The following is a 53,929-nucleotide window of genomic DNA, read 5'->3' on the forward strand; positions in this document are numbered from 1 at the left end:
GCGTGAAGGTGTCGCACAGACCGATAATCGACGACGACGGCAACGAGATGGTGCGCGCACCAGTGTCGACCGACGTGGTCGTGACGCCGTGAAAAAAACTCATAAGGATCAGTCTCCAGAAACGAAAAAGCCCCGCATGAGCGAGGCTGTGTGGGTGTTCGTGTTACGCGTAACGGAAAAGAAAACGCCCCGTCAGTGCGGGGCGTTTATTGAAGCTGGCCGGTCACCCACGGCGGCGCGATCGGACGGTGATCGATCAGTGGGAATTGCTCGCCTTGTGGCCAGTCGCGCAACAGCCGGCGGTAGCCTTGCAGCTCCGCATATTGCTCAGGCGTAATCGAAGTCGACCCGCCTTCCTCGACCTCGTCGCGATGGCGTGAAACCAGAGGGTCAGTAGCTGCCAATTGCCGATCTCGCCAAACACGCTCAGCGGCGGCCAGCACCTCAGAGCTAGGCGCCGGCCGCTCGACAAGGATAGGCCCGCCGAACTCATCAGCAGCGACGACCATGCCGGCAGTTTGCCCCTCCAAAATGGCGCGGCGATGCAGATCGGACACCTCAACGGCATCACCCGGAATCACCTCATTAATGCCACTTTCATAAAAGCCCAGCTCAGCTGCACTAAAGAAAATCACGATCAGTACCCCCATACATGCCAAAAAATGACCGGGTTAACCGACGTGGTAGGCCCCGAGTTCGCATTGACCAAAATACTATTGAGGTTACTGCCGTTCTTCCTCACCCCAGCAATAGAAAACTCAGCCGCCCCCGCTTGCGCTGATAACGGCACTGAGACCACCGCCCCAAAAATCGCGTTAGGAAACGCGATTGGGAGAACAACGGCCACCTCCGCATTATCCGTAACAGCTACCGACCCCCATTGTTCGATCAGACCCGACGGTTGCCTCTGATAGCCATTACTTGATAACGATGCGATGCCCGTTCCACCAACAGAAAGCCAACCAATCCCCGACGCAATAAACTCCGCCGCAACACCCATAACCAGCACCACGGTGGGCGCGCCAGTTACGACGCCATTCGGCCCGGAAATGTTGCCGTTGATGGATCTCACAGTGCAGACGGTATTTGCTCCCGCCTGAATGTAAATGCGACTTCCGCCAGGCAACAGGGTGGCATCAGGCAGCGTGAGAGTGATAGTCGGCGCGCTTGTATATACGTACTTTCCGACATCCGCCGCCGTCAAAACCGTATTTGCGGCATAGGCGACGTACCCGGCAAAACTACCCGCCGCGCGCTGCACGAATTCAGTGGTTGCTAGCGCCTTGGTGCTGTCGAACTGAGGCCGAGTTGTGAAGTTCTCCCCCGCCATGATGCCGGCAAAACGCAGCGCAACAGTGCCACCGATCAGCCGCCACTGATCTTGCAGTCGAATGAATTCGGCGGTGTCGCCCAAGTTCAAGACCAGAGGGCCAGCAATACCGGTTGAGGTGTAAACCAGATCGGCCCCATCCCCGATAATTCTCAGGCCGCCAGAGCCCGCACAGACAAGCGCTACAGTAGCGCCTTGCGCGATTCCAGCCGTAGGCGGCAAGGTCGCGGTGAGCTGTGCCACACCCGAAAAGCTGTGTAGGCCGCCGACGTGCGCAGCAGTAAGCGCCAAGTTCGCGCTGTTTGTGGTGAAGCCCGAAAACTCGACCCCGCTACGCTTCACGAACTCAGCCGTAGCCAGCAACTTGCTGCTGTCAAATTGCGCCGGCGTCGGCGCCTTGGGGCTTCCGACAAAGATCGGAGAAAGCAAACGGGCGAGACCGTCGGTAATGTCCTTGAACGTCAAGGCCGTGACACCCACAGCAATCGCGCCATCTGTCACCAACTGCCAAATCGTGTCGGCCTGAGTAGCCCCCACCTCAACCGCCAGCGTCATATTCGGCGTGACCTTGGCATTGCTGTCGGCATCACTTGCCCGCGTCCAGGCACCGGCCGCCACCACATACGGCCCGTTATCCTTCGCCATCGTCTGGTTCTTTACCAACACCCGGTCGCCGGCGTTCAGCGAAACACCATCCACCACCTGCAAACCGAGCAGAGCAATGTTGGCCGTCGTTGCGGCGCGCACAGATTGCTTCATGTCGAGCCGGCTCAACTCGTCCAGAAGACGCGAATCAACATATTCGCGGGTAGCCAGCACCACCGCCGGATCAATTTTGAGCGTGATATTCCCGGTGTTGCTGACCACAAAGTTCATGCGCACGACTTGCGTGCGGCCAGAGCCTTGCGACAACAACGGTTTGAAGCTTGGCGCGCAGTTGGCCACCGCCACCAGATCGCCGTCCGCATCGTAGAGGCCGATTTCGCGGATCCACTTACCGCCCTCATCGGCTGGAATGATCTGCTCAGCGATGATCACCGCCGGATTGACCGGGTCAATCTTCAGTTGGTTGAGCGGCTTTCGGCGCCACTCATTGAGCAGCTTGGTTTGAATGGCAGACGGAACCGGATTAGGCGGATCTGCCAGCCCGTTCGGGTTAGCGTCCCCCACGCCCATTTCGGTAAGTTTCCAGGGAATGCCAAGCGCGTCGGCATTCGCCTGCTTGGCCATCCCCACGTTCGTGAGGATCGCGAAAAACTGCGAGTTCGCATCAATCATAATAAACATCCAGGGTGTCTATGGTGTGTTCGCGGCCGACCACGCCAAAGCTGCCGGTGACCTCGATGTCACGCATGACGGGTGGGTAAACGTCGATCTCGTCGCCGTCGTAGAGGGATACGGCTATATCTAAGTTGCCTTGGGTTTCCAGGCTGATCGCCAGCCCGGTCAGTTGCCGGGTAACAGGCTTGGCGTCGTCAATCAGGCGCTCAAGCTCCTGATACATTTCCTCGGTGATACCGGTATCGAGAACGCCCACCTTCAGAGCGAAGGTGCCCGGCACACCCTCGGGCACCGTCTGGAACCACTCGACAATCTCGATCAGGTAGCCCAGCGGCTCGACCACGCGGCGCAGAGCGCCGATGGTGCCCTTGTGTTTGTGAATGTAGAAAGACGCCTTGATGGCCGCGCGCTTGGTCGCCTCAGACCATCGGTAGTCCCAGCGATCGACCGACCACGCCCACGCCAGATGCGGCAGCAGATGCACCGGACAGGTGTCGGGGTTGTAGAGATCGCGCAGTGGGACAATCGTCTTTTCGAAAAACGCGGCTTCCATGGCCCGTTCCAGTTGCGTGCTGTTGAGCGGGAGTAGACTTTTCATATCAGCCCGCCAGCCTCACGCTGTAGCGCGTACAGAAAGCCGCTTGCGCCTTGGTCGGGGCCAGATCCTGCCACCCGACCAACTCAACCCGGGCAACGCCGGCAACGTGCAACTGGGCGTCAACAGCCGAGCGGGCGACCTCTACGCCCAGCCGCTTGCGTGGATTGATCCAGGATGCCAAGCGGCTTTTCGCCTCGGCCAAACTGGCATCCGCTTCCGGACCGGCGCCGGCCATGTGCAAAATGGCGTCGATCTCGTAACGGATCACCTGCGCGCTCTGCACAGTCACCCGATCTCCAACCGGGCGGACGTCATCGTCATTCAGAGCGGCGGCCACTGTTGCCAGCAGCTCCGGCGGCGCTTCGCCCTCCCCGTCCAGCCCGAGCACCGTGACCGTGACGTAACAAGGCTTCGGACTTTCAGCCGTGGCGTCTGCCACCAGTCCCGATGCGTTACGCGCGTGCAGGATGTAGCTGTTGCGCGGGCCGGCCGTAGTCAGTCCTTCATAGGCCAACTGGATACGCTCGCGAAACGGGTCGTCGTCTTCCATGACCTTGGGCACCGGCGGCACCGCCAGCAAATCCTCGGCCTGAATGACCAGGCGCTGCAGATTGACGTTGGCCCCCAAGTGATCGAGGTCGCCGCGAATGGCGTGCGCCAGCAATAGCGCCTTGCCGGCGTCATTGACCCGGGCGCGGTTGCCGACCTTGTTGTAGGCCCCGACCTCAAGCACTTTGACCACTGGATCGCTTTCCAGCGCGGCCGTCCAGTTGCCACCCATGTACCCGCGAAAGACGCCTAAACCATCCTGATAAACCTCTTCGAAGTCCAGAGGCTCCAGCACGGTAGGCGCCGGCAGCGATGACAAATCAACGGTACTCATGCAGCCACCTCCAACGTGACGCCGTCGCCCAGGTACTTCCCGACGATTTGCAGATTGATTTGCCCACCAATGACGGAGAGGACACGCACCTGGTCGAGCTTCAAACGTGGCTCCCAGCGCCCCAAAGCCCTGGCGACCTCAGCCTGTACGGCGCTTTTCCAGCCCTCGTTAACGGGCAAATCGACAAACCGCCGCAGCTTGCTGCCGTACTCCATGCGGTGCCGGCGACTGCCCAGCGGCGTGCTCAAGATGTCGGCAATGGATTGCCGCAGGTGCTCGATGCCGGATATGGGGAGGCCGGTCTGGCGATCCATTCCGATCATCGATGTCACTCCTTGAACGGCTCGTATTCTTCGCTGGCTTTCAGGAACTTGACCGCCTCGATGTCGGAGGCTGGCACCACGACCGTCGCCTTCTCCACCGGATAGGAACGGTCGGTACCGGGCACGATCACCAGTCGCGACGTGTAGAGCTTGTCGCGGAATTTCAAGGACTCAGGCGATGAGTAAGTTGAGGATGACAATGCCGGTTCCGAGGACGTTTGCGCATCGGTTGAGGTCGTATCGATCTTGGCCATGTGGTTCTCCAGGCATGAAAAAGCCCGCACTTGGCGGGCTGGATGAATGTTTGGGTTAATGCTTGTGGTGGTTGTCGCTGTTGCCGACGGCCATGATGTTGCCAGCGCCGTCGATGTTGCCCGTTACGGATAACGCGCCGTCGATATTGACAGGCCCTTTGATATTCACGGTCGCTTCAAGATCAATCGTTCCCGACTTCACCGTTACCGCGTTATCCGTAACGACGACGTCCGTGCCGCCGACCTTGATCGCCACCGTGCCACTCGGCAGGGTGATGGTGTAAGACTTGGCCTGCCAGTCGTAGACCAGCGAGCCGCCATCATCAAAACGCCAGACCTCGACATGGTCGCGATTATCTGGCGGCGGCCCGGCATTGCCATACAAGCCCGGGACAAACGTGCCTTGTGACACGTCACCGCTGGGACTGATCAAACTGCCCTGCTCGCCCATGGACGGCGCCCGCCAGTGTCTGGCCTTGCCCGCCGCGATGCTGTGCCACCGCACCCAGGCGCTGACCCATTCACTGCCATCCGAGACGCGACACACCGGCGGCGAAGCGGACAGATCCAGCGCGACCACATAGCAAGCCTTGACCACGCCGGCGAGCATCCGGTCGTGCTGGGCGCTCGCGTAGCCACTCACACATCCTCCGCAGGGACAAAGTCCTCTTTGGCCTCGTTATTGAATCCAATGAGCAACGTGCCCGGCGGCTCGTCAGGCCAGAGCCATTCCTCTGGGCCGAGATAGACTTGCTGAGTCCACTCCACCAGCCACACGGTGTATCCATCCAGGTGCGGCTGGGTCCAGTCCTGCAGCGATTGCACAAACTCGGCGGGTTCAACTGGCAACCCCCACGTCTGCGAACGCAGCAACACCGCCAACTGCGTCGCCAGTTGCACGGCCTGTTGATGATGGTGCGCCTTGATCGGGTCAACAATGATCCGAGCCTCGAACTTGCACACCAGCGAGGTTTCGCCGGTGCCGATATCTTTACCCGGCTCGATCTCGGCCACCTCCAGAAACACCGCTGGCAGCAACACGCGATCCTTAATGTCTGGCCAGGCTGTGACGGTTTGCACGCCAGGCAAGTGGGTACGAAGATGCTGTTCTACCGCCCTATAAAACTGGTCCAGGCTGAACGGTTCTTCAGACATTGCCGATCCTCTTAAGGTATTTCTGCAGCTCAAAGTTGAGTTCCTGCTTGAGAATCTCCAGCAGACGCTCATCTGCCTTTTTGACCCAACTGTCGAAATGCGGCCTGGCTTGCTCGAGCGACACCTTGGCCTTGGCCAGCGGGAAACGACTACCATTTTCGGCGACCCAACCCGAACTCGGCCCGCGACCGGGGGACACCGTGCTATCCGGGTAGTCGTCCCCGTTGAAATGCTTGGAAGCTGTGCGGATCCAGATGTCGGGTTTGTTGCCGTAGACCTTCTTGAGAAAGGCACCTTCATAACGCCGCCCCGCCACCGACACACCGCTCCCGGTCTGCCGCGCCCGGCCGATCCGGCTGGATTCGATGGCGTTCAAACCGAACCACAGTTTGCCGCTCGCGGCACCGCCCGAAACCGGATAGCTGCGCAACCGCTGACGCACCGCTGCAACAGCAATGCGCTCTGACCGGCTGACGGCTCGGGCAATGTGCGTGCGCAACCAGCCCAACGTCTTGTTGATTGCGCGTCGATGCGCCGCAGCGGCCGCTTTCGGCACCACCTTGGCAAAGTCCTGGAACGCCTGAAAATCTGCGGCCGAGGACTGGATAGAGATCATCCCGCCCCCGGCCGAGGGTTTGAAATAGCTGCCGACGCTCATGGCCGCAACCTCAGAATCAGGGCGACCAGCCCGTCACCGCTCGGTTCGAGCTGGATCAGGTCGTAGTCACCGCCGCCATCCAAGGCAGGCAGGTCAACGCTAACCAGCATGCCCTGTTCCAGACCTTGCGAATCGCTGACGCGGATCTCAAAGCGAGGCTCACGCAACCCGGTGTTGAGCTTGCCGAACTTGGGTTGCAGCCAGGGCGCGGCAAACATGCCGAGCACTGGCTCTTCGCGACCCTCGATCCGTGCGGTGTCGCCCAGCGTTTCGAACACCACCGCGTCAACCTCGGCGATCAGATCGCGAAAGCCCATGGTCAGAGTTCCAGCAGGATCTGGGCGCGCGGTCGAGTGCACAGGTGCAGCGGGTTGGACTGAGCTTCACCGGCCATACCTTTGTTGAAGGGCAGCGGCTCGATCATGCTGTAGTACGGGATGCCTTGGGTGTTGACCGTTTCCATGTAGTCGGCCGGTGCAAACACCGAGATGTATAGATCTGGAACGCCTTCAGGAACCAGCAGCGCCTTGTCGTCATGGACAAAAGACACTCCGGCGACCTTGCCACGGTAACGCTCCCAGATGATGCCGCCGAACTCGAAACTTTCCCGGGCGTCACCACGCAGCGCTGCCGCTTGCTGACTGTTGAGATAGGTCTCTTTGACCGACTTGTGAACAATCAGCTTGTTCCAGAAGTTCTTGCCGCAGAAAGCGCGCGAACCGGTACTGGTCACGCTACCCAGCGCATCCTCCTGCATGTCCAGCGCCTCACCGCACATGACCCGCAGCTCGGTATCGGCCTTAGTCAGCCCCATGGACATCTTCTGACGCTGCACACCGAAGCGCTCATACAAGTCCAGCAGCACCGTCTGACCGTCAGCGTCGAGGATCTGGCCGTTGAGTGCGCCCATGCGCTGGAACTCATGCGTGGCGTCCAACTGACGACGCGCCTTTGCCAGACGTGCATTGACCACGTCCTGCACCGCCTGCAGCTCAGTGCGAGTGCCGAAGGCGCGGATGCCTTGAATCTCATCCGCCTTGATGGTGAAACGCTCCGGCAGGTGCACGGTGTTGAACGGGATCAGGTTGCGCTTGCTCGCAGCAACCACCAGGCCAGAACCACCGCGCTCACCGGCCGGCACCAGTGCCAGGGTATCACCGTCCTTTTCAATCTGTACGGTCAGGGTGGTAATGCCTTCCTCGCGGAACAGACCCAGGGCGCTGATGCGGCCCGGCAGGTAGGGTTGATCATTGAGTGCAGCGGTCAGCGAGGTAACGGTAAACGCTTCGTCTTCAAAAATGGCGATATCGGCCATGGGTACTCTCCAGAAACGAAAAATCCCGCACGCGGCGGGATGCATACAAAAAAAGGATCGACTTAGCGGACGATCACGAAATGGGTGGCGAGTGCTTTCTCGGCGGCCAGATCCAGACCGGTCAGGTGCGCTTCGCTGACCTCGGCCAACCGCACCACGGCGCGACCGCGCCGCACCACATCGGATTCGCCAAGCGGGCCGTAGAGAATGGCGACAGCATTTTCGGTGCCGTCCTCAGCCGTTGGGTTGTACGGTGCGAATTCGCCGGAGGCGGTCACCAGTCCGAGGATTTGTCCGGGCCACAACTCTGGACCGGCCGCGACGTTGATCGCTTCACGCGAAATATTGCCGGCGCCTTCGGACAGCAGGAATTCACCCGCGTGCATCGGTTCCTGTTTGATGGTCATGCTCTTGCTCCTTTCGCGCTTTGCGCGGTTCCAGTTTGGGCCGCTTGGCGAGCAGCCCAAATCGAGTTGGGGTCAGGTTGTTTGGCCAGCACCTTCGGCGCCAGGTCGTCCGCCAGCGGCAGACTGTTGTCGATTTCAAAGCCCTTACCGCTGGTGACAATCTTGTCGAACAGACGCGCCCGCACCGCCGCCTCGTCCAGACCTGCAGCGACATACTCGGCGCTGAATTCCGGCAGCCGCGCAGCCACGCAGAGGTCGTTTACCGCCTTGGCGCGCGCCAGACCGGCTAAAACGATCTCTTCGCTTTCAAGCTGGGTTGACTTGAGCAGCGGCTCGACCAGGTTGCTGATGCCCGCCGCCGTGCAGCGCTGAGTGACCATCAATGCCAACTTGGCCGAGTCGACTACTGGCGGCACCAGCGGCGGTTCGACAGGATCAAGATCAGGATCCGCTTCAGGTGGCTCGTCGAGCTGGGCCAGCAAATCAGCCGGTGCGTTCTGGAATCGTTGCAGCACCGCGCCTTGACCGAGACAGGCTTTGACCTTGACGCCGTCGCCCACTTCATCGGCCAGCCCCAACGCCACCGCTTCGTTGGCGGTCAGCCAGGTTTCAGCATCAACCATTCGCCGCAGTTCGGCGTCATCAATGTCGGGCGCCTTGGCCTTATAGGCCGCGATGATCGCCTCCAAGGTCTGATCCAATACATCAGCAACCCGGCGGAAGTCCTCAGCGCTACCGCCTGTATAGGTGTATGGGTTGTGAATCATCAACATGGCGTTGGCCGCGATTACTACGCGGTGTGCGCCGCACACGGCCACACTGGCCGCACTCGCGGCCAGTGCATCGATCCGGCCGGTGCAGCGCTCGCCCAGCCGCGACAGCGCGTTGTGCATGGCCAGACCGTCGAACAGGTCACCGCCGATACTGTTGAACGCGGCGACCACCGGCGACACACCATCATCCATGGCGCGCAGATCCTGCACGAATTGATTGGCAGTGATACCCCAAGCACCGATCTCGCCATAGACGAAGACTTCGATCACTCGCTCGGTGGCCTCGCCGCTGGCATGAACGGCGTACCAGGTCTTGTCCTTGACCTCGACGCGTTTGCCGGCGCGGTTGTAAATACGCGGTTTCGCAGTTTTGCTCATGGTTGCTCCTTGTCGTCGGTGTCTTCGACGGCATCAAGGGTGTTGTAGTTGAGGCGCAGCGCTGTGGCCCGCGCCAGATCGGCGGCGTTTTCCAGATCGACCGTTTCGGCGTCGTAGCCGGTACGCAGGACCATCTCGCTGCGCGACGAAAAACCGGCTCTCACCTCCATCGCTCGTGCTTGCACGTCCTGAACCGGCTGGATATAGGCCCAGCCTTGCGGTACCCAGCGAGTGCGAAGGTACTGGCGGCGTTTCTGTGCGTAATCGTCCAGCACCAGAACACCCGACAGCACCGCCATGTCCATCCACGCCGCCCGCACAGGACGGCAGAGCTGATGCACGTACACGCTGAATTGCAGTTGTTCCAGACGGCGCCGAAACTCGTTGAGCACCACCCGCAGCGCTCGGTCGTTGATCCCGCGCATGTCGCCGGTGAGGATTTCGTAAGGTGTGCCCGATCCCGCTGCTGCAGCCATCAACTGCTGACGCATGAAGTCCGGGTAGTTGTTGCCGGCGTCTGGCGGTTTGGAAAACTCAACCTCCTCTCCCGGCCCGAGTTCCTGCATGGTGCCGGGTTCGAGCGCGACCATAGGGGTAAACCCGTCGCGATCAAGATCCAGCGGAGCGCCGGTGACCGGATCGCGTGGAACCGGTCCCGATTCCGGCGACGGGCGCTTGATGAAACCGGCAAACAGGTTGGCCACCTCTTGGCGGAACAACACCGCGTCGTCGTAGTTGTCCAGACTGCGCAGCCGTTTAAGCACCGGCGACAATCGCGGCACACCACGCAGTTGTCCTGGCTCCACCGGTTCGAAGATGTGCAGCACCTGCGCGGCCGGGACGCGCACTAGCTGGTTGTAACCGGCGTTCAACGAGGCCGAGTCACGCGGATGCGAGAGGTACATCCAATACGCTACCCGCTTGCCGCCGGGCGTGAACTCGATGCCGGCGCGAATGATGTTGCCGTTCTTGGTGCTCTCGAATTTGTCGTGCGGAACGAACTCCGGCGCCAGGATCTGCAACTGCAGCGGAACCGCCAAGCCTTCATCCCGACTGCGAGGACGCAAGCGAACAAAGCATTCACCCGATGTTTCCACCGTGCGCGCCACTAGCGCCTGCTGGCCGTAAAAGTCGGTGCGGTCATCCGCATCAGACTCATCGACCCAATCTCCCCACAGCTCCTGCATCAGTTTGCGCAAGGCATCATCGTCGGTTGTCGGCCGAGGGGTGATGCCGGTGCCGATCAGGTTGCTGACGCGCTTGTCGATGACGTTGAAGGCATACGGGTCATTGCGAACCGCTGCCCGGGAGCGCGAGCGCAAATTGCGCAGTGCCGGGGTATTGATGCTGTTGATCCCGTTGTCGGGAGCGTCCCAGTTAGCGGATCGGCGGCCTTCACCAGCGCCTTCGTAACTGGCCTTGATGTTGGACGGCAGCACAAAGCCGTTACGGGTCAACGTCGGAAAATGGCGGGCCATCAGACCCCCTTCCCTGCGTGGAACAGCCGGACCACGCGCGAACGCGGCCCGGCGGCGCTGGCCAGCGACGAGCGTATTTCTTCGCGAGCCCTGAGGAGTTCATCGACCGTGCGGTATTCCACGGTGCGGTCGGTGTAGCGCACAGTTTTCTCACCGCGTGCGATGGCCGCCTCAACCGCGTCGAGGTGCTTTTTCGTAAAGGACATATCAGCGTCTCTTCAGATAGCCGCTGGCAGAGCTGCGGCGTTGAGGGGGGGCTGCCGGTCGTGATTGTGTAACCGGTGCAGCGGGTGGTGGTGCGGGCTGGGCTTGGCGTACAGCAGCAGGCGCCGGTGTTTGCTCAACATCAAGTCGCTCGCCCTGAACAGGCTTGGTGCTCAAGGCGTCATCGAACAAGCCGGACTGGGCCAGGGCTTGTCGCACCCTGCCCCAATCGTGTTCCTGGTAGCGGTTGATGCCGAGGTAATGCGCCATGGCCAGGCAGTACACCATCAGGTCGAGCGCTTCGTTGCGCTCGGCCTTGCCCTTCACCCATTCGATGCGCTTGTGCCCGCGCACGTAACGCACGACTTTGCGCTCGGCGACGCACTGGGCGAAGAACTCGTCCGGCAGGTCGTTGGCAAAGTGCAGCGAACCGGGGCCGTCCGGGAACGGGTAGCGGTTGTAGATCCAGTCTTTGGCGGTGTCGGTACCGACAAACCACAGCTCGGCGCCGTTGCGTTCGGTCTGGCCCTTCCATGTCACGTCGACCATGGACGGGCGCTGTGCAATCACCGGTCGGCCCGGCTTGCTCGCGCCCTTGATGGCGAAGATGTTGCGCCAGCGGCGAACGCGGCAGAACTGGTAGACCTCATCGGTGTGGTGACCGCCGGAGTCGACGCCGACAGCGAGAATCGCCAGACCGACACCACAGGGATGCCGGTAACGGGCCTTGAGTTTCTCGTCTAGTACAGCCCAGGTGCGCTCGTCTGCCGGATCGCCCCATATGATCTGGTGATCGACCACCCAGCGCTCCATGCCCACGCCGAAGCCCATCACCATCAGTTCTAGGCGGTTGGCCTGGACGTCGACGGCGCCGGTCAGCATCAGCACACCGGCCGGCATCGCGCCGAGGGTGTAGGTCTCCAGCCGCGCCCGAGCGATCAGCACTTCCGCCTTGGTCTGTTCGAGCGCGCTGTCCCAAACCTTCGCCAGACGAGTGTTGTAGAACACCTGCATCAGGCTTGTATCGCCTTGGGCCTGGGCTTTTTTTGCGTCTTCAAACTCGACGGCAAGTGAGGCCCAGTCCATCCAGCCGGTCGGCGAGTACAGTGCGTTGAGATGAAAACCAACGGTCTTGCCGTCGCCGCCCGCATGAGCGCGCCACTCGCCTCGGGCGAGCATGTCGCTCTTGTGGTGTTCCTCAATCAGCACGTCGCACTCCGGAGCTGCGCACTCGTAATGTACCGTCGTGCAGTCCTTGCTGTAATGCAGTCGCTCCCATTCCAGCACCTGCATATGGCCGCAGGTAGGGCACGGCACGTAGTAGTGTCGCTGGTCGCTGGACTCAAAAAGATCCGCAATTCGCGAGGCGCCCTTGATTGTTGGCGAGCTGGAAAAGTAGATCTTGGCGTTACGGCCGAAGTTGGTCGCCCGCGTCTCTGCCAGCCGAATGGGATCACCCTCCTGGCCGACGTCGTTCTCCCAGCGGTCAACCTCATCGCCGTAGATATAGCGGGCCGACAGCTCCGACAGGTTGGCCGCAGAACCGGCGGTGGTAACGTACAACGAGCCACCCTCGAACTCCTTGGTATCCATCGTGTTGCGTGCATCCCGCGAGCGGGTGGCCGCGACCCGCTCGCGCAGAACGGGGGTAGCCTTGATGGTCTTGCTGATCCGTCCCGACACCCGCTTGGACAGGCTCAGGCTGGGCAGAAGCGCCAGGATGTTCGATGGAGCCATGTGGATAAGACCGCCCATCCAGTTCAGGGCGATCTGGGTTTTCATCAATTGCGAAGCCACCATGGTGACCACGCGCCTGCAAGGGTGAGCCGGCGACAGGCAGCGCATAGGCTCTCGTGCATAAGGTGTGCGAGAGGTGCGGTACTGGCCGGGCTCAGGGGCACCGGTGTCACGCGGGATTCGCATGTACTCATCGGCCCATTCATCGATCCAGAGATCTGGGTCTGGGCGCAGTCCACGGAAATAAGCCTCACGGTACACCTCTGCACCGTCAGGAAATTCCGTGTGCATAGGTTCAGTCCGTTGTCATGGCGTGGTCAAGGTCCGCTGCAGAGAGGCGCTCGGCTTCTTCCAGCGTTCGGCGGAAGGTGGCGGTCAGGTGTTTTTCGATCAGCCAAGGATCGGTCATGGCCGCAAGGTCATGGGACAGCTGCGGTAGCGGACCGAAAAGCTGATCGCGCAGCAAGCGGCCGGCGTTGTAGGCGCCGATTTCGACCGCTTCCTTGGCAACCAGTGAGCCCTGAGCTTTGCCCAGCTCAATCTCCGCCAGCTTGGCCATGTTGTGCTCACGCAGGGCGCGGGCCTTTTGGAAATCGGGCTGCTTGCCATCGCCAGTGAGAACCTGCGGCGGCGCAGCCGTGGAAGTCGGCTCGGTCTGAGTGGACAGTTGGCTGTAAACGTCACGCTGAATCCGGTCCTGCTGGTGTCGTTCGGCGACGGCGACCTTGCTCGGGTCTGCGGTGTCGCGAATCAGCGCTTCGGTGGCATGCACATCAACCTGTTTGCCGTTGGGCGAAAGCACCAAACGGTTGTTATCTTTCAGCCAGGTGATGTAACTCGGCGACCTGCCGAGCCGGGCCGCGAAGGCACTCTTCGACAGGTAGGTTGGTTCTGTCATGAGCCCTCCTTTTTCAACGTATTTCAATGAATCCTTTCAAGATTTCAATGATTGAAATTTCAGTAAGCTGAGGAACCTGCGGCTAACAGTTTCCCGCGGGTTTCCGACCCCGTACCCTCCGGATAACCCCAGGGTCCCCGGCGGTTTCAGGCTGCCCCGCCACCATTCGGCGGGACATCGCACACGCCAAGCCGCTTGGCAGCCCAGCGTTCGTACAAGCCGATGGCAACATCTGCACCGGCCATTGCCGTGAGACAACCCAAGGCGCCAGCCGTCCATAGCGACATGCCCGCCGCGATCATCAGCATCATTGCCGAGACTCCGCAGACAATGCAGGCACCGGATCGAAGCGCAAGCCGACGCATCAACGCCCAGCCCCGGGCACCATCCTTGTCTGCTCGCCACATCTCACCGGATACGCCGCCGACCAGAGCCAGGACGATCACCAACCAGATCGGCATTTCTGCCAGCGCTTGCTGCTCATTTGTCATGTTGTGCCTCAAGTGAAGGAGCATGCCGAACACAAAAAAGAAAACCCCGCCGGAGGGCAGGGTTTTCAATGTCGCGGCATACGCCAGGACGAAGTGCACAGCACGTGCTCGGGGAAGCGCCAAGGCGCAGAATCCATATCGTGGGGACTTTTTACCCCCTGAGTACGGAACCGAAAAGGGGGCATTTTCGGTTATCCAACTTGACGCAACTTTGAAGCAACTTTGAGGAGACTTTGAGGCAAAGCACCCCGACCAACGGTAAGCCACATTCGTGCGTCCTTGCGCTCGGCCAGCACCTCAAAGAGTCGCACATGAAGGCGGTGTACAAGATCGTAGTAGGTTTGCTTCGCCTTTGAGACGTAGCCCAGTTCGTGCATCTGCGCTGCCCATGTTGGTGCAGGGTCAAAGCCATAACGCATAACCGCCAACTGTTGCAGCCTTTCACCCCGACCATCTTGCCGGGCTATCTCGGAAAGGGCGGCACCAACTTCCTGTGCAATTGCATCTGGTCCCGCACCACCGCCGAGAAGAATCCGAGAACCGGGTGTGCCTCGCGGCGCGCAACCGCCCCACTCCATGATCGTCGCCATCGGGCTACCCATGCCTCCGGCTTCACCGCCGTGTCGGCATTGCTCGCCCCAATGTTTCAGCAATAACTCCATCGACTCAATCATTGCCCTGCCCCCGTAAAACCCAACCCGACACAGAAATACCCCAACCCGACACAAACCCAACACACATAAATCCCTTTAAATTCAATGCTTCAATCAAACTTGTGTTGAGTGTGTCGGGTTTGTTGGGTTTATCAGTCTTCGCATAAGAAAAAATTCCTTCCGTTGAATTCGTTGCAAAGAACGTCATGCATGCGCGTGCGCGACACAAAACCCAACACACCCCACACAACACCCGCGAAGGCATGTAATTCGGGCACTCAAATTGTGTGGGGTGTTCAAAATCAACCCGACACACACTCAACACACCCAACACACTTTTGAAAATAGTCATGCTGCAAGCGCCTTGATGTGATCCCAGCTGTCCACGTGCCAGCCCGCCAGCTTGGCCTTCGCCCGCCAGTTCTCTACCTGCTTGCCCAGCTCTGCCGCCTTGAGTGATGGGGGCGGGGAAGCATCCAGATCCACAGGAAAGAAAAACACGCCGAAGCGACGGTTATTGCCATCAGTCCAGGGTATCGCCCGCGTTTTATCCACCTCAGAACTGATGAATAGAGAGAACTTGGTCTGACTCATCACGTGCTCTTTGTTGCGCTGACACCATTCGAGAAATAACGAATAGAGATCGGTCGATAGACACGGTCCCCAAAGCCCATGCCCCAGCTCGCTGTACTTCCACAGATGCAAGAATGTTTGCCAGCCGGCCCGGCTCAAGGCCACCAAACGCTCACGCGCCTCGGTCGATGGCGGCCGCGTGCGCTGGTTGAAGTCCCCTAGATCGACCGACAGTAACCAACCGTAGAGCGCCGCCACCCCACCCTGCTCCAGTTCACGACCAATCGCCTTTTGCCTTGCGACTGGCAGGGTCTCCATAGGCCACATCACCAGCATTCGTCGATCACTGTCGCTAATTGGCCACGGAAGAATCTCGTTGCTGAGAAATACCGCATTCATATGGTTGGCTTCTTCCCAGCCATTAATGAACTTCGACTCCATCCGCACCGTTTTACCAGTGATCAAGTGCTTGATCTTGCCCACCTGGTTGTAACGCTGATCGCGACTGACCACCTCTTCGAAGACGGACCACAATTTGCGGCTTTGCCACGCGTTGAAACTGCTTTCCAATTGCGTCTGACCAACAGTCGCCGCGTATTGGCCGTAAAGCATGCCGAGTGCGTCAGCGAACAAAAGGCTCTTGCCCGAACCTTCCATGATCGAATGCATCAACACAGCGGTATCCATCTTGGCACCCAGGTGCTGCAGCGGATACGCCAGCCAGCGAGTTAGCCAATCGGTTGCAGCTTCATCGTGGTTACAAAGAAATGAAATCAGCCAACGCAGGTTGGCACACGCTGCATCATCCCTGACTGGCTCAAGCGGCAACCCGTCAAAGGTATTGATGTACACCGCAGGATCCTTCGTCATGGTCGGATCAAACACGATGTGTTCAACATCGACGGTGCGCCGCTCACTGCTGTTCAACCACAGCGGGTAAGTGTCACCCAGCGCCATCTTCACCGCGCCTTCGGCTATACGCCGCTTCTTTTCCCGATCCCAAACGTCTTTGGTGCCATCGATGTAAACGTAGCGATCGGTTGGAGACATCCCGAATGCACCGCCTTTCTTCCCAGCCATACGGCGCGCCTGCTCGATCTCGCGAACATGATCGTCAGAAATCAGCCTCTTTCCGGTGTCGTCCAACCAGGCTTTGGCCAGTGGCTTGCCCACACGAGCTTCGAAGGCGGACTTCTTCATTACCTTCGATTGGTCGCAGTCCCACACGTGCGTGGTGCCCTCGACCAACGCAAAACGACGCAGAATGTGATCCAACGTTATGACCTCCCCCGCCCCCACGTCAGGAGCAGGAGCGGCCTCGCTGGACGGGCATGTTTCGTCGGAGATCGGCCCGCTCATTTCATCGGATGGGGTGGGGGGAAGATCATTCGGATCTGGACGGGCGGCGTATTGCATGCCCAACATTCGTGCAGCATCCTTCACAGCCTTCGACTGGTCGCCACCGTGCTCGAGTAAGCAGAACACTTCAAAGGCGTCGTTCTGATGCCCGTTCGCGAGAGGGTCAGCACCGTGGTGCGAATAAACCTTGTCCTCACTGATCGTCACCCCTGGCAGACCGGTGCTGCTTTGAGGGTACAGCCACTTATTGCCTCGCTTGATGTATCCATGGGCACGAAGAAGCTCCGCAACATCGTGACAGCGGTTGAATTCATCAATTACCGAGGGCTGTTTGCCGCCACCGAGTGAAGGACGCTTTTGGGCTTTGACCGGTGGCTTTGGTGGCGCAACCGCCCATGGACACGCAGCTTCAGCATCTCGCTTAAAAAACTCCCAATTCTGCCAAATGGTAAGCAGCTCGTTGGTCAGCGTCGGCAGCCCGTCAGTAGCACTTGGAGCAGTTTTCCAGATGTAAGGTTTGCCGGTACCGGGATGAATTGATGGTGGAAATACGTCTTGCACCAATCCCGCACGTAGTTCAAAGACCGTGAAGCGTTTGAACGGCTCGGCTTCGGTTCGTGCAGCAGCTTCTGCGGAAAGATTACCCTGCTCTTTCGCAATCTTAGCCTTGTCCATCAACCCTTTGAAAATCGAACCGTCCGGGTCTTTTTCATTCGGCCATGAAAGTGAATGACGCGTGAGTTCGATGCCTTCCGGCACCTTGAACACCACCCGGAATCGCAGCGGATTCCCGACGATAGTCGGGAACACTACTGCCATCGCATCAAGGTCAAGGCCCAACAGTTCATACAGAACATGTCGCGTCCATTGAACGTCATCAACATCCAGTGAACAAACGCGGCTCGGCCCCAGCACGACGCCAAGGTTGTGATTTGGGTTTCGTTGCCAGAACGCCTCGGCCGTGTCGGCGTCGGTGATATAGCCTCCGGGCTTATTCCACCCTAGGCCTTTCGGAGCCTTTTCACCTGGATCAATCGATACGAGTGCCAAGTCAAAAGTACTGATGTAACGCTTTGCCCACTTAGCGATGGCTGTTCCTTTGCCCGATTCACTCATCGCCGGGCCTCCCGCAACTCCTGACAAGAGATGCAGGTCTCGCAACCTTCAACCTTCTGCTGTCGAAGCAACGGGATTGGTTCGTCGCAGTCGTCACAGAACTGCGCGCTAACGCGGCTCGATGGCACGCGGCGACTGCGATGAATAGCAACATCAAGCAGGTATTGCGCCTGCTCATTTGCGCGGTCGATATCATCAGCCATTGATGCGATCCTCCATCGCCTGACGAGCGCCCGCCATGATTCCAAGGACTTCGCGGATCACATCCATTCCGTGCTTTTCGAGATCCACGACTTCATGAAGCTCCCAGACGTTATCCGCCGCGCCGTCGTGCATCTTGGCCACGAATTCACCGGTTTCCCCGAGCAGCTTACCAACCGCTTTCAAGGCATCACGGGTTGCCGGTACGGCCACGGGCCGGTACCAAACCGCACCTGCTGGACGCATCAATGCATCCAGCAAGCGTGGATCAGCGGTCAGCCTGATCACTTCCTCAAGCTCATCTGGATTCAGCCAGCGGCGTTCTTCATCGAGCTTGAGTTTCTTCTGAAGGGTGTCGTTGTCCAACACCATTTCAAAGGCAAGGGCGGTGATTCCGCCCTTGTAGTCACGACCAGCGCGATAAATCGCTTGGCGTAGTGGCAGGACCGGACCAGCGTCCGGCAAAAGATCTGTGCGACTCATAACCGTAAATCCCCTGTTTACGGTGTAGCCATAGCCCAGGGCAAACCCTATCCTATGACCACGACCGATGTGCATGTGCTGTGTATCGTCGTAGTCGGGCTGGGGGATTCTTTGGTGAGAGGCCCCAGCTCGACACCTTTTAAGCGGCCCTAACCTTGCGGCGCGATCCGATTGGACGAATCTCTACCGCTGTACAGGCCCCCTTCTCATCAACCCGAACTCGAATATCTCGAGCTGAGTTGAGCATTTGAGAGACAGCGCTTTGCGATACCCCAATCAGTAAAGCGAGCTCTGGTTGTGTCTTACCCTCGGCGAAATCTCCCAAGGGAATTCCTATTTCGTTTGCCATCCACGTTTCCTCGAATGGGCGTTGCGGAATGGATATTAGTGTTACTTCTTTTAAACAGCAAGAAAAAAGACGTGCCGCTGTTTTGATAAAATAAGTCTTCCTTATAAATTGGGATGCATGATTACCTCGATATCCTTTTCTGCCGACGACGAGACCCGAAAAGCCGAAGCTATGCGCTTGAAGGCTATTTATCAGGACCGCAAACGGCATGATCCCTCCCTTACCCAGGACAAAATCGCCGATCTGTGCGAATGGGCTGGGCAAAGCGTTGTCAGCCAATACTTAAATGGCCGAATCCCTCTCAACATCGGAGCGCTGATCAAATTTTCGAATGTCTTGGGCTTTTCGCTTGAAGAGGTAAGTCCACGTCTCGCTGCTCTCGCCGAAATGCCCCGCCTGCGGCATTCGCAGAGCAGCAATGAAAGCTCGAGAACCCCCGACTGGGAAATGCATCAGATTGAAGTGTGGGATGACGAGACCCCGCTCGGGCCTGATGAGGTAGAGCTGCCGTTCTTTAAGGAAGTGGAATTGTCTGCGGGTAATGGATCTCAGGTTCGGCTTGAAACAAACGGACGCAAGCTTCGCTTCGGGAAACGCACTCTCAAAAGAAAAAGCATCGATCCTGCTTCTGCAGGTTGCGCTCCAGTAACTGGGAACAGCATGGAGCCAGTGCTTCCGGATGGCAGTACCGTGGGTGTAGACACCGCGAATACAGTCGTTCAGGACGGCAAGATGTACGCCATCGATCACGACGGACAGTTGCGTGTGAAGCTTCTCTATCGATTGCCAGGCTCAGGTTTGCGCCTACGGAGCTACAACACTGAGGAACACCCGGACGAACGCTACGATGGCGACTACGTCCAACAGCACATTCGTATCATCGGGAAGGTTTTCTGGTACTCGGTAATGCTTTAAAAGACCTCTCACCAAAGGCCCGTAAGGGTCTTTTTTTTCGTCTACTAATTTTATTTATCAATTTTTATAAGTGATACTGTTGACATATTAAATCAGTAACACTAATTTTGCATCGGAATCTACCTCTCACCAAAGAGATCAACCCATGCAAATCACACAGCAAAGCGACACCCGCCGCTCTCTGTTTACCTGCACCCCTCCGCATGCAGCAGTCGCGCCGCAGTTGAAGACCTACAGCTTCGCACGGGACTTCTCGTCGTCAGCAACCCCAAGGCCCGTACCGCCGCTATCAGGCCAGTCATTTTCGCTAACGCATCCGAAGCCACTGCCGGGCCGCTCGGAGACGATGCGGCATGAATAACTACCTCATCCCCCTCACTAAACAAGACCTGTTGCATCACATGCTCCAGGTTGGTGGAGGTGCCGTGTGCCCTCTTCAACGACCAGAGCAAACCATCTATGCAAGCTTTGATGTGGAGCTCACTCAAAACAGCGCAGTCGTCAGCGTTGAATTGGGAGGTCACACCGGCGAACTGACCCTCAAGCGGTCGGACCGAGCCAATCACCTGCACCTGCGGGATTTCATCCAGGACATTGCGAACGGCCGAATTGAATCAGCTCAACCCGCGCCACCCGAGCAGTCCGGCAGACTGGCGCAAATTGATCAAGCACTTGCGGACTCGGAAGCACTGCTTGCCCGCGTTCGCAAACTGATCGCTGCCTGAGGACTGCGCCATGAATCGCACCCTGGACGAAACAGCCGCATTGCTCGGAATCAAGCCCCGCGCCTTCCGCACCAGGTTGCGCGAGCTGAGCATTCTCAACAGCAGTGGCGACCTAGCCAGCCAGCACCGTGATCGCGGCTATCTGTATTCGGATCCGCGCAGCACAGTGATTCCGTCCCTCAACAAGTGCCGTCATTACTCCGTGGTGATGGTGAAGGAAGAAGGGATCGAATGGCTGGCCAAGAAGCTGGGAATCATCATTACCAAAAAGGACGCCGCTGCATGAAAACCAACAACCTCAATGCCTACACGCAAGCCCTCGGCGCCCTGAAGCTGATCCCGATCTACTTGAACTGCCCGGGGGTAGTCAGCCGCGCAACGCTCGTTGGCGCCTCGACGGAAGCCATCCAACTACTGGAAAGCATGCCCGTACTAAGCACCGAGCTGGCCGAGGTATTTCGCTGCGTCAACAACGTGATCCTTGACGGGCAAGTCGCATACGTTACGCCGACCAACTCGCCTGAGTTCCCATTCGGCGCCGTGGTGGCTGATGCCAAGGGCAACATCTGCGCGGCTGCCATGGGCAAAAGTAAAGAAGGCCTCGCCGAGCTGATTCGCCTCAAGTTGCTGCCCCCATCGGAGGGGTACGGGGAGAACGCAGCGTGAGCAACACACTAGAGCAATTGCGACGTCAGTTCGCTACTCCATGCCCGACCTTGGCAGCAGTTCGGGAACAGTACTTCGCACACATCCGCACCGACCGCTACCTACTGGCCGAGATCAAGGCAGGTCGTATCGCGCTGGTCGTGAAGCGTTTGCACGGGTCGGCTCGCGCACAACGAGTGGTGTACCTGCACGACCTGGCCGAGTTCCTCGACGCCCAAGCGGCAAAGCAAGCGGCTTGATTTCAACGGTCGCCTCTGCCGTCCAGAGGCACACAAATCGCACATCAATAGGCACAGCACATGAAACCTACGGATACGGCCGAATTCATCGGCGAACTCAACGCAGGCGTCTTCGCCAATCAGATCGGTCACGCCCTTTCTGAAGTGGCATCGGGAGTTGTTGATAACGGCAAGGTCGGCTCAGTCACTCTGACCTTTACCTTGAAACAGATCGCCAACAGTCATCAAGTCACCGTCAATCACAAGCTCGCCTACAAGGTGCCTACCAAACGCGGCAGCCGTACGGAGGACACCACCCTCGATACCCCGATGCACGTCAATGAGGGAGGTCGCCTGACTTTGTTCGCCGAAGCCCCCCGCGCCGGTCAGCTATTCAACCGCGACGACGCACCGATTCACGCGAAGTCCTAAACCGTTCGATTCCCAACCTCTCACCAAAGGAAGTCGATTCAATGGAAGCCAAAGCAATTCAATTGATTCAGGACACCGCCGTTCTGGCCTATGCCAAGCCGCTGGATACTTTCACCCCAGCGTTGGTATTGCCGTCTGACCAGAAGATCCACAGCATCGAGAAATTTCAAGCCGCTCGTAGCCGGTTCCGCGGCGCTCTCACCACTCACTCGCTGCTGGACTTCGGCAATTACGTAATGACGCAAAGTGCCGAGGTTGTCGCGTCTGGTTTTGTGGACGCAGAAGCAATGTTGTGCACAGTCATTTTCAACCTGGGCGACACCAAGTCGCCAGGGCATGGCGACTTCACCGCCACCCTGAACTTGAGAAAAACCGCTGCCTTCCGGGCGCTGGAACGTGCAGCCTCCATTCAGTTCGCGCAGAAAGAACTCAGCGACTGGATCGAGGATTGGGCATCGAATCTCCAAGCCCTCGCGGCCGATGACAGCCCCATCGATTTGCGTAAAGCCGCGAGCGCCATCCGCTCCATCAGCATCGAGCAAGCACGCAAGAGCGAACATATCGTCGGTGACCTAAGCGCCTCTCGGTCAGCAATGGACCAGATTGAGGCCAAGTCCTCAGAAGGGTTGCCTGCTGAATTCCTGTTCACCGTCGAGCCATATGAAGGGCTGAAAGTCCAGATCATCCGCCTGCGTGTAGCCGTTCTCACCGGCGGGGACAAACCTTTGCTGCGCCTGCGCTGGATTGGAGAAGAACAGCTTCGCGAAGACTTGGCACAAGAATTCAAGGAAGTCGTGCAGCACGAAGTTGGTGGCGGCGCGAAGTTAACTATCGGCAGTTTCAACTTGGGCTAACCAACACGCACTCCCCCTCCGCCGGCCTCTCACCAAGCATCCCGGCGGAGGGATCTACTGAGGTTCACAGCACATGACTGCAATTCAAATCTGCGCACTTATCACCCTAATCGTCTTGGCCGGACTACTTGTCTGGGCCGGTTATTTAATGGGGCATAACGACGGTATGTCCGCAGGCATGAAAGAAAGCGATGCGACCCAACGCGCCGAAAGCGCAAAGACCATTCGCGAATTGAAGGCTTCCCTCGACTTCATTAAGGCTGACCACGCCCGACTGGCGCGATTCAGCAAGCGTCTTCAAGAAGGACTGTCACTCGGCGAAACCGAACGCCAGACGCTCCTCAACATCGCCGAGAAGCTTCGGATTGCCGCCGAGACGTTCGCCGCCTTCCGCACTGGTAAAAAACTCGAAAGAGACACGATTGCGCTGCGTGATAAGGCGCTTGCCATGGCAGCCATTCTTGCTCCGGTGAACACATGACAGCGCTACGCCGAACGGTTCGAATTCGCCGAGGGCAAATGCCACCTCTCGACTTACAAACCATCTGCGACAAGTGCGACACATCGCGAGCACATGGCAACCATCAACAATGCAGCAAGCAGCGCCAAGCCGAAGGTATCGCCCGGCGAGCAGCGGAGAAATCACAATGAGTGCAGCAGAGAAAATTGACTTTCACATCACACCGGGCGCCTGGTTCCGCCAAGACTTGCTGTACCCGGTTTTCGGCTTGAGCACCGAAGCAGTCCGCAAGTACCGCACCCGAGGCCTGTGGCTTGAAGGCAAGCACTGGCGGTATGACCCTGCCAATGTAATCGTCTACAACCGCGCAGCCATTGAGCGCTGGATGGAAGGGAAACCATGATCGATAAGATGCCGACCGGCGTTGAGATGAACGGCAAGCAGCTGCGCATCTGGTTCATCTTCAATGGCCAACGGTGCCGGGAACCGCTGGAAGGGATCTCGAAAGTAAACAAGGCCGCTATTGCGTATGCGGATAACAAGCGTCGGACCATCCTCACCGAAATCAAAGAGGGTCGTTTCGACTACGCGGCGCACTTTCCGAAATCACCCAGGGCTGCAATGTTCACAGGCACTGGCGGCCCTTCGCTGAAGCGTACGGTGAAGGAAGGCATTGATCGCTGGCTAGAGGTTCAGCGCGCGCTCAAAGCTTCAAGTACCGTCGTTAACTACGTGAGCAAAGCAGTACACGTCGAGAAGAAATTCGGTAAGCGTCGAATCGTCGACATCAGCAAGAGCGACATCGAGCTGTTTCAAGCTCAGTTGCTGAAGCAAGGTCTGGCCCCGAAGACAGTGAACGACATTTTCACTGTCGTTCGCGGAGTCTGGGCCGACGCATTCGGGGACGGAATACTGAAAGCCAACCCCCTCGACCGGATCAGCAACGTCGGGTCAGACGTCGACCTCGAGCATGCTGACCCCTTCAGTCGCACCGAGATCGCGTTGATCGGTAAAGCGGACCCTAGCCGGCGAGCTGATGCCCGAATGATTGAGTTCAACTGCTGGGCCGGGCTGTCTCTGTCCGAGCTTATCGGACTGGCTGCTGAAGACGTAGACCTCCAAGCCGGCCTGGTACACGTCCGGCGGGCATTGGTAGTAGGAGAATTCAAAGTTCCCAAGGAACGCTCAAGGGTACGAGTCATTGAGTTGATAGACCCTGCCCTTGAACTTATGAGGGAGATCGTGGCCGCCGCTAAGGACGCACAAGCCGAAGAGATCACGGTTATCCAACGCGACAACATCACTTCCAAGAAAATGAAAGTGAGGTTCCTTTTCCGCAGCTCCACCAGCGGCTTACTCTGGAGCGGCAAAACATTGAGCAACTGGTTCACAGCTCATCTTAAAAAAGCTGAAGTGCGTCATCGAGGTGCGAATCAGTGCCGCCACACTTTTGCCAGTCAAATGCTTTCCAGCTACGTACCAGTTGAATGGGTAGCACGGCAACTTGGACATGCTGATACGACCATGGTCAGAAAACATTACGGAAGGTGGATACCTAAAGATACCAAAAGCATGGCGGGGATGGTTTCAAAAATGCTGGGGTTTAGACCATAATTTTTGTTTATTTTACTATCTCCATATTTTTGCTAGAGTCAAATCTGACCAAAATTCTTCTGCTGCGATCAGAACTCTATAGGAGAGCTATAAATTGGGTACTTATATCGAAGGCGAGCCTTGGGCTTTGGATCAGATGAACAGAAAAGGGGTTGCAAAATTCCTTACTCAGTACCTCGATGCGACTCCAAAGATAAATGTTCTAAATGTGAACTCAGCCTGGGGATCAGGGAAAACCTTTTTTCTTAAAAACTGGGTAGCGGAGCAATCATCTGATAGAGCATGTGTATATTTTAATGCTTGGGAAACAGATTTTTCAGGAGATGCATTTGTTTCCTTAGTTGCAACTATAAAAGATCAACTGCACGATGTTATCGGACCGCTACAAGAAGCTGACAATCTGATAAAAAAATTCACAAGCAAAGCGTCTAAAACTTTGATTGCTGCGACACCAGCACTAGCTAAAGGAGTAGTGAAAAAATTTACGGGCGTAGACATTGGACTGTTCTCAGAAGTGGCAGATAGCGACGCCCTAGCAGATGCCGCTGAGAAAGCAGTTGAAAAATTGATTGAAACAAACAAAGAGACACTTGCAATAGTTGAAGATTTCAAAAAAGTATTTCACGAACTGGTAGTTCTTTCATCTCGTCAACTTGCCGCAGGAGGCACTGAGAAACCGGTTTATATTTTTATCGACGAGCTGGATCGCTGCCGCCCCACCTTCGCAATCGAACTTTTAGAGAGAATAAAGCATCTATTCGAAGTATCAGGATGCAAATTCATAATTGCAACCGACACTCTTCAGCTCAGTCACTCGATAAGAGCTGTTTACGGCACAGGGTTTGCCTCGGAAAAATACTTAAAACGCTTTTTCGACGCCGAATTTACTTTGGACAATACCGATATAGGCGCATGGGTGAAGGCCAACTTTACCTACACAACAGAAGACGCCATTGTAGGACTTAACAACATTGTCGAGGTCGGACGAACTTTTTCTCACTTTGATGCAGAGCCGGTAAAGCCTGACCCACAAGCTATTCTTTCAGGACCGCACCAACTCAACCAACATCAAGCAGTAATACTAGCCCTAGCTTTAACATTCAAGTCAAAGCTAAGAGAGCTAGAGAAAATATCGATGCAAATAAATGCGGTTCGAACAAACTGTAAATCTAATGGCTTCCACTTGTTTTGGGCCGCTTATTTGGTATTTTTAAAAGATGAATCACCTGATCTTTACGAAATGGCCATTCGAGGCGATTACACAAACGCACTCAGACAAATAGAAAAAATCTACAACGGGAAGATTCTTTACTTCTTAATATCAAATATATCCATCCATGAAATATTTTCAATCTATCTAACCAGATATAGAGAAGGAAAAGAATCTGCCCGACAGAGTATGCACAGAGCTTCAGGTAGCGAATTGGGATATATAGATCGAGCAAACTCGGCTTTTTATAGTGAGTTCGAACAGATGAGGAATTATACAACCCTTGTTGAACTCGCCCACAGTATTGAATAGCGACAGGATAACCGACGCACAAGGAGAGGCACCTCTCGCGCCGCCTGAAGCCTCTCCGCCATCAAACCTACTTTTCCAACGCCACCCCACTCGACCGACCACTCTAAGTCTCAGGTGGAGCTACAGGGTCTCTGTGGCAGCACTGAGGGGTCATAACGCGCAGTGTTAATACATTTCATCCCAAGGTTTTGCTCAGGGCAGACATCAAGCCGAGACGACCTGCTGGAGCAGCTGTATGCCCTAATAATGCCCTAATCAGAACGACACAAACGAAAAAGCCCCCGTAATCATCAATGATTACGGGGGCTTCGTCTTGTTCAATAATGGCGGAGAGATAGGGATTCGAACCCTAGGTACCGGTGAAGGTACAACGGATTTCGAATCCGTCCCATTCGGCCACTCTGGCATCTCTCCAACGGCGCGCATCATAACAACACTTTCGTTGGTTGCGAACCCCCCAAACGAAATTTTTTCCGTGCTATCAGATGCTTGCGTCGATTAAAGCGGTACGCCCAGACGAGCGGCGACTTCTTCGTAGGCTTCGATGACGTCACCGAGGCCCTGGCGGAAGCGGTCCTTGTCCATCTTCTTCTTGGTGTCCTTGTCCCACAGACGGCAGCCGTCCGGGCTGAACTCGTCGCCGAGGACGATGGAGCCGTCGCTGAACACGCCGAATTCAAGCTTGAAATCGACCAGAAGCAGGCCGGCGTCGTCGAACAGTTTGCTCAGGACTTCGTTGACCTTGAGCGACAGTTCCTTCATGCGCGCCAGTTGCTCGGCGGTACCCCAGCCGAATGCCACGACGTGGGATTCGTTGATGAACGGGTCGCCCTTGGCGTCGTCCTTCAAGAACAGTTCGAAGGTGTACGGGTTGAGCTTCATGCCCTCCTCGACGCCCAGACGCTTGACCAGGCTGCCGGCGGCATAGTTACGCACGACGCATTCGACCGGGATCATGTCGAGCTTCTTCACCAGGCATTCGTTGTCGCCCAGCAGTTTGTCGAACTGGGTCGGCACGCCGGCCGCTTCGAGTTTCTGCATGATGAAGGCGTTGAACTTGTTGTTCACCATACCCTTGCGATCAAGCTGTTCGATGCGCTTGCCGTCGAACGCCGAAGTGTCGTTGCGAAACAGCAGGATCAAGCGGTCAGCGTCGTCGGTCTTGTAAACCGATTTGGCTTTGCCGCGGTAGAGTTCTTCACGTTTTTCCATGATGGGCTCCGCTTGCTAAGTAGGTGGGCTAGGCGATGTGGCGCCAGTCGAGCCCTGAATCTTGATCGGCCAGTTGCAGCCAGTCCGGGTCGCACCCGAGGGTGTCGACAAAACATTGCCGGGCCAGCTGCGGCAGGTTGTTCTTGCTGCTCAGATGGGCCAGCACCAGGTGTTGCAAACCCTGCCAGCCCAACTCGGCCACCAGGAATGCCGCCTGATGGTTGTTCAGATGTCCGCGTTCGCCGCCCACCCGTTGCTTGAGAAAGTACGGGTAGTGACCACGGGCCAGCATGTCGCGGCAATGGTTCGACTCGATCATCAATGCATCGAGTTCCCGATAGCCATCCAGCACCCGCTCGCAGAACGATCCCAGGTCGGTCAACAGGCCGAAGCGCCGCTGTTCCTGATCGCTGAAAACGTACTGGGTCGGCTCCTGCGCGTCATGGGCCACGGCAATGACCCCGACGTTCAGTGCGCCGATCTGCAGTTGCTCGCCGCCGGCCAGAAAGCCTGCCGGTTCAAGCGGTTTGCGCATCCCGCGCAACGTGCCACGACTGAGGTAGACCGGCAGATTGTAGCGCCGAGACAGCAAACCCACGCCATGCACGTGGTCGGCATGTTCGTGGGTCACAAGTATCGCGCTCAGTTGCGCCGGGTGAACACCCAGGCGCAACAGACGTCTTTCGGTTTCCCGCAGGGAAAAACCACAATCCACCAGCACGTACGTATCAGCACTGGCGATCAGCGTGCCGTTCCCTTGGCTACCGCTGCCGAGAACGGCAAAACGCATATCGGATCAGCCCAGGTTGTCCTGAATCACGCTCAACACTTTACGCGCGACATCGGCCGGCGCGACGGTGTTGATGTTCTTTTCGACGGTAACCTGGATGTTCTCGCCCACCTTGCTCAGGCGAACCTGATAACGCTCGGCGCGGGCTTCGACTTCTTCCTTGCTCGGCGCACTGCCGAACAGGCTGCTGAAGAAGCCAGGCTTGTCGTCTTTCTTCTCGGCTTTTTCGGCCAGGTTGATGTAGTACAGGCCCAGGCTGCGGTTGATGTCTTCAACGCGCCATTCGCCCTGTTCCAGCGCACGGCCGACGCTCGACCAGGCGCGGTCCAGATCGGTACCGACGTTCAATACCGGGTTGCCGCTGCCGTCTTCGTTCAGGCTGACACGGCTCGGCGCGTCGAAATCACGCGAGGCCAGCATCGACACCGAACCGCCCTTCTCGGACGTGCGGCTCATGCTCGCGAGCATGTCGTCGACCAGCGCAGCGTCCAGGCCAGTGTTGACCGAACGGTTGGTGAAAGCCACGTCGGCCGTGCTGCCGGCAGGACGCTCGGCGCTGACCACGTAGATCTCACTGGTGTTGCGCTGCACGCCCGGCTCGATGCGCACACGCACGCGGGTTTCGCTGTCGCTGGCAATACCGGCCGCACTCAGGCGTTTGGCCATCGATGCGGACAACTCGTCGGAGTGCTGCCAGGTGGTGGTGAACTCACCGGTCTGCGGACGCTGTTCATCCAGACGGAAACCGTTGTCCTGGAAGAACTGCAGCGCCACTGGCCAGACTTCGGCCGGCGGGTGCTGAGCCACGACCCAACGCGAATCACCGCTCTTCTGCAGCGAGTAATCAGTTGCGTCGGCAACCGCCGAAAGCGGCTGAGGACGCGGCACGACGTATTCGCCCGTCGCGGTGTCATCGGCCACGTTGCGCGGGATCGGCAACAGCGGATCGAGACGCTTGGCAGTGCTTACATCCGGTGGCAATTGCATCGGTGCAGTCTGTTGCGCTTGCAGGTAATCGCTTCCACGGTCGCGGAAATAACCTTCCGGCCCCCAGACCCATCCGCAGCCACTGGTGCTGGAGATAATCAAGGCAAGTGCGGAAAGTCCGGCCATTCGCTTCATGCGTTGTACTTCCTCAATTAAACCAGGACGTTGCACTGGCGCAGGGCCGAGCGCAGCGTTTCATGACAAGGGGTGCTCAGCCAGGTCAGTGGCAGGCGGATGCCTTCGTGCATCAGGCCCATTTCGACCAAAGCCCACTTCACCGGAATCGGGTTGGCTTCGATGAACAGGTCCTTGTGCAGCGGCATCAGTTTTTCGTTGATTGCGCGTGCGGTATCGGCGTCGCCCTTCAGCGCGGCCTCGCACAGGTCAGCCATTTCGCGCGGGGCGACGTTGGCGGTGACCGAAATGTTGCCTTTGCCGCCCAGCAGGATCAGCTCGACAGCGGTCGGATCATCGCCGGACAGCACGATGAAATCCTTGCTCACGCCATCGATGATCGCTTTGGCGCGCTTGAGGTCGCCGGTGGCTTCCTTGATGCCGATGATGTTCGGCACGGTGGACAGGCGAATCACGGTCTCGGCCTGCATGTCGCAGGAGGTGCGGCCGGGAACGTTGTAGAGAATCTGCGGAATGTCGACCGCTTCAGCGATGTGCTTGAAGTGCTGGTACAGGCCTTCCTGGGTCGGCTTGTTGTAATAAGGAACCACCAGCAGGCAGGCATCGGCGCCGGCGGCCTTGGCGTTGCGGGTCAGCTCGACGGCTTCGCGGGTCGAATTGGCGCCGGTGCCGGCGATGACCGGAATGCGCCCGGCAACCTGTTTGACCACGGCTTTGATGACGGCGATGTGCTCTTCTACATCAAGGGTGGCCGACTCGCCGGTAGTACCGACGGCGACGATGGCATGGGTGCCGTTCTTGAGGTGGAAGTCCACGAGTTTGCTGAGGCTGTCCCAGTCAAGACGCCCTTGTGCATCCATGGGAGTGACCAGTGCCACCATACTGCCCGCAATCATGAAACCGCTCCTGCCGGAAAAAGAGAGCGGTAATGGTACTGGCGCCAAGATGCTTGCACAAGCGAAGTACTGCGCCGCCGCCATTCCCCTTGGCGCCGCTTTTCGCTACCCTTCAGACTTTGATCGGTACAGATCAGCTTGTACGCCGGGTTTCAGCCTCCCCTTTCGGCCTCCCAGGCCCCGTTCCTGCGTCGCATCGACGCGCTCCCGCACAGCGGAGCGAGCCGCGAACGCTGGCCGGGGCTCTTTATACGGACCGCCAGAACAGGCACTCCCGGCCGCCAACGCCCGTCAACCTACCGACCGCTCATCGCTTTAGGAATGCTGCATGTCCACCCCCACAGTTCGCGAACAATTCCTTGTCATCAGTGCCCTCGGCGCCAACCCCATGGAGCTGACCAACGTCCTGTGCCGCGCCAGCCATGAAAACCGCTGCGCCGTCGTCACCTCTCGCCTGACCCGCCACGGCGAGTGCAGCGCCTTGGTGCTGGAAATTTCCGGCAGCTGGGACGCCCTCGCGCGCCTCGAAGGCAGCCTGCCATTGCTGGCCAAGCGTCACGCATTCACCGTCAACGTGGTGCGCAGCGCCGCTCTGGAAAATCGTCCGCAAGCGCTGCCTTACGTGGCTTACGTCAGCTCGGCGTATCGCCCGGACATCATCAATGAGCTGTGCCAGTTCTTCATGGACCACAACGTCGAGCTGGAAAACCTCACCTGCGACACTTACCAGGCTCCCCAGACCGGCGGCACCATGCTCAACGCCACGTTCACCGTGACCCTGCCGGCCAACACCCAGATCAGTTGGCTGCGCGATCAGTTCCTTGATTTCGCCGACGCGATGAATCTGGATGCCCTGATCGAGCCTTGGCGCCCACAAAACCCAATGTAAGGAAGCTTTCATGGCCGTTGTCATCGACCAACCGGTTGCGGATTTCACCGCGCCTGCGACCAGCGGGCAGACCGTCAGCCTGTCCGAACTCAAGGGCAAGCAAGTGGTGATCTACTTCTACCCGAAGGACAGCACCCCGGGCTGCACTACTCAGGGCCAGGGTTTTCGCGATCAATATGCGGCTTTCAAGGCTGCCAACACCGAAGTCTTCGGCATTTCCCGCGACAGTTTGAAGTCGCACGAAAACTTCAAAGGCAAACAGGAATTCCCCTTCGAACTGATCAGTGACAAGGACGAGGCGGTTTGCCAGTTGTTCGACGTGATCAAGCTGAAAAAGCTGTATGGCAAGGAATACCTGGGCGTTGATCGCAGCACTTTCCTGATTGATAAGGACGGTGTGCTGCGTCAGGAATGGCGTGGCGTGAAAGTGCCGGGGCATGTTGATGCCGTGCTGGCGGCGGCTGAGGTTCTGAATAAAGCCTGATGGTTTTGCTGCGTCGTCACCGACGCCATCGCTGGCAAGCCAGCTCCCACAGGGTTCAGCACATACAAAACCTGTGGGAGCTGGCTTGCCAGCGATGAGGCCAAAAGCCTCACCCCGATTTAAAGCAACGGCGCCACCACCGGCTCCTTGCGCGGCCACGCATCGAGCACAGCCTTGAACAGCGTCGCCAGCGGGATCGCAAAAAACACCCCCCAGAATCCCCACAACCCGCCAAACAACAGCACCGCGCAGATGATTGCCACCGGATGCAGATTCACTGCTTCCGAAAACAGCAACGGCACCAGCACGTTGCCGTCCAGCGTCTGAATGATGCCGTAAACCGCCATCAGGTAGATGAACTGATCGCTCCAGCCCCACTGGAACAGCGCAATCAGCAGCACCGGCACGGTCACCACTACCGCACCGACATACGGCACCACCACCGACAAACCGACCAGCAAAGCCAGCAGCGCCGCGTAGTTCAGGCCCAGCGCGATGAAGGCGATGTAGGTCACGCCGCCGCAAATCACGATCTCGATGCCTTTGCCACGTATGTAATTGGCGATCTGCCGGTTCATTTCCTGGGCGACGCGGGTGATCAGCGCGCGTTCGCGAGGCAGATAGCCACGCACCCATTCGCCAATCATCGCCCGATCCTTGAGGAAGAAGAACACCAGAATCGGCACCAGAACCAGGTAGATCATGATGTTCACCAGCAGCGGCAAACTCGACAACGAGAAAGTCAGTGCCCACTGACCGAACTTGCCAATCTCGCCCCGCGCCGCTTCGATCGCCTGCAGGACTTGCTCGTCAGACACCAGATGCGGATAGCGCTCGGGCAATAGAAGCAGCAGCGATTGCCACTTGGCGAGCATGCCCGGCAACTCGTTGAACAGGGTGATCAACTGATGCCACAGCAATGGCAGCACCACGACGATAAACAGCATCAGCGCGCCCATGAACAGCGCAAACACCAGCCCCACCGCCACCCCGCCGGGCACACGCAGCCGCTCGAGCGTCACCACCAGGCCCTGCATCAGATACGCCAGCACCATTCCGGCCAAAACCGGCGCAAGCATGCCGCCGAGGGTGAGCACGGCAGTGAAGGCGAGAAACAGCAGCACTGCCAGCACCACGGCTTCTTCATCGGAGAAGTAGCGCTGAATCCAGTCGCGTAACACTTTGAACATCAATAATCCCTTCGATTTTAAGCGCGGCGCTTCAGGCTTTCTTCAACCAGTAACGGTAGACGCCAGCCTCGTCTTCTTCGCGCAACAGCGCATGACCGGCGAGTTTGGCAAAGGTACGGAAATCGCGTTGCGAGCCGGCATCGGTAGCGATCACCTTGAGCACAGCGCCACTTTGCAGTTTGTTGAGTTCCATTTTTGCCTTGAGCAACGGCAACGGACAGTTCAGGCCACTGGCGTCCAGTTCCACGTCATGGGCTACAGCGTCAGTCATTGCGTCACTCCGGTTCGGGTTGTCGAGCTGCCTAGAATATCTGGTCGCGGCTTCGGTGTCCGGCTACAGTAAGGTCTTTGTCCTCCAAGGCTTTGTGCATGACTTTTCTGCGCCCTACCCTGCTGACGCTCGCTTGCCTGCTCGCCTCACCAGGCTTTGCCGACGATCTGCCGTCACTCGGCGACGCCAGCTCTGCCATTGTCTCGCCGCAACAGGAATACCAGCTAGGCCGCGCCTGGCTGGCCATGCTGCGCAGTCAGGTTTCCCAGCTCAACGATCCGCAGCTCAAGGATTACGTCGAATCCAGCGTCTACAAGCTGGTGGAGACCAGTCAGGTCTCCGACCGACGCCTGGAATTCATCCTGATCAACAGCCCACAACTCAACGCCTTCGCAGCGCCGGGCGGCGTGGTCGGGGTCAACGGCGGCCTGTTCCTCAACGCCCAGACCGAAGGTGAATACGCCTCGGTGCTCGCTCACGAACTGGCGCACTTGTCGCAACGCCACTTCGCTCGCGGCGTCGAAGCCTCACAAAGAATGCAGGTGCCGATGATGGCCGCGTTGCTGGCGGGTATCGTCATCGCGGCGGCAGGTGGCGGTGATGCCGGCATCGCCACCATCGCCGGCACCCAGGCTGCGGCGTTGCAGGAACAACGGCGCTTCTCGCGGCAGAACGAACAGGAAGCGGACCGCATCGGCATCCTCAACCTGGAAAAGGCCGGGTACGATCCGCGTTCGATGCCAACCATGTTCGAACGCCTGATGCGCCAGTACCGCTTTGACGCCAAGCCGCCGGAATTCCTCCTGACTCACCCGGTCACCGAATCGCGTATCGCCGACACCCGCAACCGCGCCGAGCAGGCGAAACCGGGCGGCATCGAAGACAGCATGCGCTACCAGTTGATTCGCGCGCGGGTGCAGTTGATCTATGAGGAAACCCCGGGGCTGGGCGCCAAGCGTTTCCGCGCCCTGCTCGATGAGAACCCGAAAAATGATGTCGCGCGTTACGGCCTGGCCATCGCGCAAATCAAGGGCGGCCAGCTCAACGAAGCGCGAGAGAACCTGAAGCAGCTGTTGGCCAAGTCGCCGAACGAGATCATCTACAACCTCGCGCAGGTCGATCTGGACATCACCAACAATCGCCTGCCCGAAGCGCAATCACGGGTCGACCGCATGCTTACGCAGTTCCCGGGCAACTATCCACTGAATCAGGTGCGTGTCGATCTGCTGTTGAAACAGAATCGCGCCGCCGATGCCGAGAAGGCACTCGACAGTCTGCTCAAGTCGCGCCCGGATGATCCGGACGTCTGGTATCAGGTTGCTGAAACCCGCGGCTTGTCGGGCAACATCATCGGCCTGCATCAGGCGCGCGCCGAGTATTTTGCACTGGTCGGCGATTACCGCCAGGCCATTCAGCAGCTGGACTTCGCCAAGCGCAAGGCCGGCAACAACTTCCCGTTGTCCTCGCGCATCGATGCCCGCCAGCGCGAGTTGATGGAGCAGGAGCGTATGGTCAAGGACATGATGGGCTGAGTCTTTCGAGACAAGACAAAAACTGCAGACACAAAAAAACCGCCTCTTTCGAGGCGGTTTCTTTTTTACCTTGTTACTGGCTTATTCCGCCAGTTTGAAGGTGATGAAGCTGGCACGGCCCTGACGCAGCACGCGCATCGACACCGAACGGTTCTTCGGCAACGCCTTGGCGATGTCGGTGAACTCCTTGGCCGAGCCGATGGCTTGATTGTTCAGGTGGGTGATCACGTCACCCGGTTGCAGACCGATCAGGGCCGCAGGACCGTCCTGCACTTCCTTGATCACCACACCACCTTTGAGGTCGTAGGTTTTCTTCTGCTCGGCGGTCAATTCGCCGACCGCAACGCCGAGGCGGTTGCTGCTGCTTTCAGCGCCGGATTTCGGCAGACCTGCCAGCTCTTTGTCCTCGTCCGGGATTGCGCCGACGGTCAGCTCGACGTTCTTGCGCTTGCCTTCACGAATCACTTCCAGATTGGCTTTGGCGCCAGCCTTCAGCGCGCCGACCAGATGCGGCAAATCGGCGGACATGACGATCGGCTGACCGTTCATGCTCAGGATCACGTCGCCAACTTGCAGGCCGCCCTTGGCCGCAGGGCCGTCATCCTGGATCTGTGCAACGAGAGCGCCGGCCGGCTTGTCGAGACCGAACGACTCGGCGAGGTCCTTGTTCACTTCCTGGATGACTACGCCCAGCCAGCCGCGGCTGACTTTGCCACCGCTTTTGAGCTGGTTGGAAACATCCATCGCCACGTCGATCGGAATGGCAAACGACACGCCCATGAAACCACCGGAGCGGGTGTAGATCTGCGAGTTGATGCCGACCACTTCACCGTTCAGGTTGAACAGCGGGCCACCGGAGTTGCCCGGGTTGATCGGCACGTCGGTCTGAATGAACGGCACATAGTTTTCGTTTGGCAGGCTCCGACCGACGGCGCTGACGATACCTTGGGTCACGGTGTGGTCAAAGCCGAATGGCGAACCGATCGCCACGACCCACTGGCCGGCCTTCAGATCCTGGGATTTGCCGAGCTTGAGCACCGGCAGATCCTTGCCTTCGATTTTCAGCAACGCCACGTCAGAGCGGGGGTCGGTGCCGACCAGCTTGGCTTTCATCTCACTGCGGTCAGCCAGACGGACGAGGATTTCGTCAGCATCGGCGATCACGTGATTGTTGGTGAGGATGTAGCCATCCGGCGAAATGATGAAACCCGAGCCCAGCGATTGCGCTTCACGCTGGCGGCCATCGCCACGTGGCGAGCGCTGCTGAGGCGGCATGCCGCGCTCGAAGAATTCGCGCAGCATCGGTGGCAGGCCTTCCAGATCCGGCATCTGCTGGTTGACCCGACGGTCCGGCAGTTTCTGCGTGGTACTGATGTTCACCACCGCTGGCGACGCTTGTTCGACCAACTGGGTGAAATCAGGCAGATCGGCCGCTTGCGCAGCAGGCACCGCCTGACCGAGCAACAGCACGGTGGCGAAGATGGAAAGGTAAGACTTCAAACTTGGTATCGACATACAGCTCCCGTTACGACGAGCAGGGTTAAGCGATATGGAGCAAAGGAACACCGGAAACCACAGACCGGCATTTTTGTTCCGGGAACAACAAACAAGGCCAGAGCCGTGAGGCTCTGACCTATAAAAAATTTTCAGGGGTTTTGCAAATGAAAATGCTCAGCAAACATTTCGACGTCTCGACGACGAAGTGGAAATGACTGAAATCAGCTCACTGCTTGCTGGTCGCAGCGCCATCGTTGTTGCGCATCGATAGAGCAATTCGTTCGGCGGTGCCAATCGGGATTTCGCCAACCACCGTGACCATCATTTCACCCTGCGGCGTGGTCAGGCGACGGGATACCGCGACGGTCGGGCCCAACTGGGTACGGGTATCGGTAACGGTTGCACCGTTCAACGGTTCAAGGAACACCGAGAAACGCGCCAGACCATCGTCATACATCAGACTGCTGACCTGAGTCTTGGTTTGCGCATCCTTGTGCGAACTGCTGCTGGTCAGCTCAAAGCCTGGCGGGAGCCAGTCCGAACGCCAGTTTTGCACGGTTTTCGCTGCAGAAGCCTTGTCGCTTGCAATGTTGATCGGCTTGCAATCCGGGTCCGCCAACAAGTCCTTGTCCGATGGGATTACATCCGTATCGAGGCTGGTGAACTGGAAACGCTCGAGCAACTGCCCTTTGTCGTTCAACAGCAACGACTTGAGCGGCAGCCCGGTTTTCTTGTCCAGATGCAACTCGAAACCATAACGGTGCTGATCACGAGGCGTCAGCGACACAATCACTGCATCACGGCCGGCCACGCGCGACTTGCCAATGACGGCAAGGTCATACCAATTCTTCAGCTTTTTGGGATCCAGCGCACGGGCGGCAGCGTTGGGTGAGTCACCCAATCCCGCAATCAGGGTGCCGCTCACGCATTGAGTACGTCCATCAATGCGCACGACTTCCTGAGCCGAGCCATCGAGCTGTAATAAACGCTCGCGGACCTGGCCATTCTGGACACGATGCCAGATGTTGTGCGTGGAAAAACTGCCGTTGCGCTCGTAAACGAAAGTGCCGTGGAAGCTCTGCTGCTGCTCGGCCTGGCCCAGACGGGTCAACCAGTCCTGGGCCTCGTCAGCGTGGGCTGGAACGATGAACCAGCCACTGAGCAGAAGCGAAAGTAGAGGGATGGCGCGCATGATCCTCCTTAACGGTTTTCCAGGCTTGCGGCACGTGCGTATGGCAGCGCGCTTTCAGTTCCTTTGAGTGCAGCCTGCTGAGCGTGCTGACGCAGATAGCCTGGCAGACGCTGGTCATGCCAGCCTGGCTGACCTTGCAGAACGCCGTTAGCCATAGGGCCAGTCGCTTCCGAGCTCTCGCTGTAACCAGCCAGAACTGCCGGACCTTTGACCTGTGGAGTGGCCAGAGTAGGCTGATTCGACTGCTGGGCCAGTTCAACACCAGCGATTTCGTCCTGGTTGTACAGGCGAACACCGGCCAGAACGGCCACGGTTACCGAAGCGGCAACAGCGAGGCGACCCAGGTTACGCCATGGGCTGCGGGATACTTTGGCCGGAGCCGTTTCGTCTTCCAGCGCAGCGGACACTGCCGCAGCGATATCCAGACGCGGAAGCAGCAGATCCTTGTGCATGGCTGCCCGAGCGATCTGGTAACGAGCCCAGGTCTCACGGGTATCAACATCATCCAGTGCGCTGAGCACTCGACGCAATTCCAGTTCGTCCGCTTCGTTATCCATCACTGCGGACAGCGATTCCTGCAGGGCTTCACGACTCATGGCGTTCCTCTCTTGGCTGTCGCCGCTGTCTCAGTTTTCCTGCAACAACGGTTGCAGGGCTTTGTCGATGGCCTCCCGAGCGCGGAAAATCCGGGAGCGCACGGTACCCACCGGACACTGCATGACGCTCGCAATGTCCTCGTAACTCAGACCATCGAATTCACGTAAAGTTAAAGCCGTACGCAAATCCTCTGGCAGTTGCTGGATGGTTCGATGGACAGTGCCTTCGATCTCATCCCGCAGCAATGCACGTTCTGGTGATTCGAGATCCTTGAGGCCGTGATCGCCATCGTAGAACTCTGCATCCTCTGAACTTACATCGCTATCCGGCGGCCGACGGCCGCGGGAAACCAGGTAGTTCTTTGCCGTGTTAATGGCAATACGGTACAGCCACGTATAAAACGCACTGTCACCGCGGAAATTTCCAAGTGCCCGATACGCCTTGATAAAGGCTTCCTGAGCAACGTCCTGGGCTTCATGGGTGTCGTGCACAAAACGCACGATCAACCCGAGAATTTTGTGCTGATATTTCAGCACCAGCAGATCGAAAGCTCGCTTGTCGCCACGCTGTACGCGTTCGACCAGCTGCTGATCCTCTTCCTGGGTTAGCATGAACACTCCTCGATAAGCCCGGAGGAGACTTGCATTACTAAACGACCAGACTTGCAAACATAGACTCGGGCTTTTCGCAAAAGTTCTCCCCCTCCAAGCAAGTTTCCTGCGGGCTCTGATTTGGCACGCACGAAAAACGCAGCGCGGGATAAACCGGCTGCGCGAATAATCTTGTTATCGGTTTCGCCGGCAGGAATCCAAACGCAGATTCCGCACTGAAGCCGACACTGTCCCTGGTTTCTGGCACCGTCTATTGATCTTGGGCCTTTGGCAAAAGTTCCAATTATTTATAGCCGTACCCACCTGACATTGCGCAACCCTGCTCGGAAAAGACTGTTTCAGCGCCGATACAGGTGTCATTTTTCAAAATCGATGAAAAAAACTTCCGACGAAGCACAGCGCTTTTTACTGCGCGGTAGTCTCACAATGCCATCTGGGCCCGGCTATTGTGCCGCCCAACCCCTCTATATACTAGTGGGCTGTGTGGCTGTCTTGACTCGCCGATCCAGCTGTCTTGCGCCAACCCCGACCCGGGTCGCTTTGAGCGGAATCCTGAAATGAGCCAACAGTTCCAACACGATGTTCTGGTGATTGGCAGCGGTGCTGCCGGTTTGACTCTCGCTTTGACCTTGCCCGGTCATCTGCGCATTGCCGTATTGAGCAAAGGCGATCTCGCCAACGGTTCGACCTTCTGGGCCCAGGGCGGCGTCGCTGCGGTGCTCGATGATACCGACACTGTCGAATCCCATGTCGACGACACCCTCAATGCGGGCGGCGGCTTGTGCCATGAAGACGCCGTACGCTTTACCGTCGAGCACAGCCGCGAAGCCATCCAATGGCTGATCGACCAAGGCGTGCCGTTCACCCGCGACGAACAGTCCGGCACTGAAGACGGTGGTTTCGAATTTCACCTGACCCGCGAGGGTGGCCACAGCCATCGACGGATCATCCATGCTGCCGACGCCACTGGCGCTGCGATCTTCAAGACCTTGCTGGCCCAGGCCAAAGAGCGCGATAACATCGAATTGCTGGAACAGCGCGTCGCCGTTGATTTGATCACCGAACGCCGCTTGGGCATGGAAGGCGATCGTTGCCTGGGCGCTTACGTGCTGAACCGCGCCACCGGCGAAGTCGACACCTACGGCGCAAGGTTCGTGATTCTGGCCTCGGGCGGCGCAGCCAAGGTCTACCTTTATACCAGCAACCCCGACGGCGCCTGCGGTGACGGCATCGCCATGGCCTGGCGTTCCGGTTGCCGGGTGGCGAACCTGGAATTCAACCAGTTCCATCCGACCTGTCTGTATCACCCGCAAGCCAAAAGCTTCCTCATCACCGAGGCCCTGCGTGGCGAAGGCGCGCATTTGAAGCTGCCCAACGGCGAGCGCTTCATGTATCGCTTCGACAAACGCGCGGAGTTGGCGCCTCGTGACATTGTCGCGCGGGCCATCGATCATGAAATGAAGCGCCTGGGTGTCGACTGCGTATATCTCGACATCAGCCACAAGCCTGAATCGTTCGTAAAAACTCACTTCCCGACTGTTTATGAACGCTGCCTGGGCTTCGGCATCGACATCACCAAACAACCGATCCCGGTCGTCCCCGCCGCGCACTACACCTGTGGCGGCGTGATGGTCGATCAGCACGGCTGCACCGATGTACCTGGGCTCTACGCCATAGGCGAGACCAGTTTCACCGGTCTGCACGGCGCCAACCGCATGGCCAGCAACTCGCTGTTGGAATGCTTCGTTTATGCCCGTTCGGCAGCGGCGGACATTCTCGCGCAACTCGATGACGTCGCGGCGCCAAGCGCCCTGCCCGTCTGGGATGCCAGTCAGGTGACCGACTCGGATGAAGACGTGATCATTGCGCACAACTGGGACGAGCTGCGGCGGTTCATGTGGGACTACGTCGGCATCGTGCGCACCAACAAGCGTCTGCAACGGGCGCAGCATCGGGTGCGTCTGCTGCTGGATGAGATCGATGAGTTCTACAGCAATTACCGAGTAAGTAGGGACCTGATCGAATTGAGGAACCTTGCTCAGGTAGCGGAACTGATGATCCGGTCTGCCATGGAACGCAAGGAATCTCGGGGCCTGCACTACACTTTGGACTACCCGAAGATGCTGCCAGAGGCGAAGGATACGATCCTCACACCGACCTTTTGAGGCACGTTAGGAGCCTTCAGGTTAGCGAGGAGAGACCCCGTTTTGCAACAGGTTTGTCCCACCTTTGTTCCACCTTTGTCCCAGTCCTCGGCTCATTCGTCCGGGGTCTCCAGGGAGGGGCATACGGGGGAAAGCCTGGGAAGACATTGTGTGGAATGGGGTCTCAGATTTTTCTGTCAGTTTTTCATCAAGGATCTTTGAGGTGCCCGTATAGCCAACGGCACGCGTTGACGCACCATAAGGCCATATGCACAGCCACACAGACCCAGTAAAGGGCCTGCAAGCGGTCCATGAGGTCACCTATGATTTCAGGGAGTGGTGGAAGCTGAAGTTTGTAAGGCCGTAATGCTTGGCAACCTCAAGGATGCCCTCATAGGAGTCAGGCCAGCCTCCACGGCTTGAGTCGTTGGTGGCTCCCGACTGAAGCAGGGCAAAACAAACAGCCGCATATGGGGTCAGATGATCGACTGACACCTTCGTGACCACTCGTTTATTGTTGTAAGTGAAACACAGCGTGAAGCTCATGGCTGACCTTACGTTGGAGTGTTTAGCGGCTGAGCATAGCAACTTCACGCTCTAAGCGGGGACCTATTGAGGCCTAAACCAATGGCTCGCTCAAGGGACAGGTTGCCCTTGGCTACAGCAGCCCTCAGCCCCTTTTGGGTGTTCTTGTGGGGAGCTTTGAGAGCCCTCCAGTCACAGCGATCATTGAAGGCGGACCGCTCAAGGATTGCAGCACTATGGTCATTGCCCATGTTGCGCATCTTGTCGGCCACCAGTAAGGCGACCTCAGGCATCTCAAGGATCGCCTCGAAGGCGTCATAGACCATTGCCTCGAACTCATCTGAGACCCATCCGGCATATGCCAGAGTGGCCCGCTTGGTGGCCTGAGTCACGGAGCCTGCTCGCCCCTTGTTTAACGAACCGATATTTCCGGTTTGTTCCAAGGTCTTGGCCTTCTTGGTGTCTACCCACTTACCCGGTTGTTTGCCTTTGGGTAGCTTCAGGGTCCGCCAGATGTCAGTCAGGTCCCACATACCTGAGTCATTAGCCTTGAAAGGTTTACCCTCAATGATGATTACGTGGGCCGCGTGCTTGTGTTTGATATCGATCATGTTCATGTTTTCCTTTTGTTTGCTCTCTGAGTTCGCTCCCACAGACCAGCACACAGGCCCCATGACGGGCTCTGATCGATGGCACAGAGAGCAAACAGAAAGACTGTGTTTGATGAATGCCCAGCGACGGGCGTTAACCGGTCCAGATTTGGACTCGTTGATTGATGGAATCCAGCGAGGCCCCCTCAGACTTGAGGGGACCCTTTAGGCCCTACTTGCGGGTCCCTCAAGGCGCATCCGAAAGGACGATCTGCTTGATGAGAGGCAAGGCCACTGGGGTGGTCTCCCAGTCAGAACCGTTTACCTTCACCTCGACCATAGCGGTAGCCATTACGTCTACCACTGCGCTGACCTCCAGCTCCCAGCTCAGCGAGGCACTATTGCGGCTCAGCTCAATGCGCCACACGTCGCCTTCACGGTTCTCACGAAAGGACAACAGAGCGAACGCTTTGGGTGCCAAGAAGATGCCTCGATCTGGTCCGCTGTAGACCTGCACACGAGTGCCCACCAATTCGTCGATGTCCTCCAAGCCTGCCCTTTGGGCGGCACGATTAAGAACAGGGCGAAGACTCACGGGAATCAGAACGCCAAACTCTGAGATGTCACGACCCCAGTAGGTGTCCAGGTGGGTGGCGATGAGGTCAAGGAAGTCCTCAGCCTGGGCAGCCGGTGTGCCAGTGAGTGGCCCAACGTAGACCTTAGAGACCGAGGGTTGGCTCTCCAGGCTCTCAGCGATCTTACCAGCCATGGTCAGCTCAAGGTCATTTAGGACCTTATTGGCGGTCTGCTCCATGCTCCGCTCAGTGAAACCAAACTGGACGGTGTGGTCGAGGATAGAGATTCGAGCCGACACCAACACGCCGACCTCAGGGGCCTCCATGGACACAAGCGAGCCTGCCAGAGCTACACCCTTGGTCACTGTGCGACCATCGTAGGTCTGCCGGGGATCGAAGGTCACTGACCGATCAGCCATCAGGGCGACTTGGGGGCACGTTGGGATCGAACCATAAGGGCGCACTTCGGACGGGAAAGCATTGTTCATGTCCTCCCGCCACTCTTCGCCATTCAGGTGCTCATCGGCGGCTTCCTGCATTGCCAAGGCGTAGACTGCTGGGTCGCTTGCAGCCACCTCTTCGGCCCGAATGTCCGAACTGTGGAATGTCGCTTGGGTAAGCCCGAGGGACTTCACGGATTGGGTGTAGACCCGCTCAGGTGTCTTGTATTGAAAAGGCTTCATTGCTTGTAACTCCTAAAGGTTATGAATGGGTGTGGTTGCTATCAGCGGCCAAGCTGGGCACGGAGACGCTCACCGCGCTCACGGATGGCTTGAGCCTGACGCGCACGCTCGGCCTTCTTCTCTGCGATTTCCTGTGGGGTCGGCACACGGCACCGCTCAGCGTTGGCCTTAGCCTCAGCAATCTGACGAGCTTCAAGTGCTGCCTTCTCGGCCATATGCTCTCGATAACTACGAGCGGCCTCAGGGGATGCACTCAGGGACAGACCAGCAGCGGCAAATACTTGAGCAACCTGAAGGATTCCCGAGTAGTTCTTGCCGTGTGCTGCCACCAATAGGGGCAACAACAAAGTCTCGACATACTCTCGGGCCATTGGCTGACCGTTCACGGTGGCCTTAGAGGGAGTTACAGCGGTGACGTTGATGTTCATTTGGGTATATTTCTCCGACCTACCCATAGAGCAACTTTCAGTCCGCACGTAGAGCGCACGACAAGACACGGAGAAGACGGACGATACGCCTACCCTGAAAGTTGCTCTATGGATTCTTGATTTCTATTAAGTGCCCTTGGTTAGTGCGGCTAACGCTGTGAGGACAACCGGTGTAATTACTTCGCGTTCATCTTGAATAACAGTGGCACGCTCAGGGCGTCCCGAAGTGAGACACCAGCAGCTCCAAGGGACGCTATCAGCTTGGGCAGCAGTGGCGACCTATGGTGGTCAATGAGGTACTGCTCCTCCCGGCTCCACTCACGGTGGGGCTTATAGGAAGACCTCAGGTCAATTAGCAGGTGCAACTTAGCGGGCACGTCGATGGCCTCACGGAGAGACCCTATAATCGCCAAGTGCTCCTCTGAGGCATCAGGTCTCGGGACTATCTTTTTGGTCATGTATACAGGCTCCTTTTGTTTGCTCTTTGAGCTACCTCGAAGTTCCCAGGATCGTGGTCTGACAAGACCCGTCCTAACCTTAAGACACCAAGAGAGAAACTTAAAGTTAATCACTAAGACCCAAAGATAAACCTAAAGATTTAATTACTTGTTTACACAAGATAATTAATGATCTCCAAGAGAACCTCTTAGTTAATCTTTAAGTTCTTTAAGCCCCCCCCTGTTCTCGTGGTCAGTTCGAGCGCCCCCAGTTCTCGAAAAGGCCCAAAGTGAACACCAGGTCACATTGAGCGAACACCACGATACGCCTGTCTGCCTTAGGCTCGGGCTCATAGCTCCCGATTGTCCTCCCGTTGCCCACCTTGGCATGACCCCGAGGGGCAGCGACTGGCGATAGACAAGAAGGCGACCCAGAGACACAGGCAATGGGTCAGCAGTGACCAGCCCAAAGGACTGGCAGTAGGTGGGCAGAAGGTGCCACTTGGTTTAACCAAGCGGGCTTATCCTCCTGTCCCCCTTATAGTGAGGGTTTTTAATTCAGACCTCACCTCACACGCACACACTCGGGGTCCCATCCTTGGGTTCCCCTTATAGTGAGGGTTTTTGGCAGCCCGCGATGATCCCCTTGAGACTCAGGACCTCACTGGTCAGCTCGGAGATTGCCGAGTGGAGCTGTGCGAACTCTCCGGCGAACTGCTGGGCTTCCTTAGTTTCGCTTTCGTGGATGTTGTAGGTGCCAGTCTTGCGGATCGAAGGGAGAACCTCCTCAGTGACCCACTTGCGGAAGGGTTCAGAGGCTGGGGCGTGACCACGTAGGAGCATGTCGTACATGGTTGCCTCAGTGAACAGGTACATCTTCGCCCAGGTCGGGGCATGAATCCCCTCGGGTCTCATAGAGGATAAATTATCCCCTAAGACATCAGAGACCCGTAGGACGCCAGCGGAGGCTTTCGGGGCGTGCTGCCGAACACTGCTTTTAGGGTCCTTCAAGCCCGCCGCTCGGGCCACTTGAGTCGCGACGAACAGCAAATCATGCTCTGGGTGACCCACGAGGACATCCAGCTCGATTCCCATGAAGCTCTGCTTAACGAATTTCATCGTCATTACAGTGCGACCTCCACGCGCCCCACTATGTCCGATTGCTCGGTATGCCCCACCAGTGCCCTTGGAGAAAGTCCACAAGTAGCCCGTCGAGTGTCGATACTGAGCCGAAGCCTATCAACTTCTTCTTGCATCATCTCATCGCGTATCGCCAAGGCCTCCAAGTCCTCAATTAGAGACATAGCGTGCATTGTCATGAATCGCTGTAGGTGCCCTGGCGGTATATAAACACCGTGGCCGAATTGAGGCCCTTTGTCAGGCAGACGGCATAGCCGGAAAGGTAGACCCAAGCGAAGCGCGACCAGTGGATTGTTAGTGATGGTCACTTTGCTCATTGTGCGGCCTCCATCTTGAAGGCTGCCCTCAATGCCTCAGCCATCCGCCCCACCTCTACGGCACTCCCGGCCCCATAAAGGTCGTAACTGATCGACCCCGAGGAATGCCCCAAGATCGACTCGGCGGTGCCCACAGGGACCTCAGCGGCCTTCAAGGCTCCCGCGAGAGAGTGACGCAGTGAGTGGAAGGTTTGTGTTCTATCAGTCTTGAGGCCCAGGACTTCCCTAAGGGTCCCATTGAGCACCCCGGAGAACTGCCCAGCGCCCAACGTGAACAACCGAGAGTCGGCCTTTGCGACAAACTCAAGGAACGCTTGAAGATCAAACCCATAGGCCCCATCGGTCAACGGAATGACCCTCACTGAGCTATTGGTCTTAACTGACTTCCCATCGTTCCTGTTTATGTCGATGACCCAAGTGCGGTTCGCACCACTGACACCTGGGACCTCCTTGATGTCCGCCTTGGTCAACTGCCTGATTTCCTCGATGCGAGCCCCAGTGATGACCCCAAGGGACAACGCCCAGCGCTGCCATGCGTCTACTGGAAGGGTCTTCGCGTGATCCATCAGGGCTTTCACCTGATCCCGAGAGAACGGCTCACGAGAGCTATCGGCTCCCTTAGTTGGCTTCAAGCCCTTATCAAGGCTCTTTTCGAGATAGCCATTGTTCACAGCCCAGTCCATTACAGTCGAGAATCTGGTGAGCAGCTTCTTCACCGTCGAAGCTTTGCGGTCCTCCAAGAGTTTATCCCTCAGATTCCTCATGTCCTCCCTTGTGTGGGTCCTCAAGTTCAGGTCCCCAAGGATCGAACCGATAGCCTCACACGAGGACTTCACGTCCCTCATGGTGCTGGCCTGAATGCTGTCTTTGCGCTCGTCCATGTAGAGCCCCGAGAGGGTCTTGAAGGTCATCGGTGTGCTGAGCGCCACTGGTGTGGACGGCAATACAGATAGGGGCAGATATGGGGCCATTGACGTGCCACAAGACTCACCCTTCAGCTCCCTTATGATCTCTACCAGCTTCTGAGGTCTGCCCTTCAAACGCTCCTGAGCAGCCTCAAGGACCTCCACGTACTTACCGGCAGCCCTTTGTTGGTCAACGGTCAACGGTTCTTTAGCCGAGGCCTCACGTAAGGACAACCGAAGCTCGTCATAGATCATCTCATAGGCCACCAAGGAGTCGTCTCCGTGGGCCATCGTAAGGCACTCCTCAGCGATGGTAATCAGGCGCTCTTTAAGCTCCCTCCAGGAGGCCTTTGGGTTATCCAAGTGGAAAAGAGAGAGGGTCTTGAGGATGTCCTTCGAGATTTGCATTGCGGTGGCCTTATCGGTGGTCCTAAGCGATAACGTAAAGAAGCCTTGAGTGGCGCCTTGCGGGCGAAGGCGAAGGTAATAGCGGCCAGACCGACGATAGTGGTACGGCTTGGCAAGGGCGGTTTGTAACAGGTTTGTCCCATTTTGGGGACTCTTGAGGACGCTCATCGGCTGAAACCCCTGTATCCATTGGGTTTAGCCTCATTGGGTCGAGTTCTACAGCAACTATAAAGTCAGCCGCGACCTGATCGAGTTGCGCAACCTGGCACAGGTTGCCGAATTGATGATCAGCTCAGCCATGGAACGCAAGGAAAGTCGCGGGCTGCATTACACCCTCGACTATCCGGATATGCTGCCCGAAGCGCTCGACACTATTCTGGTGCCGCCCACCTACGCCGGCTGAACTTGAGCCGCACTCGCAGGCGTCGGTGCAGATCCGCCGCCTGCGAGTCACGTGGCACGCAGATCGACCTTACCCGCCACTCTCCGCGCAAACGAAAGCGCAGCACCACGATCAATGGCAGCGCCAGACTGTCCGGGCGCAATTGCACTGCTTGCCAGCCATCAGCCTGATTCCACACCTGCCAGCCATCGCCATCGCGGCGCAAGCCGCAAAATGCTTGCGGATGGTTCAGCAGAATCTGCCCAGGCAGCATCCAAAAACCGTGCAGCGCACAGGCGCAAGCGCCGAGCAGACTGGCCCAGAGCGGAATCGACAGCAGACACAGCGAACCCATGGCGAACGCCTGGGCCAACAGATACGCCGCCAGCAACTGCCGTGAGGCATGCCAGCGGCATTCGAACGTATTACTTGGGCTGGACACGATCCAGAATCATCCGGACCATGCGTTGCAGCTCCGGATCTTCCGACTCGCTGCGCTCCATGAACCAGCCGAACATGTCCTGATCCTCACAGGTCAGCAAACGCACGTACAGATCGCGATCCACTTGATTCAACGTCGCGTAAACCTCCTGCACGAACGGCACCAGCAGCACGTCAAGCTCAAGCATGCCGCGACGGCTGTGCCAAAAGAGGCGATTCAGTTCAACTTGTTCGACCATGGAGCCCTCCTCGAATTTGCCGGGCAGTATACAGCCCCGGCGCGGGCCGCACAGTCGGCTTTGGTCGGGGACCCCTGATCCTTTATCAACTACCCATTTCAACCCTGCCCCCTTATGATGTGCCCCAGTCTATTTACCCTGCGATGACCCATGGCCGATTCTGCTTTTTTCTGCACCCTGTCTCATGAAGGCGTACTCGCGGTTCGCGGTGCGGACGCCGGAAAATTCCTGCAAGGCCAGTTGACCTGCAATATCAATTACCTGAGCGACACCCGCGCCAGCCTCGGCGCCCGCTGCACGCAGAAAGGCCGGATGCAGTCGAGCTTCCGCATCCTGCTTGAGGGCGACGGCGTGGTGATGGCGATGGCCAGCGAGCTGCTCGAGCCGCAACTGGCCGACCTGAAAAAGTACGCGGTGTTCTCCAAATCGAAACTGACCGACGAAAGCGCCGCCTGGGTGCGCTTCGGTCTGGCACATGGCGATGCAGCCCTGACCAGCCTCGGTCTGGCACTGCCCGCCGAAACCGACAGCGTTGTGCGCAATGAAGGCCTGATCGCAATTCGCGTCTCGCCCGAGCGCGCCGAACTCTGGGTGCCTGCCGCTCAGGCGCCGAACATTCAAAGCCAACTGTCCGCCACGCTGGCTGAGGGCGAACTGAATCAATGGCTGCTGGGCCAGATCCGCGCCGGTATCGGCCAGGTCATGCCTTCCACTCGCGAACTGTTCATCCCGCAGATGCTCAATCTGCAGGCGGTCGGCGGGGTGAGCTTCAAGAAAGGTTGCTACACCGGCCAGGAAATCGTTGCGCGCATGCAATACCTGGGCAAGCTCAAGCGTCGGCTGTACCGCTTGCGCCTCGACGCAGCCGAGTTGCCGGAGCCCGGCACTCAACTGTTCGCCCCCAGCCACAACAGCTCGATCGGCGAAGTAGTGCTGGCGGCCAATGCCGAGGGAAACATTGAACTCCTGGCCGTGTTGCAGGCCGAAGCTGCCGAAGCCGGTGATTTGCGTCTGGGCGCCCTCGAAGGCCCCGCGTTGCACGTGCTCGACCTGCCTTACGAACTGGATCGCGACCGCGAAATCCAGCGTTGATCGCAGCATTGTTGCAACACCCTAGAGAGTCCAAATGAGCGAACTGGCGGAAAAGGTCCAACAGGATTTGGTTGCGGCCATCGATAACGATGACCTGGTTCTGCCAACGTTGCCGGAAGTGGCCCTGCAGATTCGCAAGGCCGCTGAGGATCCGGAAATCAGCGTCAGCGACCTGAGCAAAGTCATCGGCCGCGACACCGCGCTGTCGGCGCGTCTGATCAAAGTGGTCAACAGTCCGCTGCTGCGCGCTGCGCAGGAAGTCACCGACCTGCACACCGCCATCACCCGTTTGGGCATCAACTACAGCAGCAACCTGGCGATCGGCCTGGTGATGGAGCAGATCTTCAATGCCCGCTCCGAGGTGGTCGAACAGAAGATGCGCGAAGTCTGGCGCAGCAGTCTGGAAATCGCTGGCGTCAGCTATGCCCTGTGTCGTCGTCACACTCAGCTCAAACCCGATCAGGCGGCACTCGGCGGGCTGGTGCATCAGATTGGCGTGCTGCCGATTCTGACTTACGCCGAAGACCACAATGAACTGCTCTCCGATGCGGTCAGCCTGACCCATGTAATCGAGCAGATTCATCCATTGCTCGGCGAGAAATTGCTGCGGGTCTGGGAGTTTCCCGAGCGCCTGGTGCATTTGCCGTTGCTGTATCAAGACTTCAGCCGCGACTCGACGCGCATCGATTACGTCGATGTCGTGCAAGTAGCCAATTTGTACTGTCGCAAGGACACCGATCATCCGTTTGCGCGGATTGACCCGTTTAGCGTGCCGGCGTTCAGGAAGCTGGGGATTGATCCGGAGAACAAGCAGTTCTGCGCGGATCTGGAAGAATCGCGGTCGATGTTCTACTGACCTGTAGTGAGGGGATTTATCTCCGTTGGGTTGCGAAGCGACCCTAGACTCTGCGATTCGGACCGCGACTGCTGCGCAGCCGAGCGGGGATAAATCCCCTCGCCACAAAAACCCCTCGCCACAAAGGTATTACCCGGCAATAAAACTGACCCGCACCTTCAACCCTGCCTGCTCGCCATCATGCAAGGTGATCTGCGCCAGATGCGCGCGACAGATCTCGCCGACAATCGCCAAGCCCAGACCTGAACCGGCAACCTGCTGATTGCGCCGATAAAACCGTTCGAACACCCGATCACGCTCGTGCAGCGGGATGCCCGGCCCGTCGTCCTCGACCTCAAGCACCGCCGGGGCCGTGACCCGTAGAATCACATTGCCGCCCGGTGGCGTATGCGCCAGCGCGTTGTCGACCAGATTGCTCAGCAGCTCATTGAGCAGCGTCGGCTCACCGCGCAGCCACACCGGTTCATCCGCCTCAAGCGCCAGCGCCACGCCGCGCTTGTGCGCCAAAGGCGCCATGGCCATGCCCAGCTCCCGCGCCAATTGGCTCAGATCGAGCAACTGCGCGCCGCCCTCGGCAATCGCCCGCGCGCCGTTCTCGACGCGGGCCAGCGATAGCAGCTGATTGGCCAGATGGGTCAAGCGATCGGTGCTTTGCGCGGACGATTCAAGGGTGGTGCGCCAGGTCTCCGGCTCGTTCGAGCGCAGGCCCAGTTCCAGGCGTGCCTTGAGTGCGGCCAGCGGCGTACGCAACTCGTGAGCGGCATCGGCGATGAACTGCGCCTGCCGCTCGAACTGGCCGCGCAGACGCTCGGTGAAATGATTGAGCGCGCGAACCAAGGGTCCCAGTTCATGCTGCACTTCCACCAGCGGCAGCGGCCGCAAGTCGTCGGGCTGGCGTTCCTCAACAGCGGTTCTTAACCGCTCCAGCGGGCGCAACGCCGCACTCACCGCGAACCACACCAGCAGCAATGCACCCACGGCCAACATGCCCAGGCGCAGCAACGTATCCGCCGCCAGACTGCGCGCCATGCTGACCCGCGCTTCGTCGGTTTCAGCCACGCGGATCTCCGCCATGCCGTTCATGTTCGGCTCGCTTACGGCCTTAAGCAGACTGACCACACGCACGTTCTGGCCGTTGTACTTCGCGTTGTAAAAGCGCGCGAGCGCCGGATAGCTGTCGGTACGCGGCGTGCCGGGCGGTGGCCCGGGGAGATTTTCGTAGCCGGAAATCAGCTTCTGGTGAATGTCGTTGACCTGGTAATAGATGCGCCCGGCGCTGTCGTAGGCGAAGGTGTCCAGCGCCACGTAAGGCACATCGGCGCTGAGGCTGCCATCGCGCTGCGACAACCCGGCAGCGATGGTGCGTGCCGAGGCCAGCAGCGTGCGGTCATACGCGGTGTCGGCGGCTTCGCGACCGTTCCAGTAAGCGCTCAAACCACTGGCGAGCATCAGCACCACCAGCAACCATCCAAGGTTCCACAGCAACCGCCAGCGCAGGCTGCTGGGCTTATGCATCGCGGCTTTCCAGCAGATAGCCGAGGCCACGGAAGGTGACGATGGCCACGGGCTGGCCATCGAGCTTCTTGCGCAAGCGGTGCACGTAGATTTCGATGGCGTCGGGGCTGGCTTCTTCGTCGAGGCCGAACACCTGCGCGGCCAGTTGCTCTTTGCTCATTACTCGCCCCGGCCGCGCGATCAACGCTTCCAGGACAGCTTGCTCGCGCGACGTGAGGGTCAGCAGTTCGTCACCGAGGGTGAAGCGCCGTGTGTCGAGGTCGTAAGCCAGCACACCACAGCGCTGCTGACGCTCGCCACCGAGGACACTGCGGCGCAGCAAGGCTTTGACCCGCGCTTCCAGTTCCGTCAATTCGAACGGCTTGGCCAGGTAGTCGTCAGCACCGAGATTGAGGCCATGCACGCGATCTTTCACGTCACTACGCGCGGTCAGCATCAACACCGGCAGGTTCTTGCCCCGTGCACGCAGCCGCGCCAGCACCTCGAAACCGTCCATGCGCGGCAGGCCGACGTCAAGGATCGCCACGGCGTATTCCTCACTGCCCAGCGCCAGGTCGGCGGCCACGCCATCGTGCAACACATCCACCGTCAGACCGGTGCTCTTGAGCGCCTGAGCCACGCTTTCGGCCAGTTGCAAATGGTCTTCGACGAGCAGGACACGCATGGATTTTTACCTCGTTCAGGGTTGGCCGACGCCACGCTTTGTCGCGGAGTTTACAGCCGCAACCGCCGCTGTGAAGCCCGAAAAACCGTGAAAGACAATTGAAAGGTTGTTGAAAGGTTAGCCGGTTAGAGTCGGCCCACGGACAGTTTCGACTGTCGCCGCTGCCGCCACACAGCGCAACGCAAAACGCCATGAAGCGTTTTCGACTCATAAGAACAATAACGGAGTACCCCAGCATGCCCTCCATGCGCACCAAGGCTGTAATGCCTGCTCGCCTTGCTCGATTCCACCGTTGCACCGTCGGCTTCTCGCCGCAGTCCTGTATCCCCTCCGTTGTTTCAGTCGTTGCGCGCGCGCCACGAGAAAACTGCGCCTGTCGCTAGGCTTTCGCGTTGCCCTTTGGTCATTCGGTCCATCCATAACAACAACTCCTCTGGAGACTCAAATGAACGTATCACTGCGTAAAGTTGCTCTCGCCGCTGGCGCGATGCTGTTTGCCGGCCAACTCATGGCCGAGCCGAAACGTCCGGAATGCATCGCCCCCGCCTCCCCCGGCGGTGGTTTCGACCTGACCTGCAAACTGGTGCAGAGCGCACTGGTCAACCAGAAGCTGTTGAGCAAACCGATGCGCGTGACCTACATGCCCGGCGGTGTCGGCGCGGTGGCGTACAACGCAGTAGTGGCGCAACGTCCGGCAGATGCCGGCACGCTGGTGGCGTGGTCGAGCGGTTCGCTGTTGAACCTGGCCCAGGGCAAGTTCGGCCGCTTCGATGAAACCAACGTGCGCTGGCTCGCGGCCGTCGGCACCAGCTACGGCGCCATCGCGGTGAAAAGCGATTCGCCCTACAAGACCCTCGACGATCTCGTTCAAGCACTGAAGAAAGATCCAGGCTCGGTGGTTATCGGCTCCGGCGGCACCGTCGGCAGCCAGGACTGGATGCAGACCGCACTGATCGCCAAGGCTGCCGGGATCAACCCGCGCGAGCTGCGTTATGTGGCACTCGAAGGCGGCGGTGAAATCGCCACGGCTCTGCTCGGCGGTCACATCCAGGTCGGCAGTACCGACATCTCCGACTCCATGCCGCACATCCAGAGCGGCGACATGCGTCTGCTCGCGGTGTTCTCGGACAAGCGTCTCGACGAACCGGAAATGAAAGACATCCCGACCGCTCGCGAGCAAGGCTATGACATCGTCTGGCCGGTCGTGCGTGGCTTCTACCTCGGGCCAAAAGTCAGCGATGAAGACTACGCCTGGTGGAAAGACGCGTTCGACAAACTGCTGGCTTCCGACGAGTTCGCCAAGCTGCGCGATCAGCGTGAGCTGTTCCCGTTCGCCATGACCGGCCCGGAACTGGACACCTACGTGAAGAAGCAGGTCGCCGACTACAAAGTGCTGGCCAAAGAGTTCGGCCTGATCCAGTGATCGTCTCTGTCTAGTGGCTGCGTCTCCTACGCGGGAACGCAGCACAGGAGCTCCCATGCTTATTCAACGCATTTTCGCCTCGGTGTTGCTGCTGGTGTGTGCCGGCCTGGCACTGATGGCGTGGCCGTACCAAGCGGCTTTTTCCTATGAACCGGTCGGCCCACGCGCCTTTCCGCTGCTGATGCTCGGCCTGATGGGCCTGGCGCTGCTGTACATGGTGGTTCGCCCGGCACCCATCAAACACAACCCGGATGAGCCGCCGCTGGATCGCGAAACCCTGACCAAGATCGGTCTGTGCGTGGTGTTGTTGCTGGTGTTTGCCGGCACCTTCGAACCCCTTGGCTTCATCGTGGCCAGCATCATTACCGGCGTACCGATGGCCCGTCTCTATGGCGGCCGCTGGCTGCCGAGCGTGGTGATCATCAGCCTGATGGCGGTTGGTCTCTATCTGCTGTTCGATCGCTTGATGGATGTTCCGCTGCCCCTCGGCCTGCTCAGCGTCCTGGAGAACTGATATGGATACCCTTGGCTATTTGGGTCAGGGCTTCGGCGTCGCGCTGAGCCCGTACAACCTGGTGA

The 53,929-nt window shown here is 58.2% G+C and carries 64 protein-coding genes, 1 tRNA gene and 1 pseudogene (1 of these 66 cut by a window edge); 21 read left to right on the forward strand and 45 right to left on the reverse strand.

Annotation, left to right across the window (positions count from 1 at the left end; all coding sequences use genetic code 11):
- The 24 genes from QMX86_RS05990 to QMX86_RS06105 form a co-directional block, all read right to left on the reverse strand.
- Positions 1-103: hypothetical protein (locus tag QMX86_RS05990; RefSeq protein WP_282390386.1), on the reverse strand; the 103-nt coding region annotated here is incomplete at its 3' end.
- Positions 104-206: 103 nt separating this feature from the next.
- Positions 207-650 (reverse strand): phage tail assembly chaperone, encoded by a 444-nt coding sequence (locus QMX86_RS05995; protein ID WP_073473008.1) that lies wholly within the window; start codon positions 648-650, stop codon positions 207-209.
- On the reverse strand, positions 638-2,608 hold the full coding sequence (locus tag QMX86_RS06000; RefSeq protein ID WP_073473010.1) for a phage tail protein: 1,971 nt from the start codon (positions 2,606-2,608) through the stop codon (positions 638-640). Before QMX86_RS06000 ends, QMX86_RS05995 begins: the two co-directional genes overlap by 13 nt.
- Positions 2,601-3,209 (reverse strand): phage tail protein I, encoded by a 609-nt coding sequence (locus tag QMX86_RS06005; RefSeq protein WP_073473012.1) that lies wholly within the window; start codon positions 3,207-3,209, stop codon positions 2,601-2,603. The genes QMX86_RS06000 and QMX86_RS06005 overlap by 8 nt, the downstream gene beginning before the upstream one ends.
- Position 3,210: 1 nt before the next feature.
- Complete coding sequence (locus tag QMX86_RS06010) at positions 3,211-4,092, reverse strand: baseplate J/gp47 family protein (protein WP_073473014.1); 882 nt, start codon at positions 4,090-4,092, stop codon at positions 3,211-3,213.
- Complete coding sequence (locus QMX86_RS06015) at positions 4,089-4,415, reverse strand: GPW/gp25 family protein (protein ID WP_073473016.1); 327 nt, start codon at positions 4,413-4,415, stop codon at positions 4,089-4,091. Before QMX86_RS06015 ends, QMX86_RS06010 begins: the two co-directional genes overlap by 4 nt.
- 5 nt (positions 4,416-4,420) lie before the next feature.
- A complete protein-coding gene (locus tag QMX86_RS06020; protein WP_073473018.1) occupies positions 4,421-4,669 on the reverse strand; it encodes a hypothetical protein in 249 nt (82 codons plus the stop codon).
- 55 nt (positions 4,670-4,724) lie between these two features.
- On the reverse strand, positions 4,725-5,279 hold the full coding sequence (locus tag QMX86_RS06025; RefSeq protein WP_034155930.1) for a phage baseplate assembly protein V: 555 nt from the start codon (positions 5,277-5,279) through the stop codon (positions 4,725-4,727).
- A gap of 29 nt (positions 5,280-5,308) precedes the next feature.
- Positions 5,309-5,824: a hypothetical protein gene (locus QMX86_RS06030; protein WP_073473020.1), complete on the reverse strand. Its 516-nt coding sequence runs from the start codon at positions 5,822-5,824 to the stop codon at positions 5,309-5,311.
- The gene (locus tag QMX86_RS06035; protein ID WP_034155915.1) at positions 5,817-6,482 is read right to left on the reverse strand and encodes a hypothetical protein; all 666 of its coding nucleotides are present in this window, start codon (positions 6,480-6,482) and stop codon (positions 5,817-5,819) included. Before QMX86_RS06035 ends, QMX86_RS06030 begins: the two co-directional genes overlap by 8 nt.
- Entirely contained in the window at positions 6,479-6,799 is a 321-nt protein-coding gene (locus QMX86_RS06040) for a hypothetical protein (RefSeq protein ID WP_034155914.1), read from the reverse strand. Before QMX86_RS06040 ends, QMX86_RS06035 begins: the two co-directional genes overlap by 4 nt.
- Before the next feature lie 2 nt (positions 6,800-6,801).
- A complete protein-coding gene (locus QMX86_RS06045) occupies positions 6,802-7,797 on the reverse strand; it encodes a major capsid protein (protein WP_073473022.1) in 996 nt (331 codons plus the stop codon).
- Between the two features lie 62 nt (positions 7,798-7,859).
- Positions 7,860-8,204, reverse strand: coding sequence for a head decoration protein (locus QMX86_RS06050; protein WP_073473024.1), 345 nt, complete (start codon positions 8,202-8,204; stop codon positions 7,860-7,862).
- The gene (locus QMX86_RS06055) at positions 8,201-9,355 is read right to left on the reverse strand and encodes a head maturation protease, ClpP-related (RefSeq protein ID WP_073473026.1); all 1,155 of its coding nucleotides are present in this window, start codon (positions 9,353-9,355) and stop codon (positions 8,201-8,203) included. The genes QMX86_RS06050 and QMX86_RS06055 overlap by 4 nt, the downstream gene beginning before the upstream one ends.
- Positions 9,352-10,833 carry a phage portal protein gene (locus QMX86_RS06060; RefSeq protein ID WP_073473028.1) on the reverse strand — a complete coding sequence of 494 codons (1,482 nt, stop codon included), beginning with the start codon at positions 10,831-10,833 and terminating at the stop codon, positions 9,352-9,354. Before QMX86_RS06060 ends, QMX86_RS06055 begins: the two co-directional genes overlap by 4 nt.
- Positions 10,833-11,039, reverse strand: a complete 207-nt coding sequence (locus QMX86_RS06065) for a hypothetical protein (protein WP_073473030.1) — start codon at positions 11,037-11,039, stop codon at positions 10,833-10,835. Before QMX86_RS06065 ends, QMX86_RS06060 begins: the two co-directional genes overlap by 1 nt.
- A 1-nt stretch (position 11,040) precedes the next feature.
- The gene (locus QMX86_RS06070) at positions 11,041-13,065 is read right to left on the reverse strand and encodes a phage terminase large subunit family protein (RefSeq protein WP_073473032.1); all 2,025 of its coding nucleotides are present in this window, start codon (positions 13,063-13,065) and stop codon (positions 11,041-11,043) included.
- Between the two features lie 4 nt (positions 13,066-13,069).
- On the reverse strand, positions 13,070-13,672 hold the full coding sequence (locus tag QMX86_RS06075) for a terminase small subunit (RefSeq protein WP_073473034.1): 603 nt from the start codon (positions 13,670-13,672) through the stop codon (positions 13,070-13,072).
- A 146-nt stretch (positions 13,673-13,818) separates the two neighbouring features.
- A complete protein-coding gene (locus QMX86_RS06080) occupies positions 13,819-14,163 on the reverse strand; it encodes a phage holin family protein (protein ID WP_073473576.1) in 345 nt (114 codons plus the stop codon).
- A gap of 191 nt (positions 14,164-14,354) precedes the next feature.
- A complete protein-coding gene (locus QMX86_RS06085; RefSeq protein WP_073473036.1) occupies positions 14,355-14,837 on the reverse strand; it encodes a hypothetical protein in 483 nt (160 codons plus the stop codon).
- Positions 14,830-15,168: a hypothetical protein gene (locus tag QMX86_RS06090; protein ID WP_143170099.1), complete on the reverse strand. Its 339-nt coding sequence runs from the start codon at positions 15,166-15,168 to the stop codon at positions 14,830-14,832. Before QMX86_RS06090 ends, QMX86_RS06085 begins: the two co-directional genes overlap by 8 nt.
- Positions 15,165-17,864, reverse strand: a complete 2,700-nt coding sequence (locus QMX86_RS06095; protein WP_073473038.1) for a DUF5906 domain-containing protein — start codon at positions 17,862-17,864, stop codon at positions 15,165-15,167. The genes QMX86_RS06090 and QMX86_RS06095 overlap by 4 nt, the downstream gene beginning before the upstream one ends.
- Positions 17,861-18,067, reverse strand: a complete 207-nt coding sequence (locus QMX86_RS06100; protein ID WP_073473040.1) for a TraR/DksA C4-type zinc finger protein — start codon at positions 18,065-18,067, stop codon at positions 17,861-17,863. Before QMX86_RS06100 ends, QMX86_RS06095 begins: the two co-directional genes overlap by 4 nt.
- The gene (locus QMX86_RS06105) at positions 18,060-18,548 is read right to left on the reverse strand and encodes a phage regulatory CII family protein (RefSeq protein ID WP_034156300.1); all 489 of its coding nucleotides are present in this window, start codon (positions 18,546-18,548) and stop codon (positions 18,060-18,062) included. Before QMX86_RS06105 ends, QMX86_RS06100 begins: the two co-directional genes overlap by 8 nt.
- Positions 18,549-19,014: 466 nt before the next feature.
- Here QMX86_RS06105 and QMX86_RS06110 point away from each other — a divergent pair, with 466 nt between their 5' ends.
- From QMX86_RS06110 to QMX86_RS06160, 11 genes are all read left to right on the forward strand, one after another.
- Entirely contained in the window at positions 19,015-19,812 is a 798-nt protein-coding gene (locus tag QMX86_RS06110) for a helix-turn-helix transcriptional regulator (RefSeq protein WP_073473044.1), read from the forward strand.
- A gap of 353 nt (positions 19,813-20,165) precedes the next feature.
- Positions 20,166-20,537 carry a hypothetical protein gene (locus QMX86_RS06115; RefSeq protein WP_073473046.1) on the forward strand — a complete coding sequence of 124 codons (372 nt, stop codon included), beginning with the start codon at positions 20,166-20,168 and terminating at the stop codon, positions 20,535-20,537.
- A gap of 10 nt (positions 20,538-20,547) precedes the next feature.
- Positions 20,548-20,823: a hypothetical protein gene (locus tag QMX86_RS06120; protein ID WP_073473048.1), complete on the forward strand. Its 276-nt coding sequence runs from the start codon at positions 20,548-20,550 to the stop codon at positions 20,821-20,823.
- The gene (locus QMX86_RS06125; protein ID WP_034156306.1) at positions 20,820-21,203 is read left to right on the forward strand and encodes a hypothetical protein; all 384 of its coding nucleotides are present in this window, start codon (positions 20,820-20,822) and stop codon (positions 21,201-21,203) included. Before QMX86_RS06120 ends, QMX86_RS06125 begins: the two co-directional genes overlap by 4 nt.
- Positions 21,200-21,442 carry a pyocin activator PrtN family protein gene (locus QMX86_RS06130; RefSeq protein ID WP_073473050.1) on the forward strand — a complete coding sequence of 81 codons (243 nt, stop codon included), beginning with the start codon at positions 21,200-21,202 and terminating at the stop codon, positions 21,440-21,442. The genes QMX86_RS06125 and QMX86_RS06130 overlap by 4 nt, the downstream gene beginning before the upstream one ends.
- A gap of 60 nt (positions 21,443-21,502) precedes the next feature.
- Complete coding sequence (locus QMX86_RS06135) at positions 21,503-21,853, forward strand: hypothetical protein (protein WP_073473053.1); 351 nt, start codon at positions 21,503-21,505, stop codon at positions 21,851-21,853.
- 41 nt (positions 21,854-21,894) lie between these two features.
- On the forward strand, positions 21,895-22,707 hold the full coding sequence (locus QMX86_RS06140; protein ID WP_073473056.1) for a DUF2303 family protein: 813 nt from the start codon (positions 21,895-21,897) through the stop codon (positions 22,705-22,707).
- A 73-nt stretch (positions 22,708-22,780) separates the two neighbouring features.
- Entirely contained in the window at positions 22,781-23,188 is a 408-nt protein-coding gene (locus QMX86_RS06145) for a hypothetical protein (protein WP_073473058.1), read from the forward strand.
- A 166-nt stretch (positions 23,189-23,354) separates the two neighbouring features.
- Positions 23,355-23,570 carry an excisionase family protein gene (xisR, locus tag QMX86_RS06150; RefSeq protein WP_073473060.1) on the forward strand — a complete coding sequence of 72 codons (216 nt, stop codon included), beginning with the start codon at positions 23,355-23,357 and terminating at the stop codon, positions 23,568-23,570.
- Positions 23,567-24,781, forward strand: coding sequence for a DUF3596 domain-containing protein (locus QMX86_RS06155; RefSeq protein WP_073473062.1), 1,215 nt, complete (start codon positions 23,567-23,569; stop codon positions 24,779-24,781). The genes xisR and QMX86_RS06155 overlap by 4 nt, the downstream gene beginning before the upstream one ends.
- Positions 24,782-24,875: 94 nt before the next feature.
- Complete coding sequence (locus QMX86_RS06160) at positions 24,876-26,303, forward strand: P-loop NTPase fold protein (RefSeq protein ID WP_073473065.1); 1,428 nt, start codon at positions 24,876-24,878, stop codon at positions 26,301-26,303.
- A gap of 324 nt (positions 26,304-26,627) precedes the next feature.
- Here the strand turns inward: QMX86_RS06160 and QMX86_RS06165 are convergent.
- The 5 genes from QMX86_RS06165 to dapA all read right to left on the reverse strand — a co-directional run bounded on the left by QMX86_RS06165 (position 26,628) and on the right by dapA (position 30,323).
- A tRNA-Ser gene (locus tag QMX86_RS06165) sits at positions 26,628-26,717 on the reverse strand.
- Positions 26,718-26,801: 84 nt separating this feature from the next.
- Positions 26,802-27,515, reverse strand: a complete 714-nt coding sequence (gene purC, locus QMX86_RS06170; protein WP_016771262.1) for a phosphoribosylaminoimidazolesuccinocarboxamide synthase — start codon at positions 27,513-27,515, stop codon at positions 26,802-26,804.
- 28 nt (positions 27,516-27,543) lie between these two features.
- The gene (locus QMX86_RS06175) at positions 27,544-28,305 is read right to left on the reverse strand and encodes an MBL fold metallo-hydrolase (RefSeq protein WP_282382435.1); all 762 of its coding nucleotides are present in this window, start codon (positions 28,303-28,305) and stop codon (positions 27,544-27,546) included.
- Positions 28,306-28,311: 6 nt separating this feature from the next.
- Positions 28,312-29,427: an outer membrane protein assembly factor BamC gene (gene bamC / locus QMX86_RS06180; protein ID WP_016771264.1), complete on the reverse strand. Its 1,116-nt coding sequence runs from the start codon at positions 29,425-29,427 to the stop codon at positions 28,312-28,314.
- A gap of 17 nt (positions 29,428-29,444) precedes the next feature.
- A complete protein-coding gene (dapA, locus tag QMX86_RS06185) occupies positions 29,445-30,323 on the reverse strand; it encodes a 4-hydroxy-tetrahydrodipicolinate synthase (RefSeq protein ID WP_016771265.1) in 879 nt (292 codons plus the stop codon).
- A gap of 328 nt (positions 30,324-30,651) precedes the next feature.
- Here dapA and QMX86_RS06190 point away from each other — a divergent pair, with 328 nt between their 5' ends.
- Positions 30,652-31,212, forward strand: a complete 561-nt coding sequence (locus tag QMX86_RS06190; protein WP_071174673.1) for a glycine cleavage system protein R — start codon at positions 30,652-30,654, stop codon at positions 31,210-31,212.
- Positions 31,213-31,222: 10 nt separating this feature from the next.
- Positions 31,223-31,696 (forward strand): peroxiredoxin, encoded by a 474-nt coding sequence (locus QMX86_RS06195; protein WP_130929414.1) that lies wholly within the window; start codon positions 31,223-31,225, stop codon positions 31,694-31,696.
- A gap of 119 nt (positions 31,697-31,815) precedes the next feature.
- Here QMX86_RS06195 and QMX86_RS06200 read toward each other — a convergent pair whose 3' ends face one another.
- Both QMX86_RS06200 and QMX86_RS06205 read right to left on the reverse strand, forming a co-directional pair.
- The gene (locus tag QMX86_RS06200; protein WP_016771268.1) at positions 31,816-32,886 is read right to left on the reverse strand and encodes an AI-2E family transporter; all 1,071 of its coding nucleotides are present in this window, start codon (positions 32,884-32,886) and stop codon (positions 31,816-31,818) included.
- A gap of 31 nt (positions 32,887-32,917) precedes the next feature.
- On the reverse strand, positions 32,918-33,157 hold the full coding sequence (locus QMX86_RS06205; RefSeq protein ID WP_016771269.1) for a sulfurtransferase TusA family protein: 240 nt from the start codon (positions 33,155-33,157) through the stop codon (positions 32,918-32,920).
- Between the two features lie 98 nt (positions 33,158-33,255).
- Between QMX86_RS06205 and QMX86_RS06210 the strand changes: the two genes are divergently transcribed.
- On the forward strand, positions 33,256-34,689 hold the full coding sequence (locus QMX86_RS06210; protein ID WP_110601821.1) for a M48 family metalloprotease: 1,434 nt from the start codon (positions 33,256-33,258) through the stop codon (positions 34,687-34,689).
- A gap of 81 nt (positions 34,690-34,770) precedes the next feature.
- On the opposite strand, the gene QMX86_RS06215 is transcribed toward QMX86_RS06210, so the two are convergent.
- The 4 genes from QMX86_RS06215 to rpoE form a co-directional block, all read right to left on the reverse strand.
- Complete coding sequence (locus tag QMX86_RS06215) at positions 34,771-36,204, reverse strand: DegQ family serine endoprotease (RefSeq protein ID WP_016771271.1); 1,434 nt, start codon at positions 36,202-36,204, stop codon at positions 34,771-34,773.
- Positions 36,205-36,412: 208 nt separating this feature from the next.
- Complete coding sequence (locus tag QMX86_RS06220) at positions 36,413-37,378, reverse strand: MucB/RseB C-terminal domain-containing protein (RefSeq protein ID WP_282382447.1); 966 nt, start codon at positions 37,376-37,378, stop codon at positions 36,413-36,415.
- Between the two features lie 8 nt (positions 37,379-37,386).
- Positions 37,387-37,974, reverse strand: coding sequence for an RseA family anti-sigma factor (locus QMX86_RS06225; RefSeq protein ID WP_008077804.1), 588 nt, complete (start codon positions 37,972-37,974; stop codon positions 37,387-37,389).
- A gap of 30 nt (positions 37,975-38,004) precedes the next feature.
- Complete coding sequence (gene rpoE, locus QMX86_RS06230; RefSeq protein ID WP_003172477.1) at positions 38,005-38,586, reverse strand: RNA polymerase sigma factor RpoE; 582 nt, start codon at positions 38,584-38,586, stop codon at positions 38,005-38,007.
- A gap of 557 nt (positions 38,587-39,143) precedes the next feature.
- Between rpoE and nadB the strand changes: the two genes are divergently transcribed.
- Positions 39,144-40,751, forward strand: a complete 1,608-nt coding sequence (nadB, locus tag QMX86_RS06235) for an L-aspartate oxidase (RefSeq protein WP_282382451.1) — start codon at positions 39,144-39,146, stop codon at positions 40,749-40,751.
- Positions 40,752-41,320: 569 nt separating this feature from the next.
- Here the strand turns inward: nadB and QMX86_RS06240 are convergent.
- From QMX86_RS06240 to QMX86_RS06265, 6 genes are all read right to left on the reverse strand, one after another.
- Positions 41,321-41,866: a hypothetical protein gene (locus QMX86_RS06240; RefSeq protein WP_082422076.1), complete on the reverse strand. Its 546-nt coding sequence runs from the start codon at positions 41,864-41,866 to the stop codon at positions 41,321-41,323.
- A gap of 226 nt (positions 41,867-42,092) precedes the next feature.
- Positions 42,093-43,103, reverse strand: a complete 1,011-nt coding sequence (locus tag QMX86_RS06245) for a hypothetical protein (protein WP_060519990.1) — start codon at positions 43,101-43,103, stop codon at positions 42,093-42,095.
- A 41-nt stretch (positions 43,104-43,144) separates the two neighbouring features.
- The gene (locus QMX86_RS06250; protein ID WP_282382459.1) at positions 43,145-43,531 is read right to left on the reverse strand and encodes a hypothetical protein; all 387 of its coding nucleotides are present in this window, start codon (positions 43,529-43,531) and stop codon (positions 43,145-43,147) included.
- Positions 43,532-43,707: 176 nt separating this feature from the next.
- Positions 43,708-43,989 (reverse strand): hypothetical protein, encoded by a 282-nt coding sequence (locus tag QMX86_RS06255; protein ID WP_060519988.1) that lies wholly within the window; start codon positions 43,987-43,989, stop codon positions 43,708-43,710.
- Positions 43,990-44,577: 588 nt separating this feature from the next.
- The gene (locus tag QMX86_RS06260) at positions 44,578-45,093 is read right to left on the reverse strand and encodes a BRO family protein (RefSeq protein ID WP_282382461.1); all 516 of its coding nucleotides are present in this window, start codon (positions 45,091-45,093) and stop codon (positions 44,578-44,580) included.
- 328 nt (positions 45,094-45,421) lie between these two features.
- Positions 45,422-46,906 (reverse strand): tyrosine-type recombinase/integrase, encoded by a 1,485-nt coding sequence (locus QMX86_RS06265; protein ID WP_126360727.1) that lies wholly within the window; start codon positions 46,904-46,906, stop codon positions 45,422-45,424.
- 43 nt (positions 46,907-46,949) lie between these two features.
- Between QMX86_RS06265 and QMX86_RS06270 the strand changes: the two are divergent.
- Positions 46,950-47,141: pseudogene (locus tag QMX86_RS06270) on the forward strand (L-aspartate oxidase); the annotation flags it as partial.
- On the opposite strand, the gene QMX86_RS06275 reads toward QMX86_RS06270, so the two are convergent.
- Positions 47,110-47,562: a protein YgfX gene (locus tag QMX86_RS06275; RefSeq protein WP_073473069.1), complete on the reverse strand. Its 453-nt coding sequence runs from the start codon at positions 47,560-47,562 to the stop codon at positions 47,110-47,112. The pseudogene QMX86_RS06270 and the gene QMX86_RS06275 overlap by 32 nt on opposite strands.
- Entirely contained in the window at positions 47,546-47,800 is a 255-nt protein-coding gene (locus QMX86_RS06280; protein ID WP_007911418.1) for a succinate dehydrogenase assembly factor 2, read from the reverse strand. Before QMX86_RS06280 ends, QMX86_RS06275 begins: the two co-directional genes overlap by 17 nt.
- A 150-nt stretch (positions 47,801-47,950) precedes the next feature.
- Here QMX86_RS06280 and QMX86_RS06285 point away from each other — a divergent pair, with 150 nt between their 5' ends.
- Together QMX86_RS06285 and QMX86_RS06290 are read left to right on the forward strand one after the other, a co-directional pair.
- Entirely contained in the window at positions 47,951-48,892 is a 942-nt protein-coding gene (locus QMX86_RS06285) for a folate-binding protein YgfZ (protein WP_073473073.1), read from the forward strand.
- 34 nt (positions 48,893-48,926) lie between these two features.
- Positions 48,927-49,748: an HDOD domain-containing protein gene (locus tag QMX86_RS06290; protein WP_016770675.1), complete on the forward strand. Its 822-nt coding sequence runs from the start codon at positions 48,927-48,929 to the stop codon at positions 49,746-49,748.
- Positions 49,749-49,877: 129 nt separating this feature from the next.
- Here the strand turns inward: QMX86_RS06290 and QMX86_RS06295 are convergent, their stop codons facing one another.
- Both QMX86_RS06295 and QMX86_RS06300 read right to left on the reverse strand, forming a co-directional pair.
- Positions 49,878-51,263 carry a sensor histidine kinase gene (locus tag QMX86_RS06295; protein WP_039760888.1) on the reverse strand — a complete coding sequence of 462 codons (1,386 nt, stop codon included), beginning with the start codon at positions 51,261-51,263 and terminating at the stop codon, positions 49,878-49,880.
- Entirely contained in the window at positions 51,256-51,927 is a 672-nt protein-coding gene (locus QMX86_RS06300) for a response regulator (RefSeq protein WP_024011992.1), read from the reverse strand. The genes QMX86_RS06295 and QMX86_RS06300 overlap by 8 nt, the downstream gene beginning before the upstream one ends.
- Before the next feature lie 445 nt (positions 51,928-52,372).
- On the opposite strand from QMX86_RS06300, the gene QMX86_RS06305 reads away from it, so the two are divergent.
- The 3 genes in view from QMX86_RS06305 to QMX86_RS06315 are tightly spaced (at most 55 nt apart) and all read left to right on the forward strand, a layout consistent with a single transcriptional unit that may run on beyond the window.
- Positions 52,373-53,350: a tripartite tricarboxylate transporter substrate binding protein gene (locus tag QMX86_RS06305; RefSeq protein ID WP_016771275.1), complete on the forward strand. Its 978-nt coding sequence runs from the start codon at positions 52,373-52,375 to the stop codon at positions 53,348-53,350.
- A gap of 55 nt (positions 53,351-53,405) precedes the next feature.
- Positions 53,406-53,864, forward strand: a complete 459-nt coding sequence (locus tag QMX86_RS06310; protein ID WP_095180598.1) for a tripartite tricarboxylate transporter TctB family protein — start codon at positions 53,406-53,408, stop codon at positions 53,862-53,864.
- A gap of 1 nt (position 53,865) precedes the next feature.
- Positions 53,866-53,929: the 5' portion of a tripartite tricarboxylate transporter permease gene (locus QMX86_RS06315; protein ID WP_016771277.1), read on the forward strand. Its footprint extends 1,451 nt past the window's final position; the window shows 64 of its 1,515 coding nt (coding positions 1-64); it begins with the start codon at positions 53,866-53,868; its stop codon lies off the right edge, out of view.

The organism is Pseudomonas sp. PS01270 (assembly GCF_029959775.1).
Lineage (GTDB): Bacteria > Pseudomonadota > Gammaproteobacteria > Pseudomonadales > Pseudomonadaceae > Aquipseudomonas > Aquipseudomonas atacamensis.

Bases quoted from the DNA above. Each gene is read 5' to 3' on its own strand.
- QMX86_RS06045 (WP_073473022.1), bottom strand. From the start codon at position 7,797: ATGGCCGATATCGCCATTTTTGAAGACGAAGCGTTTACCGTTACCTCG.
- dapA (WP_016771265.1), bottom strand. From the start codon at position 30,323: ATGATTGCGGGCAGTATGGTGGCACTGGTCACTCCCATGGATGCACAA.
- QMX86_RS06005 (WP_073473012.1), bottom strand. From the start codon at position 3,209: ATGAAAAGTCTACTCCCGCTCAACAGCACGCAACTGGAACGGGCCATG.
- QMX86_RS06210 (WP_110601821.1), top strand. From the start codon at position 33,256: ATGACTTTTCTGCGCCCTACCCTGCTGACGCTCGCTTGCCTGCTCGCC.
- QMX86_RS06055 (WP_073473026.1), bottom strand. From the start codon at position 9,355: ATGAGCAAAACTGCGAAACCGCGTATTTACAACCGCGCCGGCAAACGC.
- QMX86_RS06000 (WP_073473010.1), bottom strand. From the start codon at position 2,608: ATGATTGATGCGAACTCGCAGTTTTTCGCGATCCTCACGAACGTGGGG.
- QMX86_RS06135 (WP_073473053.1), top strand. From the start codon at position 21,503: ATGAAACCTACGGATACGGCCGAATTCATCGGCGAACTCAACGCAGGC.
- QMX86_RS06090 (WP_143170099.1), bottom strand. From the start codon at position 15,168: ATGACTATTTTCAAAAGTGTGTTGGGTGTGTTGAGTGTGTGTCGGGTT.
- QMX86_RS06015 (WP_073473016.1), bottom strand. From the start codon at position 4,415: ATGATCGGAATGGATCGCCAGACCGGCCTCCCCATATCCGGCATCGAG.
- QMX86_RS06085 (WP_073473036.1), bottom strand. From the start codon at position 14,837: ATGATTGAGTCGATGGAGTTATTGCTGAAACATTGGGGCGAGCAATGC.
- QMX86_RS06300 (WP_024011992.1), bottom strand. From the start codon at position 51,927: ATGCGTGTCCTGCTCGTCGAAGACCATTTGCAACTGGCCGAAAGCGTG.
- QMX86_RS06195 (WP_130929414.1), top strand. From the start codon at position 31,223: ATGGCCGTTGTCATCGACCAACCGGTTGCGGATTTCACCGCGCCTGCG.
- QMX86_RS06115 (WP_073473046.1), top strand. From the start codon at position 20,166: ATGAATAACTACCTCATCCCCCTCACTAAACAAGACCTGTTGCATCAC.
- QMX86_RS06225 (WP_008077804.1), bottom strand. From the start codon at position 37,974: ATGAGTCGTGAAGCCCTGCAGGAATCGCTGTCCGCAGTGATGGATAAC.
- QMX86_RS06040 (WP_034155914.1), bottom strand. From the start codon at position 6,799: ATGGGCTTTCGCGATCTGATCGCCGAGGTTGACGCGGTGGTGTTCGAA.
- QMX86_RS06110 (WP_073473044.1), top strand. From the start codon at position 19,015: ATGATTACCTCGATATCCTTTTCTGCCGACGACGAGACCCGAAAAGCC.
- QMX86_RS06205 (WP_016771269.1), bottom strand. From the start codon at position 33,157: ATGACTGACGCTGTAGCCCATGACGTGGAACTGGACGCCAGTGGCCTG.
- purC (WP_016771262.1), bottom strand. From the start codon at position 27,515: ATGGAAAAACGTGAAGAACTCTACCGCGGCAAAGCCAAATCGGTTTAC.
- QMX86_RS06025 (WP_034155930.1), bottom strand. From the start codon at position 5,279: ATGCTCGCCGGCGTGGTCAAGGCTTGCTATGTGGTCGCGCTGGATCTG.
- QMX86_RS06255 (WP_060519988.1), bottom strand. From the start codon at position 43,989: ATGACCAAAAAGATAGTCCCGAGACCTGATGCCTCAGAGGAGCACTTG.
- QMX86_RS06295 (WP_039760888.1), bottom strand. From the start codon at position 51,263: ATGCATAAGCCCAGCAGCCTGCGCTGGCGGTTGCTGTGGAACCTTGGA.
- QMX86_RS06200 (WP_016771268.1), bottom strand. From the start codon at position 32,886: ATGTTCAAAGTGTTACGCGACTGGATTCAGCGCTACTTCTCCGATGAA.
- QMX86_RS06060 (WP_073473028.1), bottom strand. From the start codon at position 10,833: ATGGCCCGCCATTTTCCGACGTTGACCCGTAACGGCTTTGTGCTGCCG.
- QMX86_RS06215 (WP_016771271.1), bottom strand. From the start codon at position 36,204: ATGTCGATACCAAGTTTGAAGTCTTACCTTTCCATCTTCGCCACCGTG.
- xisR (WP_073473060.1), top strand. From the start codon at position 23,355: ATGAGTGCAGCAGAGAAAATTGACTTTCACATCACACCGGGCGCCTGG.
- QMX86_RS06125 (WP_034156306.1), top strand. From the start codon at position 20,820: ATGAAAACCAACAACCTCAATGCCTACACGCAAGCCCTCGGCGCCCTG.
- bamC (WP_016771264.1), bottom strand. From the start codon at position 29,427: ATGAAGCGAATGGCCGGACTTTCCGCACTTGCCTTGATTATCTCCAGC.
- QMX86_RS06100 (WP_073473040.1), bottom strand. From the start codon at position 18,067: ATGGCTGATGATATCGACCGCGCAAATGAGCAGGCGCAATACCTGCTT.
- QMX86_RS06190 (WP_071174673.1), top strand. From the start codon at position 30,652: ATGTCCACCCCCACAGTTCGCGAACAATTCCTTGTCATCAGTGCCCTC.
- QMX86_RS06220 (WP_282382447.1), bottom strand. From the start codon at position 37,378: ATGCGCGCCATCCCTCTACTTTCGCTTCTGCTCAGTGGCTGGTTCATC.
- QMX86_RS06120 (WP_073473048.1), top strand. From the start codon at position 20,548: ATGAATCGCACCCTGGACGAAACAGCCGCATTGCTCGGAATCAAGCCC.
- QMX86_RS06010 (WP_073473014.1), bottom strand. From the start codon at position 4,092: ATGAGTACCGTTGATTTGTCATCGCTGCCGGCGCCTACCGTGCTGGAG.
- QMX86_RS06155 (WP_073473062.1), top strand. From the start codon at position 23,567: ATGATCGATAAGATGCCGACCGGCGTTGAGATGAACGGCAAGCAGCTG.
- QMX86_RS06140 (WP_073473056.1), top strand. From the start codon at position 21,895: ATGGAAGCCAAAGCAATTCAATTGATTCAGGACACCGCCGTTCTGGCC.
- QMX86_RS06280 (WP_007911418.1), bottom strand. From the start codon at position 47,800: ATGGTCGAACAAGTTGAACTGAATCGCCTCTTTTGGCACAGCCGTCGC.
- QMX86_RS06310 (WP_095180598.1), top strand. From the start codon at position 53,406: ATGCTTATTCAACGCATTTTCGCCTCGGTGTTGCTGCTGGTGTGTGCC.
- QMX86_RS06260 (WP_282382461.1), bottom strand. From the start codon at position 45,093: ATGACGATGAAATTCGTTAAGCAGAGCTTCATGGGAATCGAGCTGGAT.
- QMX86_RS06245 (WP_060519990.1), bottom strand. From the start codon at position 43,103: ATGAAGCCTTTTCAATACAAGACACCTGAGCGGGTCTACACCCAATCC.
- QMX86_RS06035 (WP_034155915.1), bottom strand. From the start codon at position 6,482: ATGAGCGTCGGCAGCTATTTCAAACCCTCGGCCGGGGGCGGGATGATC.
- QMX86_RS06240 (WP_082422076.1), bottom strand. From the start codon at position 41,866: ATGATCGATATCAAACACAAGCACGCGGCCCACGTAATCATCATTGAG.
- QMX86_RS06175 (WP_282382435.1), bottom strand. From the start codon at position 28,305: ATGCGTTTTGCCGTTCTCGGCAGCGGTAGCCAAGGGAACGGCACGCTG.
- QMX86_RS06250 (WP_282382459.1), bottom strand. From the start codon at position 43,531: ATGAACATCAACGTCACCGCTGTAACTCCCTCTAAGGCCACCGTGAAC.
- QMX86_RS06095 (WP_073473038.1), bottom strand. From the start codon at position 17,864: ATGAGTGAATCGGGCAAAGGAACAGCCATCGCTAAGTGGGCAAAGCGT.
- QMX86_RS06080 (WP_073473576.1), bottom strand. From the start codon at position 14,163: ATGACAAATGAGCAGCAAGCGCTGGCAGAAATGCCGATCTGGTTGGTG.
- QMX86_RS06305 (WP_016771275.1), top strand. From the start codon at position 52,373: ATGAACGTATCACTGCGTAAAGTTGCTCTCGCCGCTGGCGCGATGCTG.
- QMX86_RS05995 (WP_073473008.1), bottom strand. From the start codon at position 650: ATGGGGGTACTGATCGTGATTTTCTTTAGTGCAGCTGAGCTGGGCTTT.
- QMX86_RS06290 (WP_016770675.1), top strand. From the start codon at position 48,927: ATGAGCGAACTGGCGGAAAAGGTCCAACAGGATTTGGTTGCGGCCATC.
- QMX86_RS06050 (WP_073473024.1), bottom strand. From the start codon at position 8,204: ATGACCATCAAACAGGAACCGATGCACGCGGGTGAATTCCTGCTGTCC.
- QMX86_RS06030 (WP_073473020.1), bottom strand. From the start codon at position 5,824: ATGTCTGAAGAACCGTTCAGCCTGGACCAGTTTTATAGGGCGGTAGAA.
- QMX86_RS06065 (WP_073473030.1), bottom strand. From the start codon at position 11,039: ATGTCCTTTACGAAAAAGCACCTCGACGCGGTTGAGGCGGCCATCGCA.
- QMX86_RS06075 (WP_073473034.1), bottom strand. From the start codon at position 13,672: ATGACAGAACCAACCTACCTGTCGAAGAGTGCCTTCGCGGCCCGGCTC.
- QMX86_RS06020 (WP_073473018.1), bottom strand. From the start codon at position 4,669: ATGGCCAAGATCGATACGACCTCAACCGATGCGCAAACGTCCTCGGAA.
- rpoE (WP_003172477.1), bottom strand. From the start codon at position 38,586: ATGCTAACCCAGGAAGAGGATCAGCAGCTGGTCGAACGCGTACAGCGT.
- QMX86_RS06070 (WP_073473032.1), bottom strand. From the start codon at position 13,065: ATGCACACGGAATTTCCTGACGGTGCAGAGGTGTACCGTGAGGCTTAT.
- QMX86_RS06105 (WP_034156300.1), bottom strand. From the start codon at position 18,548: ATGAGTCGCACAGATCTTTTGCCGGACGCTGGTCCGGTCCTGCCACTA.
- QMX86_RS06285 (WP_073473073.1), top strand. From the start codon at position 47,951: ATGGCCGATTCTGCTTTTTTCTGCACCCTGTCTCATGAAGGCGTACTC.
- nadB (WP_282382451.1), top strand. From the start codon at position 39,144: ATGAGCCAACAGTTCCAACACGATGTTCTGGTGATTGGCAGCGGTGCT.
- QMX86_RS06265 (WP_126360727.1), bottom strand. From the start codon at position 46,906: ATGAGCGTCCTCAAGAGTCCCCAAAATGGGACAAACCTGTTACAAACC.
- QMX86_RS06145 (WP_073473058.1), top strand. From the start codon at position 22,781: ATGACTGCAATTCAAATCTGCGCACTTATCACCCTAATCGTCTTGGCC.